This window comes from Cupriavidus gilardii (assembly GCF_008801915.1).
GTDB classification, from domain to species: Bacteria; Pseudomonadota; Gammaproteobacteria; order Burkholderiales; family Burkholderiaceae; genus Cupriavidus; species Cupriavidus gilardii.
This window is the reverse complement of record NZ_VZOV01000021.1, coordinates 1-55,578: the sequence shown is the minus strand read 5'-3', so window position 1 is coordinate 55,578 and position 55,578 is coordinate 1. Positions and strand designations below refer to the sequence as shown.

Here is a 55,578-nt window from a genome sequence, read left to right as displayed (position 1 = left end):
GAACGTCAAGGACGAGTGCGGGTGCGGGGAATCGTTCCGCGTGTAAGGCCGGCGGCCTGAGCGTGTTCCTCTCCCGCTGGCGGGAGAGGGCCGGGCACGGTGGCGGCGCCTCGCGCCTCGGCGCGCGCCGCCGCCCCCGCCACAGCCTTCCAGCAGGACTACCTTGAAAGACGATTACTTTGCCTTGTTCGGGCTGCCGGCCCGCTTCACCGTCGACGAGGCCGCGCTCGACGCCGCCTACCGCACGGTGCAATCGCAGGCCCACCCGGACCGCTTTGCCCACGCGGGCGACGCCGAACGGCGCGTCGCGATGCAATGGGCCGCGCATGCGAACGAGGCCTACCGGACCCTGCGCCAGCCGCTCAAGCGCGCGATCTATCTGCTGTCGCTGCGCGGCATCGATATCCAGGCCGAGAACAATACGGCCATGGCGCCCGACTTCCTGATGCAGCAGATGGAATGGCGCGAGGCGCTGCAGGACGCGGTACAGCAGCGCGACGCCGCGGCGCTGGACGCGCTGCTGCGTTCGCTGCGCCAGCAGAAGCGCGAACGCCAGAGCGCACTGGGCGGACTGCTCGATGCCGGCGACAACGAGGCCGCGGCCGCCGCGGCGCGCCAGCTGATGTTCGTCGAGAAGATCGAGCACGACGCGAGCGAGGCGATCGACCGCCTCGAAGGCTAGCGCGGCAGGCACCATCGCGGGGGCCATGACACAATGGCGCCCCGGCAAAAGCGGGTAATGCGGCAGCGCGCCGGGCCTTCGCCCGGCCATCGCGCCGCCCGCCCCGACAACAGAAGATTGACATGGCACTGCTTCAGATTTCCGAACCCGGCATGTCGCCGGCGCCCCACCAGCGACGGCTCGCGGTCGGTATCGACCTTGGCACCACCAATTCGCTGGTAGCGGCCGTCCGCAACAGCATTCCCGAGGTGCTGGCCGACGAGAGCGGCCGCACGCTGCTGCCGTCGGTGGTGCGCTATCTGCCGAACCAGAGCGCGCAGATCGGCTTCCGCGCGCAGGAAGAGGCGGTGCGCGACCCCAAGAACACGATCGTCTCGGTCAAGCGCTTCATGGGCCGTGGCCTGCACGACGTCGCGCATATCGAGCACACCCCGTACGACTTCGTCGACGCGCCGGGCATGCTGCAGATCAAGACCGTCGCCGGCATCAAGAGCCCGGTCGAGGTGTCGGCCGAGATCCTGGCCACGCTGCGCCAGCGCGCCGAGGATGCGCTGGGCGACGACCTGGTCGGCGCGGTGATCACCGTGCCCGCCTATTTCGACGATGCGCAGCGCCAGGCGACCAAGGACGCGGCGCGTCTGGCCGGCCTCGAGGTGCTGCGCCTGCTGAACGAGCCGACCGCGGCGGCGATCGCCTACGGACTCGACAACGCCTCGGAAGGGATCTACGCGGTCTACGACCTGGGCGGCGGCACTTTCGATATCTCGGTGCTGAAGCTGACCAAGGGCGTCTTCGAGGTGATGGCGACCGGCGGCGATTCCGCACTGGGCGGCGACGACTTCGACCAGCGGCTGGTCTGCTGGATCGTCGAGCAGGCCGGCCTGCAACCGCTGTCGGCCGAGGACACGCGCCTGCTGATGGTGCGTGCGCGCGCCGCCAAGGAAGCGCTGTCGGAAGCCGACAGCACGGTCATCGACGCGGTGCTGGGCACCGGCGAGATCGTCCACCTGCCCTTGACCGCCGAGCAGTTCCGCGAGATGACCGCGCATCTGGTGCAGAAGACACTGGCGCCGGTGCGCAAGGCGCTGCGCGATGCCGGCGTGGCGCCCGACGAGGTCAAGGGCGTGGTGCTGGTCGGCGGCGCCACGCGCATGCCGTCGATCCGCAAGGCGGTTGCCGATTTCTTCGGCCAGCCGCCGCTGACCAACCTCGATCCGGACAAGGTGGTCGCGCTGGGCGCGGCGATGCAGGCCAATCTGCTGGCCGGCAACAACGCGCCGGGCGACGACTGGCTGCTGCTCGACGTGATCCCGCTGTCGCTGGGCGTCGAGACGATGGGCGGCCTGGTCGAGAAGATCATTCCGCGCAACAGCACGATCCCGGTGGCGCGCGCGCAGGAATTCACCACCTTCAAGGATGGCCAGACCGCGATGGCGATCCACGTGCTGCAGGGCGAGCGCGAGCTGGCCAGCGACTGCCGTTCGCTGGCGCGTTTCGAGCTGCGCGGGATTCCGCCGATGGTGGCCGGCGCCGCGCGTATCCGCGTGACCTACCAGGTCGATGCCGATGGCCTGCTGTCGGTGTCGGCGCGCGAGACGCAGTCGGGCGTCGAGGCCTCGATCGCCGTCAAGCCCTCGTACGGGCTCGGCGACGACGATATCGCGCGGATGCTGCAGGACAGCTTCCGCGAGGCCGAGCACGACATGAAGACCCGTGCGCTGGCCGAGGAGCGCGTCGAGGCCGAGCGCCTGCTGGAGGCCACGCGCAGCGCGCTGCAGGCCGACGGCGATCTGCTGTCGGACGACGAGCGCGCCGAGGTCGAAGCGCTGATGGCGCGCGTACGCGAGACCGCCGCCGGCGACGACCATCTGGCGATCAAGGCCGCCATCGAAACGCTGTCGCGCGGCACCGACGAGTTCGCGGCCCGCCGCATGGACCGCTCGATCAAGCAGGCGCTGGCCGGCCGCAAGGTGCAGGAGCTCGGCTGAGCGCGCTCGCCGCGACCGCCCGCCATCCCCAAATCAGGACCCGATATGCCACAGATTGTCGTACTGCCCCACGCCGAATACTGCCCCGAGGGCGCCGTCATCGAAGCCAGGAAGGGCACCAGCATCTGCGATGTGCTGCTCGAGCATGACATCGAGATCGAGCATGCCTGCGAGAAGTCGTGTGCCTGCACCACTTGCCACGTGGTGGTGCGCGAGGGCTTCGATTCGCTGAACGAAGCCGAAGAGAAAGAGGAAGACCTGCTCGACAAGGCCTGGGGCCTCGAGCCGAATTCCCGGCTGTCCTGCCAGGCGATCGTCGCCGACGAAGACCTGACCATCGAGATTCCCAAATACACGATCAACCACGCCAAGGAAGGCCACTGAGCCTTGCAGTGCCTGCCCGGGCGGCATGGCAACCCCGACGGCGAACGAAGACCTTGGAGAACCCCTGATGAAATGGACCGACACCTATGACATCGCGGCGGCGCTGTACGACAAGTACCCCGACGTCGATCCGCTGACCGTGCGCTTCACCGACCTGCGCCGCTGGGTGCTGGAGCTGGACGGCTTCGACGACCTGCCCGAGCGTTCGGGCGAGAAGATCCTCGAGGCCATCCAGGCCGCGTGGATCGCGGAAGCCGAGTAGGCTGCGGACGCAAAAAAAAAAGCGCGCTTCCATGAAGCGCGCTTTTTTGTTGGGCCGCCGCGGCGACCTCAGTCTTCCCGCCGCAGATGCGGGAACAGGATCACGTCGCGGATGTTCGGGCTGTCGGTCAGCAGCATCACCAGGCGGTCGATGCCGATGCCGCAGCCGCCCGTCGGGGGCATGCCGTATTCCAGTGCGCGGATGTAGTCGGCGTCGAAATACATCGCCTCCTCGTCGCCGGCGTCCTTCTGCTCGACCTGCTTGCGGAAGCGCTCGGCCTGGTCCTCGGCATCGTTGAGCTCCGAGAAGCCGTTGGCGATCTCGCGGCCGGTGATGAACAGCTCGAAGCGCTCGGTGATGCCGGGCACCGTATCGGAGGCGCGCGCCAGCGGCGACACCTCGACCGGATAGTCGACGATGAAGGTCGGCTCCCACAGCTGGCTCTCGGCGGTCTCCTCGAACAGCACCAGTTGCAGCGTGCCCAGTCCGGCGTTCAGGAATTGCGGCGCGCTGGTGTTGACGCCGAACTTCTTCAGCTCGGCACGCAGGAATTCGGCATCGGCCAGCTGCGCATCGGTGTATTGCGGCGCGTACTTCTGGATCGCCTGCGTGATCGTCAGACGATGGAAGGGCTTGCCCAGGTCCAGCTCGCGTCCCTGGTAGGTCAGCGTCGCACTGCCGCGCGCGTCGATCGCCGCCTTGCGGATCAGGTCCTCGGTGAAGTCCATCAGCCACCGGTAGTCGGTATAGGCCGCGTAGAACTCCATCATCGTGAACTCGGGGTTGTGGCGCGGGCTGACCCCCTCGTTGCGGAAATTGCGGTTGATCTCGAACACGCGCTCGAAGCCGCCGACGATCAGGCGCTTCAGATAGAGCTCGGGCGCGATGCGCAGGAACATCTGCATGTCCAGCGCATTGTGGTGCGTGATGAAGGGCTTGGCCGCGGCGCCGCCGGGAATCGGATGCAGCATCGGCGTTTCGACTTCCATGAAGCCGGCCTCGGCCATATGGCGGCGCAGCGACGAGATCGCCTCGGTCCGGGCGCGGAAGGTCGCGCGCGTCTCCGGCGAAACGATCAGGTCGACATAGCGCTGGCGGTACTTCATTTCCTGGTCGGCCAGGCCGTGGAACTTGTCCGGCAGCGGCCGCAGCGACTTCGACAGCAGGCGCAGCTCCTGCACCTGCACCGACAGTTCGCCCTTGTTGGTGCGGAACAGCAGCCCGCGCGCGCTGACGATGTCGCCCAGGTCCCAGTGCTTGAACTGCGCGTAGACCTCTTCGCCGACCTTGTCGCGCGTGATGTAGAACTGGATCTGGCCGCTGCCGTCCTGCACCGTGGCGAAGCTGGCCTTGCCCATCACGCGCTTGAGCATCATGCGGCCGGCCACCGCGACCTCGACCGGACTGGCCTCGAGCGCGGCCTGGTCGGCCTCGCCGTACTGCGCGTGCAGGCTGGCGGCCTGGTGGGTCGGGCGGAAGTCGTTGGGAAAGGCGACGCCTTGCTGACGCAGCGCTTGCAGCTTCTCGCGCCGTTCGGCAATGATCTTGTTTTCGTCGACGGCGGGGGCCTGCTCGGCAGGCGCGCGGGTGGGTTCGGTCATGATGTCGTCAAAGGGCGGGGCACGAGGGCCGCGCGGGAAAGTCAGGTATTGCGGATATCGTCCAGTTCGGTGCTGCCGAAGTCGGCGCGCTGCAGATAGGCGGCGATGCGGGCCGCGGCCTCGTCGGGGCTGGTCAGCTGCGCGTTGGCCTTCAGCGAGCGGAAGCGTTCGACCTGGGCGAAGTCGGCCTCGCGGATCGCGGCCTGCATGCCGGTATCGACCACGCCCGGGGCCAGCGCCACCGCGCGCACGCGGCGCTCGGCCGGCAGCGACGCGTATTCGGCATTGACCGAGCGCACGAACATGTCGAGCGCCGCCTTGCCGGCGCAGTAGGCACTCCAGCCCTCGACCGGCCGGCGCGCGGCGCCCGACGAGATCGCCAGCACCTTGCGCGGGCAGCCAAAGCGCTCGCTGCGCGCCAGAAAGGCCGCGGTCATCGTCATCGGCGACACCAGGTTGGTCATCAGGTGCGGCACCAGCGTGGCCTCCTGCAGCTCGGCGATCGGCGCGATCGGCTCGATCACGCCGGCGTTCAGCACCAGCGTCGCGCTGGCGGGGGCGTCGATGCTGTCGAGCACGCTCGCCAGCCAGCTTGCCGCCTGCGCGGGCTTCGACAGGTCCTGCAGATGCCAGGCGATCGGCACGCCGCTGGCCTGCGCGGCCTGCTCCAGTTCGGCATTGCGGCTGCGCGCCACGCATACCAGCCGGTTGCCCGGCACCATCAGCGCGCGCACCAGCGCGGCGCCCAGCCCGCGCGAGGCGCCGGTGACGATGATCAGATGCGATGCGTCGGTCGTAGCGTCGGTCGATGCGGCTGTGGTCATGGATGTCGCCCTGGCGGAGAGAGAGGTCGGACCCCGCGGCACGGCCGCGCCGCGGGATGGGTGGCGCGGCCGGCGCCGGTGCTGCGCTTACAGGCCCTGTTTCAGGCTCGCTTCGATGAAGTTGTCCAGGTCGCCGTCCAGCACCTTCTGCGTGTTGGACATTTCGACGTTGGTGCGCAGGTCCTTGATGCGGCTCTGGTCCAGCACGTACGAGCGGATCTGGTGGCCCCAGCCCACATCGGTCTTGGTCGATTCGAGCTTGTCGGCCTCGGCCTGGCGCTTGCGCATCTCGTGCTCGTACAGGCGCGACTTCAGCATCGACATCGCCTCGGCGCGGTTGCGGTGCTGCGAGCGGTCGTTCTGGCACTGCACCACGATGCCGGTCGGAATATGCGTGATCCGCACCGCCGAATCGGTCTTGTTGATGTGCTGGCCGCCCGCGCCGGAGGCGCGATAGGTATCGACGCGCAGGTCCGCCGGATTGATCTCGACCTCGAACGAGTCGTCGACCTCCGGATAGACGAACACCGACGAGAACGAGGTGTGCCGGCCGCCCGAGGAATCGAACGGCGACTTGCGCACCAGCCGGTGCACGCCGGTCTCGGTACGCAGATAGCCGAACGCGTATTCGCCCTCGACCTTGATCGTGGCGCTCTTGATGCCGGCGACGTCGCCCTCGGATTCTTCCAGCACCTCGGCCTTGAAGCCCTTGCGCTCGCAGTACTTCAGGTACTGGCGCAGCAGCATCGAGGCCCAGTCGCACGCCTCGGTACCGCCGGCGCCGGCCTGGATGTCGATGAAGGCATTGGCCTGATCGAGTTCGCCGGAGAACATGCGGCGGAACTCCATGTCGGCGACGGTCGCCTCGAAGCCCTTGACGTCCTCTTCGATCGACACCAGCGTGTCGTCATCGCCCTCTTCACGCGCGAGCTCGAACAGCTCCTGCGCGCTTTCCAGATCCTCGGTCAGCTTGCCCAGGACCTGGACCACGCCTTCGAGCATCTTCTTTTCCTTGCCGAGATCCTGGGCCCGCTTCGGGTTGTTCCAGACCTCGGGGTCCTCCAGTTCGCCGTTGACTTCGGCCAGACGTCCTACCTTGACGTCGTAGTCAAAGATACCCCCGTAGATCTTCCGTCCGGGAACGGAGATCGGAGATGGCGCCGGAGATGGCGTTGAGGCGTTCTGCTTCCATGGTGTTCTTGCGCTTTGAAAACCGTGAATTATAGCGGAACGGGGAGGCATTCCCCGGGCAATGACGGATAATGCGCCGCGCGGACGGCCACGCTTTGGCGATGCCGGGGCCGCGGCGGCTCGGGTCCTGCCCGGGTCACCGCTGGGCGATTCCGGACGCCGCGCCGAACTGTGGCCGTGACCGATGGTCTACAGTTGCGGGTGCGTCAACCGTTACATCGGTGGCGCCGCTTCCGTTTTTATCCGCCGTTCCAGTCCGCCGCCGCGACAGCCGGGCCCGTAGATCCGGGCCATCGATATTGCGGCGGGCGCCAGATTTCCGATGCCGCCATGACGATGCCAGCCACCACGACCTTCCCGACCGCGACCGCCACCGACGCCCCCGCCATCGGCCGGCGTCGCGCCATCGCCGCGCTGGCCGCCACGATGCTGGCCACGCTGGCCGGCTGCGGCACGGTGGGCGAGGGCGGCCCCGCGCCGGATGGCTTCTACCGTGTCCGCTCCGGTGACACGTTGTATTCGATCGCGCGCCGCCATCGCCGCTCGGTGCGCGATCTGGTGCGCTGGAACGCGTTGCCAAGCGCCGACCGCATCGAAGTGGGCCAGCTGATCCGCGTCCGGCCTGCCGCCGGCGCCACGGCGGCGGCGGCGAGCAACGCCAGCGGCCCGACCACGGTCGAGGACACGCCGCGCGCCGCGGCGCCGTCGAGCCGGCCGCCGTCCAGCCGCATCGCGCTGCAATGGCCGGCGGACGGCACGGTCACGCACGGCTATTCGCCGCCGTCGAGCAAGGGCCTTCGCATCGCGGTGCCGGCCAACGGCACCGTGCGCGCGGCCGCGGCCGGCTGGGCCATCCATGTCGGCGCGCTGCGCGGCTATGGCACGCTGGTGATCGTCAAGCACAACGACGACTGGCTGACCGTCTACGGCAATCTGGATCAGCCGATGGTCAAGGAAGGCGCCCACGTCGATGCGGGCCAGGTGGTGGGCCGCATGGGCGCCGCCGCCAGCGAGCTGCATTTCGAGGTGCGCGGCAACGGCAAGCCGGTCGATCCGGCCAGCATGCTGCCCGCACGGGGATAGGCGATCCGTTTCGTCGTCCCCACGCAGGCGGCGACCCAGTGACTGCAAACTGGCCGGACAAGCCGCTGCCGCCCCGCCTGCGCGGGGGCGACAGCGTGAGGCGCCGGCTTGCTATTGCGCGTGCTCGATCACCATCTGCACGCGCGTGACGCCGTTGAAGGTGTTGTTGTCGAGCCGGTAGGCGACCATCGCGCTGGCGCCCAGCGTGTCGGCGTGGTTGAACCAGATCGCGTCGAACTGGCGCTTGCCGCGTCCGAGCTGCAGCTTCAGATGCTTGCCCTTGAGCACGGTCTGGCGCAGCACGTCGAACTCCCCGCAGAAGGTCGGCGGCGGGAAGCCCTGGCCCCATACCTGCTGCTCCAGCAGCGACACGAAGGCCGGATCGAAGCAGTGGTCCTCGATCTCGCCGTCGGTCTCGATCACGCGGGCCAGGTGATCGTCGGTCAGCCATTCGCGGCCGATGCCCTCGAACGCGTCCATGAAGCGTTCGAAGTCGCCGGCCCGCAGCGTCAGGCCGGCCGCCATCGCATGGCCGCCGAACTTGACCAGCAGACCGGGATGACGCTTGGAGACCAGATCGAGCGCATCGCGCAGATGAAAGCCCGGGATCGAGCGGCCCGAGCCCTTGATCGTGGCCTCGTCGCCCGGCGCGAAGGTGATCGTCGGCCGATGGAATTTCTCCTTCAGGCGCGACGCGACGATGCCGATCACGCCCTGGTGCCAGGTGTCGTTGAACACGCTGACGGTAAAGCGCGACGACGGATCGAGCCCGTCCAGCGGACGTTCGAGGATCTGCAGCGCTTCCTGCTGCATGCCCGCCTCGATGTCGCGCCGCTCCCGGTTCATCGCATCGAGCTGCTGGGCGATCTCCCAGGCGCGCTCCGCATCGTCGCTGAGCAGGCATTCGATGCCGAGCGACATGTCCGCCAGCCGTCCCGCGGCGTTCAGCCGCGGCCCCAGGCCGAAGCCGAGATCGAAGGTGGTGGCGCGGCTGGCCTCGCGTCCGGCCGCGCGGAACAGCGCGGCCACGCCCGCATGCATGCGGCCCGCGCGCATGCGCTTCAGGCCCTGCGCGACCAGGATGCGGTTGTTGGTGTCGAGCTTGACCACGTCGGCCACGGTACCGAGCGCGACCAGATCGAGCAGCGTGTCCAGCCGCGGCTGGCTGGCCGGCGTGAACACGCCGCGCTGGCGCAGTTCGGCGCGCAGCGCCAGCAGCACGTAGAACATCACGCCGACGCCTGCCAGGTTCTTGCTGGGGAAGCCGCAGCCCGGCTGGTTCGGATTGACGATCACCGCGGCGTCGGGCAGCCGGTCGCCCGGCAGATGGTGGTCGGTGACGACCACGTCGATGCCGCGCGCATTGGCCGCGGCCACGCCATCGACGCTCGCGATGCCGTTGTCGACGGTGACGATCACGTCGGGATTGCGCTGCGCCGCCAGCGCGACGATCTCCGGCGTCAGGCCGTAGCCGTATTCGAAGCGGTTCGGCACGATGTAGTCGACCTGCGCGCCGAGCATCCGCAAACCGCGCACGCCGACCGCGCAGGCGGTGGCGCCGTCGCAGTCGTAATCGGCGACGATCAGCAGCCGGCGGCGGGCCGCGATCGCGTCGGCCAGATAGACTGCGGCGCGGTCGATGCCCTTCATCGCCTGCGGCGCCATCAGCTCGGGCAGGTCGGTGGCCAGCTCGCGCGCATGGGTGACGCCGCGCGCCGACAGGATGCGCGCCAGCGTCGGATGCAGGCCCAGCGCGGCGAGGGCGCTGGCGTGGTCGGGCTGGTGGGGGCGGATCGCGATGCGGGTCATGGAGTCGGAACGATAGCGGAGCAGGGGCCGGCGCGGCGGCAACGCATACTGAGCGGGTAAGACGGGAGAAGTGGCATCGGCATGGTCGCGCTCATGCGGCCAGCGCCAGATCGGACAGCAGCGCGCGCCAGTCGCCGCGCATGCCCAGGCCGCGCCAGAACTTGCGCAGGTCGCCCCGGCGCACGGTGAATTCGGCGTGATGGTCGTCGCCGCCGAGCACCAGCGTCAGCGCCTGCAGCCGGCCCGCCTCGAGCGCGGCCAGCGCCGGCGCGAACCAGTCGGCCTCGAGCGCATGCAGCCGCTCGATCCAGCTGCCCCAGTCCTCGGCGATATAGGCCGAGGCGCAGGCATCGAGCAGTGCCATGGCACTGCCGTCGGCGTGCTGCGACGTCTCCGAGGCCAGCGCCGCCAGCGAGGACGGCAAGGGCCGGCATGCGGCGCCGCCGGCCAGCGCCAGCCCGCGCAGCAGCGGATCGTCGGCCAGCACCGTATCGGCCAGCCGTGGCACCGGCCGCAGCGCGCCGCCGCCATGCAGCCAGACCGAGTTGACGGGCAGCGCGCCGCTGGCCTCGCGCGCCTGGTTGACCGGATGGTCGAACCAGGTCATCTGGATCTCGTTCTGCAGCCGACGCCAGTCACGCTCGCGCGGGCCGGACTGCATCCACACATCGATATTGCGGCCGGCCGCGCGCAGCGGCGGCGTCGCGTCCAGCGGGCCGAACACGGCCTCGGGCAGATACCAGCGGCCGGGATGGGGAGCGTCCAGCGCAATGCCGGAATCGTCCAGCAGCGGCCCGATGGCCTCGCGCAGCGCGGCCGATTCGGCGGCGTCCAGCGTCAGCAGCGCCGGGTCCATCAGCACCAGATGATCGCGCGCGGCATGGATATGGACCGGCTGCAGGCAGACCCACGACCGCTCGTCGCGGCCCGCCGCGGCGCCGCCATGGTCGGCCAGCCGCATGTAGGGGGCGGTGGGCACGCGCGCCGTGTCCAGGCCCGCGCGCGCCGCCAGCCAGCGTTCATGCGGCAGCGAGCGCAGCGCGGTCGGGTCGTAGCCCTGGCCGTGGCGCTCGCGCGCAGTGGCGCCAGCGCGGGTCAGCAACTTTCCCAGCGCCGGCAACTCCAACTGGCGCAGCAGCGCGCCGGCAATGCCGCCACCGGTGCCGTTCGGTTCGTCCAGGCCCTCGGTATCCGCGCCGGGCGGGACCGAAAAGGGCACAATCAGGGTCAGGTGCGTCGTCATGGTTGGCGAGATTGTAAACTCGCGGCTGGCCGGCGCGTCCCGATTCACCGAATTGGCGCCGGATTTGCGCGGGCAGTTGCGCGGGCAATTGCGCCCATCGCGCATTGGCAACGAACACAGGAACCGTCTTGAACTTTCCCTACGAGTGGCAGATCGGCTGGCGCTATACCCGCGCCAGCAAACGCGCCAGCCGCAATACCTTCATCTCGTTCATCTCGATGATCTCGATGCTCGGCATCGCGCTCGGCGTGGCCGCGCTGATCGTCGTGCTGTCGGTGATGAACGGCTTCCAGAAGGAGGTGCGGGACCGCATGCTGTCGGTGCTCGCGCATATCGAGGTGATCGGCCCTTCCACGCTGCCGGACTGGCGCCGCACCGCCGCCGAGGCGATGCGCAACAAGGAGGTCGTCGGCGCGGCGCCCTATGTCGCCGCGCAGGCGATGCTGACGCGCGACGACACGGTGCGCGGCGTGCTGCTGCGCGGCGTCGACCCGGCCGAGGAGCCCAAGGTCTCGGACATCGGCAAGCAGTTCAAGGCCGGCAGCCTGAACGAGCTGCAGCCGGGCGGCTTCGGCATCGTGCTTGGCGGCGAGCTGGCCGCGGCGATGGGCGTGCGCGTCGGCGACAAGGTCACGCTGGTGGCGCCGCAGGGCACCATCACGCCGGCCGGCGTGCTGCCGCGGCTCAAGCAGTTCACCGTGGTCGGCTTGTTCTCGTCGGGCCATTACGAGTTCGACAGCGCGCTGGCGCTGATCGACATCCAGGACGCGCAGACGCTGTTCCGGCTCGATGGCCCCAACGGCCTGCGGCTGAAGCTGTCCGACATGCAGCGCGCGCCGCAGGTCGCCGATGCGCTGGCCGGCACGCTGTCCGGCGAGCTCTATCTGCGCGACTGGTCCAAGCAGAACCGCAACTGGTTCGCGGCGGTGCAGACCGAGAAACGGATGATGTTCATCATCCTGACGCTGATCATCGCGGTGGCGGCCTTCAACCTGGTATCGACGCTGGTGATGACCGTCACCGACAAGCAGGCCGATATCGCGATCCTGCGCACGATGGGCGCGCAGCCCGGCTCGATCATGCGCATCTTCATCGTGCAGGGGGTGGCGATCGGCTTCATCGGCACCGTGCTGGGCGTGCTCGGCGGCACGCTGATCGCGACCAATATCGACGTGATCGTGCCCTTCATCGAGCGGATCCTGCAGGTCCAGTTCCTGCCCCGCGACATCTATTTCATCAGCGAATTGCCCTCGGACCCGCGCGTGAACGACATCGCCACCATCGGCACCATTTCCTTCGTGCTGGCCATCCTGGCCACGCTCTATCCCAGCTGGCGCGCCGCGCGCGTGAACCCCGCGGAGGCGCTGCGCTATGAGTGAGACCATGCTGAACCGCGCCGCTTCCCCCGACGCCTGCCCCGCGGCCGTGCCGGCGGGCGCCACCGCCGCGGCAAGGCCGATCCTGACCGCGCAGGGGCTGTGCAAGCGTTTCCGCCAGGGCGGACTCGACGTCGAGGTGCTGCGCGGCGTCGACCTGCGCATCGACGCCGGCGAGAAGGTCGCCATCGTCGGCGCCTCCGGCTCGGGCAAAAGCACGCTGCTGCATGTGCTGGGCGGGCTCGACAATCCCGATTCGGGCAGCGTCGCGCTGCTCGGCAAGCCCTTCACCGATCTGCGCGAGACCGAGCGCAACCTCGTGCGCAACCGCTCGCTCGGCTTCGTCTACCAGTTCCACCATCTGCTGCCGGAGTTCACCGCACTGGACAACGTCGCGATGCCGATGCGCATCCGCGGCCTGCGCCAGGGCGAGGCGCGCGAGGCGGCGCAGGCGATGCTGGCGCGCGTCGGCCTGGGCGAGCGCGCGAAGCACCGTCCGGGCGAGCTGTCGGGCGGCGAGCGGCAGCGCGTGGCGATCGCGCGCGCGCTGGTGGGGCAGCCCGCCTGCGTGCTGGCCGACGAGCCGACCGGCAACCTCGACGACCATACGGCCGGCGGCGTCTACGACCTGATGCTGGAGCTGTCGCGCACGCTGGGCACCAGCTTCGTGATCGTCACCCACGATCTCGATCTGGCCAATCGCTGCGACCGTGTGCTGCGGCTGCGCGACGGCCATCTGCATCGCGAACGCTGACCCGCGGCACGCCGGAGCCTGTCCCCGATGTGGATCGACACCCATTGCCACCTGGACGCGGCCGAGTTCGATGACGACCGCGACGCGGTGGTGGCCGCCGCGGCCGCGGCCGGCGTCGGCGGCATCGTGCTGCCCGCGGTGGCGGTGTCGAACTTCGCCGCGGTGCGCGCGCTGGCGCATCGCCATCCGGCCTGCGTCTACGCGCTCGGCATCCATCCGCTGTGCACGCCCGGGGCAGGGCAGTCCGATCTGGACGCGCTGCGCAGCGAGGTCGAGGTCGCCTTGTCCGACCCCCGCTTCGTCGGCATCGGCGAGATCGGCCTGGACTTCTTCGTGCCGGGCCTCGACGCGCAGCATCAGAGCTGGCTCTACGTCGAGCAGCTGAAGATCGCGCGCGAGTTCGATCTGCCGGTGCTGCTGCATGTGCGCAAGTCGCAGGATCAGGTTGCCGCGCAACTGCGGCGCGTCGGCGTGCGGCGCGGCATCGCCCATGCCTTCAACGGCAGCGCGCAGCAGGCGCAGCGCTTCGTCGAGCAGGGCTTCAAGCTCGGCTTCGGCGGCAACGTGACGTTCAGCCGCGCGCGGCAGATCCGGCGGCTGGCGGTGGAGTTGCCGCTGGACGCGCTGGTGCTGGAGACCGATGCCCCGGATATCGCGCCGGCCTGGCTGACCGACGACCAGTTCGGCGAACAGCGCAAGGTGCGCAACACGCCGGCCGAGGTGGCGGGCGTCGCGCGCGTGCTGGCCGAACTGCGCGGCATCGATGCCGACGCGTTGGCCCGGGCGACCTGGCGCAATGCGGCCGAGGCGCTGCCCCGGCTGGCCGCCTTTGCCGCGACGATGGCACCGTCCTTCGCCGTGACGGACTGACAAGGTTCGTTCCGCCGCCCGGCGGTATAAACGCGGCATCGTGATCCCTTGAGCGGGGGCGTGCATGTCTGCGGTGCGTGCGGTCGTTGCGGCCGCTATCGTCGTTTCGTTCTCTGCGGCGCCTGCTGTTCCTGCCATTGCTGCGGCCGCTATTGCCGCCGCCGCTATTGCCGGGCCGCGATGCGCCTGACGCTGTGCGCCTTCGTCGCGGGCTGCTGGCTGGTGCAGCAATTGCCGGCATTGCCGCCCGCGTCGATCGCCGTGACCGCCGGTCTGGCCGCATTGGTCGTGGTGCTCGCGCTGCCGCCGCTTGCCGGGCGTCCGGGGCCCTCCTCGATCGGCTTCCATGTGCGCTTGCTGGCCACCGTGCTGGCCGCGCTGATCGTCGGCGCGGCATGGTCCGTCTGGCGTGCCGAGCGTCGCCTGGCCGAGCGGCTTGCGGCGCAGTTCGAAGGCGTCACGCTGTCGCTGACGGGCGTGGTGTCGGGACTGCCGACCGGCAACGGCGAGGGCCTGCGTTTCGCGTTCACGGTCGACGGCGACAGGCCGGCCGGCTTGCCGCCGCTGCTGTCGCTCGGCTGGCAGCAGGCGCCGCCCGATCTGCTGCCCGGCACGCGGCTGGCGGTGACCGCACGGCTGAAGCGCCCCCATGGTCTCGCCAATCCGCATGGCTTCGACTACGAATACTGGCTGCTGCAGCGGGGCATTGGCGCAACCGGCTACGTGCTGGCGGCCCGCGCCGCGGCGCCGGTGGCCCTGCGGCCGGCCTGGCGCATTGCCCGCTGGCGTGCGCAGATCCGGTCGCGCATGCTGGCGGCGATGCCGGCCGAGGCGCCGTTGGCGGGCGTGCTGGTGGCGCTGGCGATCGGCGACCAGAGCGGCATCGCCGCCGAGCAGTGGCGCTGGTTCACGCGCACCGGCATCGGCCATCTGGTCAGCATCTCGGGCCTGCATATCACGATGATCTCGGGGCTGGCGGGCGCGCTGGCACGGGCCCTGTGGCGGCGCTCGTTTGGCGTGGGCAGATGGCTGCGGCGGCCGCTGCCGTTGCGCTGTCCGGCGCAGCGGGCGGCGGCGCTGGTCGCCGTGGCGATGGCGCTCGGCTATGGGCTGCTGTCGGGTATGGAGGTGCCGGCGCAACGCACGGTGGCGATGGTGTCCGTGGCCGCGCTGGCGCTGTGGTGGCAGCGCCGGCCGCCGGCCTCGCTGGTGCTGGCCTGGGCCGCCGCGGTCGCGCTGGCGCTCGACCCGTGGGCGGTGCGGGCGGCGGGCTTCTGGCTGTCGTTCGGCGCGGTCGCCGCGATCTTCGTGGCGGCGTCGCAGCGAACCGTGGCCGTGACCGGCGGCGAGCCGTCGCAGCGTTCGGTCTGGCAGGCGCGCTGGCAGGGCGTGCGGCGGCACCTGGCCGAGTCGGTGCGCACGCAATGGGCCGTCACGATCGGACTGCTGCCGCCGACGCTGCTGTTGTTCCAGCAGGTGTCGGTGGTGTCGCCGCTGGCCAATGCGCTGGCGATTCCGCTCGTCAGCCTGCTGGTGACGCCGCTGGCGTTGTGCGCGGCGCTGCTGGCCGCCTGGCCCGTGGACTGGCCGGCAGGCGGCGCCATCGCGATGGCCGCCGCATCGCTGCTGGCGCTGGCGCACCAGGCGATGGCATGGCTGGCGGCGGCGCTGGTGCGGCTGGCGGCGCCGGACTGGGCCGTCTGGCAGGCGGCGCGGCCGGACACGGTCGAGCTCGCCTTCGCGCTGCTCGGCACGGCGGTGCTGCTGGCCCCGCGCGCCTTCGGCTGGGGCTGGCGCGTGCACGGCCTGGTGCTGCTGATCCCGATGCTGTCGAGCGGCCGCGCGCCGCTGCCGGCCGCGGCCTTCCGCGCGACGGCGCTCGATGTCGGACAGGGCGCGGCGGTGCTGATCGAGACCCGCGGCCATCGGCTGCTGTACGACGCCGGGCCAGCCTATGGCCCGGCCGACGCGCCACGGCCCAGCGCCGGCGAACGCGTGGTGGTGCCGTTCCTGCGCGCGGTCGGCATCCATTCGCTCGATGCGCTGGTGATCAGCCACGAGGATGCCGATCATGCCGGCGGTGCGCGCGACGTGATGGCCGCGCTGCCGGTCCGGCGCCTGTGGGGCTCGCTGCCGCGTGGCCATCCGCTATGGCGGTTGCCGCCCGGGGGCGGACCCGATGTCGGTCAGGTGTGCGCGGCCGGTATCGCGTGGCAATGGGACGGCGTGCGTTTCGAACTGCTGCATCCGTTGCCGGGGCAGGGCGACGACGCGGCGATCGGCAGCAATGCGCGCAGCTGCGTGCTGCGGGTCTCGAGTCCTTACGCCGCGATGCTGCTGACCGGCGATATCGACCGCGCCGCCGAACTGGCGATGGTGGCGCGCCTGCCGCCCGATGCGCTGCGCGCCGACCTGCTGCTGGTGCCGCACCATGGCAGCCGCACCTCGTCCAGCGACGAATGGCTCGACGCGGTAAGGCCCGCCGCGGCGGTGTTCCAGCTCGGCTATCGCAACCGCTACCGGCATCCGCATGCGCAGGTATGGGCGCGCTATGGCCGCCGCGGGATCGCGCGCTATCGCAGCGATCGCACCGGCGCGGTCGAAGTCGTCGCGGATCGGGACGGCATCGCGATCGCGTCGTTCCGGCAGCAGGCGCGGCGCTACTGGCGGCCGGCGCCGGATGCGCCGGAATGAACGCTGCGTGCCCTTAGCGCTTGGCGGCGCGGCGAGCCGCCGGCTTTGCCGCGCGCTTTGCCGCCGGACCGGCGTCGCGGCGCGCCCTGGCGCGCGGCAGCGGCTCGATCGCGTGGCTCGGCTCGGCGCTGGCGATGCGGCGTTCGCGCAGATGCGCCTTCGCGCGTTGCAGGCGGCCCGCCATCGTGTCGGCCCGTGCCAGCGCGACGCCCGCGGCCAGCACATCGCCAAGCACCAGATGGCTGATGCGCGAGGTCATCGGCGTATAGACCTCGCTGTCCTCCTCGACATCGGAGAACACGCAGACGTCGGCGAGCGCGGCCAGCGGCGAGCCGCTGTGCGTCAGCGCCAGCACGCTCGCGCCCGCGCCGCGCGCCAGCGTGGCGGCGGTCAGCATGTCCCAGGTGCGGCCGCTGTTCGATACCAGCACCGCGACATCGCCCGGCGCCAGCAGCGCGGCCGACATGCTGAACACATGCGGGTCGGAGTACGCGACGGTGGGCATGCCGAGACGGAAGAACTTGTGCTGGATGTCGAGGGCGACGATGCCGGAGTTGCCGCAGCCGTAGAACTCGATGCGGCGCGCGCCGGCCAGCAGCGCGATGCCGTGCTCGATCTGATCGGCCGACAGCGCATTGCGCACCGACATCAATGTCGCGATGGTGCGGTCGAAGACCTTGCCGGCAATATCGGCCGGCCGGTCCTGCGGGTTGACGTCCTGGTGCACGAACGGCGTGCCGGCGCCGACGGTCTGCGCGAACTGCAGCTTGAACTCGCGAAAGCCGTCGTAGCCCAGCGCCGCGCAAAAGCGTGCGATGGTCGGCTGCGACACGCCGGCAAGGCGAGCGAGCTCCGGCATCGACAGCCGGATCACGCTGGCGCCGTGGCGCGCGACATAGTCGGCGAGGCGGCGTTCGGAGGGACGAAGGGAGTCGTAGACGGCGAGGATGCGGTCGCGCATGAGGGCGGCAAGAGTGGGATTGGATCGAAGTATGTAGAGATTCTACTTTGCCGGCCGAATGATCGGGCCGAACGCGGTGCGCCGCAGTCGGGAATAACCCTGATGAAAGAAGAGGAGAGGGCCATTTTCGCCGGGGTTTTTCGTCGGTATCGATGAGCCGGTGCGGAAAGGGGGCTTCTGGAATGGTGCTGTCATCCGGTAGAATGTAGAAATTCTACACAAATTGCCTCGCCGGGATCCGCCGATATCCCGCTCAACGAACCGCCCGATTCCCTGTTCGCCTCCCGATACCGAATGCCACAGACTCTCGATCCCGCCGTGCGCGACGTCACCGAGCGCATCGTCGAACGCAGCCGTGCCAGCCGCGCCGCCTATCTGGAGCGCTGCGCCCGCGCGCAACGCGAACAGGGGCCGGCGCAGGGGCTGTCCTGCGCCAACCTGGCCCATGGCTATGCCGCGCTGCCGGCCGCCGACAAGTTGAAGCTGCGCGTCGAACACGCGCTGAACCTGGGCATCGTCACCGCGTACAACGACATGCTGTCGGCGCACCAGCCCTACGAGCGCTATCCCGCGCTGATTCGCGCGGCCGCGCGCGAGGCGGGGGCGGTGGCACAGGTGGCCGGCGGCGTGCCGGCGATGTGCGACGGCATCACGCAGGGCAATCCTGGCATGGAGCTGTCGCTGTTCTCGCGCGATGCGATCGCGATGGGCACCGCGATCGCGCTGTCGCACAACACCTTCGATGCGGTGGTGATGCTCGGCGTCTGCGACAAGATCGTGCCGGGGCTGGTGATGGGCGCGTTGCAGTTCGGCCATCTGCCGGTGGTGATGGTGCCGGCCGGCCCGATGGCCAGCGGCCTGCCCAACAAGGAGAAGGCGCGCGTGCGCCAGCTGTACGCGACCGGCCAGGTCGGCCGCGATGCGCTGCTCGAGGCCGAGTGCCAAGCCTATCACGGCGCGGGCACCTGCACCTTCTACGGCACCGCCAACAGCAACCAGCTGCTGATGGAAATCATGGGTCTGCATCTGCCGGGCGCGGCCTTCGTGCCGCCGGAGGGCGGCCTGCGCGATGCGCTGACGGCGGCCGCGGCGCAGCGCGCGCTGGCGCTGTCGGCGCGCGGCGATGGCTATCTGCCGATCTGCCGCGTCGTCGACGAACGCGCGGTCGTCAACGGCATCGTCGGGCTGCTGGCCACCGGCGGCTCGACCAACCACACGATCCACCTGGTGGCGATGGCGCGCGCGGCCGGCATCGTGATCGACTGGGACGACTTCGACCGGCTGTCGCGCGTGACGCCGCTGCTTGCTCGCGTTTATCCGAACGGCGCCGCCGACGTCAACCATTTCCATGCGGCCGGCGGCGTTGGCTTCGTGATTCGGCAGCTGCTCGATGCCGGGCTGCTGCACGAGGACGTCGATACCGTGGCCGGCCCGGGACTATCGCGCTATGCGCGGGAGCCGGTGCTGCACGACGGTGCGCTGCAGTGGCGCGATGCCCCGGCGCAAAGCGGGGACCCGCAGGTGCTCGCGCCGATCGCGCGGCCCTTCGATCCCGAGGGCGGGCTGCGGCTGATGTCCGGCAATCTGGGGCGGGGCGTGATCAAGGTGTCGGCGGTGGCGCCCGAGCACCGGATTGTCGAGGCGCCGGCGCGCGTGTTCGATTCCCAGCAGGCGCTGCAGGACGCGTTCGCGCGCGGCGAGCTCGACCGCGACGTCATCGTCGTGGTGCGCTTCCAGGGGCCGAACGCCAATGGCATGCCCGAGCTGCATCGGCTGACGCCGCCGCTGGGCGCGCTGCAGGACGCCGGCCACCGCGTCGCGCTGGTCACCGACGGCCGTATGTCGGGCGCTTCCGGCAAGGTGCCGGCGGTGATCCACGTCGGACCGGAAGCGAGTGCAGGGGGGCCGCTGGCGCGTGTGCGCGACGGCGACCTGCTGCGGGTCGATGCGGTCGCCGGCACGCTGGCCTGGCTCGGCGATCCGGCAGAGTTCGCGGCGCGCGTGCCCGCTGCACCGCCGCAGGACCGGTTCGCCGACTACAGCCTTGGCCGCGGCCTGTTCGGGCTGTTCCGTCGCCACGCGCGCGGCGCCGAGCTGGGCGGCAGCGCGCTGGACCTCAGCGAGGCCGATGCGATGGCGGCGCCGCGCGCACTATAGTCGTGCTGTAGTCGTGCTGTCGGGCGTACTTGCGGCAGCCGCTATCCGGAACGCGCTATCCGCTACCCGCTGGGCGATTTCCGATACCGAATCAATCCCGAAGTTGGCCGGACCTGGCGTCCGGCCTCGACCGCCCGCACGCGAACTCGCCGGCGCGCGGTCAGACCAACAAGGACGGCACCGACCGTCCGATCCTGATCGATGGAGCAGACATGATCTATATCCTGATGGGCGTCTCCGGCAGCGGCAAGACCACGGTCGGCTCGCTGCTGGCGCAGGCGCTGCATTGCGGCTTCCATGATGCCGACGAATTCCACAGCGCCGCCAACAAGGCGAAGATGGCCGCGGGCATTCCGCTGACCGACGAAGACCGCTGGCCGTGGCTGGACGCGATGCGCGCGGCCATCGATCAGGCCCGCGCGGAGGGCCGCCCGCACGTGTTTACCTGCTCCGCGCTGCGCCAGATCTATCGCGACCGGCTGACGCCGCCCGACGGCGGGGTCAGCTTCATCTACCTGAAGGGCGACATCGACGTGCTGCGTACCCGCCTGGCCGGCCGCAGCGGACACTTCTTCGATCCCAAGCTGCTGCAGAGCCAGCTCGATACGCTGGAGGAGCCGCGCGACGCGCTGGTGCTCGATATTCGCAAGCCGCCCGAGGAACTGGTGCGCCAGATCCTGCAGGAGCGTCCGCCCGTCCGCGGCAGCCAGCCCGTGCACTGAATTGGTGTCGCGGAGCGGCGTGTTCCCGCGCCGCTCCCGGCCATTCCATGCCGTTTCCTGTCCCGGCGCGGCTTTCCGCCCCGTTTTGTGCAACGGTGCCACTGGCAGACATCTTGCTTGAATGTCTGCCAAGGCACCTGGCTTCCTTCTCGGGGGCGGCGGCCGGACGTATGCTGTAGGAGTCAACGATGCGCGGCGGCCGGTCGGGCGCCCGGTACAGGGGAGAGCATCATGGCGGCGCGGTTTTTCGATGAAATGCTGGACTGGCGCGGCGACGCGCCGCCGAACATCGCCGCCGGGCAGGCCTTGCCGTCCGACGCGATCCGGCCGCACTACCGCCATTTCGCCGACTGGCTGGCGCGCCAGTCGGACGCGACGATGGCCAACAAGCGCGCGGAGGCCGATCTGGTGTTCCGGCGCGTGGGCATCACCTTCGCCGTCTATGGCGACAAGGACGAGGACAACAGCGGCACCGAGCGCACCATTCCGTTCGACGTGATTCCGCGCATCTTTCCCGCCGGCGAATGGGCGCTGCTGGAACGGGGGCTGCGCCAGCGCGTCGCCGCGCTGAACCGCTTCATCCACGATATCTATCACGGGCAGGACATCATCCGTGCTGGCGTGATTCCGCCCGAGCAGGTCTACGACAACGCGCAGTACCGGCCCGAGATGCTGGGCATCGACGTGCCGCGCGACATCTACGCGCATGTCGCCGGCATCGATGTGGTGCGCGCCGGCGAGGGCGAGTTCTATGTGCTCGAGGACAATCTGCGCGTGCCGTCCGGCGTCTCGTACATGCTCGAGAACCGCAAGATGATGATGCGCCTGTTCCCCGAGCTGTTCGCCCGCAATCGCGTCGCGCCGGTGGCCCACTATCCGGATCTGCTGCTCGACATGCTGCGCAGCGTGTCGCCGCAGGGCATGGCCGATCCCACCGTGGTGGTGCTGACGCCGGGCATGTACAACTCCGCGTACTTCGAACACGCGTTCCTCGCGCAGCAGATGGGCATCGAACTGGTCGAGGGCAGCGACCTGTTCGTGCAGGACGACTATCTGTACATGCGCACCACGCAGGGGCCGCAGCGCGTCGACGTGATCTACCGCCGCGTCGACGACGACTTCCTCGATCCGCTGGTGTTCCGGCCCGACTCGACGCTGGGCGCGGCCGGCATGCTGGCGGTCTATCGCGCCGGCAATGTCACGGTCTGCAATGCGATCGGCACCGGCGTCGCCGACGACAAGTCGATCTATCCCTATGTCCCCGAGATGATCCGCTTCTATCTGGGCGAGGAACCGCTGCTGGCCAACGTGCCGACCTATATGTGCCGGCGCCCGGACGATCTGCAGTACGTGCTCGACCATATGGACGAACTGGTGGTCAAGGAAACGCATGGCGCCGGCGGCTACGGCATGCTGGTCGGGCCGGCGGCGACGCGCGCGGAGATCGACGCGTTCCGCGAGGTGGTCAAGGCGCGGCCGCATCAGTACATCGCGCAGCCGACGCTGGCGCTGTCGACCTGTCCGACCTATGTCGAGGCCGGCATCGCGCCGCGGCATATCGATCTGCGGCCGTTCGTGCTGTCGGGCAAGGAGGTGCGCATGGTGCCGGGCGGCTTGACGCGCGTGGCGCTGCGCGAGGGATCGCTGGTGGTCAATTCCTCGCAGGGCGGCGGCACCAAGGACACCTGGGTGCTGGAGCGCTGAGCCGCCGAGCCTTCGACAACGACGGCAGCCCTGCCGACCCCGCGATCTTCGACCGGACCACGGAGAGCCATCATGCTGAGCCGCACCGCCGACCACCTGTTCTGGATGGCGCGCTACACCGAGCGCGCCGAGAATACCGCGCGCATGCTCGACGTCAATTACCAGACCTCGCTGCTGCCGCAATCGATCGAGGTGGCCGAGCAGGGCTGGTGGGCGATGCTCGATATCTCGGAGCTGACGCACGCGTTCGACCACAAGTACGGGCTGCTGTCGCGCGAGGACGTGATCGACTTCATGGTGCGCGACATGACCAACCCCTCGTCGATCATGAGCTGCCTGCGCGCGGCGCGCGAGAACGCACGCGCGGTGCGCGGCTCGCTGACCACCGAGGTGTGGGAGACGCTGAACACCACGTGGCTGGACGTGCAGCGGATGATCTCGGACGGCGTGCTGCGCGACGATCCGTCGCAGTTCTTCGAGTGGGTCAAGTTCCGCTCGCACCTGGCGCGCGGCGTGCAGTTCGGCACCATGCTGAAGGACGATGCCTTCCACTTCATGCGGCTGGGCACCTTCCTGGAGCGCGCCGACAACACCGCGCGGATCCTCGACGTCAAGTTCCAGGCGACCGGCAGCGAGAACGGCGGCGGCGAGCGGACCGAGCAGGACTTCTACCACTGGGCCGCGGTGCTGCGTTCGGTGTCGGGCTTCGAGGTCTACCGCAAGATCTACCGCACCGTGATCACGCCGGTGCGCGTCGCCGAACTGCTGATCCTGCGGCCCGACATGCCGCGCTCGCTGGTGTCGAGCATGGACGAGGTGGTGGCGATCCTGGCGCTGGTGCGCAACCAGCAGTCGGCCGAGACCGAGCGGCAGGCTGGTAAACTGCATGCCGACCTCAAATACGCGCGCATCGACGACATCTTCGCGGTCGGGCTGCACGCGTTCCTGACCAGCTTCCTCGAACGCATCGGCGATCTGGGCAGCGGCATCAGCCGGGACTTCCTGGTGCCGCCGCTGGCAGCCTGAAAGCCTGAACCCGGCGTCGCGCGACAGGACCGTGAAATACCAGATCCACCATCGCACCGTTTATCGCTATACCGAGCCGGTGATCCGCAGCGTTCACGAGCTGCGGCTGGCGCCGCGCTCCGGCCCGCTGCAGCAGGTGCACCAATGGCAGCTGTCGGTGCCGGGCAATCTGTCCGAGGCGCTCGACGGCTTCGGCAATATCGTCCATCAGTTCACGCTGGCGCGGCCGGCCGACACCATCACGATCGCCGCCAGCGGCGAGGTCGAGATCACGCCCGCGGCCGATGCCGACGGCTGCTTCAGCGACGCGCCGCCGCCGGGCGAGGCGCGCGTGTCGCCGCTGTACTTTCGCAGCGGCACGCCGCTGACCAGCGCGCCGGCCGAGCTCAGCGCATTCGCCGCGCCGTATCTGGCTGCCGGCCATGAGCCGGCCGCGCTGCTGGCGCTGGCCCAGGCCATCGGCGAACGCGTGCGCTACCAGCCCAATGCCACCGATGTCGGCACCAGCGCCGCCGAGGCCTTCGCGCTCGGCGCCGGCGTCTGCCAGGACCAGGCGCAGGTGATGGTGGCCGCCTGCCGCGCCTTCGGCGTGCCGGCGCGCTACGTCAGCGGCTATTTCCACGACCCGGCCGCGACCGAGCTGGCCAGCCACGCGTGGGCCGACCTGTGCGTCGACACCGAGCGCGAGCGCTGGTGCAGCATCGACGTGACGCACGGCTGCTTCACCGATACCCGCCATATCCGCCTGGCGGTGGGGCGCGACTACCGCTCGGCGGCGCCGATCCGCGGCGTGCGCGAAGGCGGCGGCACCGAATCGCTGTCGGTGCAGATCCTGATCGAGCCGGTCTAGTCTGGCCGCGGTGCAGGGCGCGCGCGAGGAGGGCGCTAGAATGCCGGGATGCTCCCGCGCGTTCCGCCGCGCGCCATGTCACCACAATAAGACAAAGCCATGACGTACTGTGTAGCCATGCGGCTCGATGCCGGCCTGGTATTCCTGTCCGATTCGCGCACCAATGCGGGTGTCGACGCGATCTCGACCGCCCGCAAGATGACGGTGTTCGAGGAGGCCGGCGACCGCGTCATGGTGCTGATGACCGCCGGCAACCTGGCCATCAGCCAGTCGATCCGCCAGATCCTGATGGAGAGCCGCGATGGCAAGCGCTCGCTGTGGACCGCGCGCGATATGTTCGAGGCCGCCTCGATCGTCGGCGACGCGGTCCGGCAGGTGCATCGCCGCGACGCCGACGCGCTGCGCGATGCCGGCATCGAGTTCAACGTCAGCCTGATCTTCGGCGGCCAGATCGGCCGCGAGCGGGTGCGGCTGTTCAATATCTATGCGGCCGGCAATTTCGTCGAGGCGACGCCGGAGAACTGCTACTTCCAGATCGGCGAGGCCAAGTACGGCAAGCCGATCATCGACCGCGTGGTGCATCCGTCGCTGCCGCTGGCCGAAGGGGCCAAGTGCGCGCTGATCTCGATGGACTCGACGCTCAAGTCCAATATCTCGGTGGGGCTGCCGCTGGACCTGCTGGTCTACGAGGCCGATTCGCTGCACGTCACGCGCTTTGCCACCATCGACGAGCGCAATCCCTATTTCTGCATGATCCGCGAGACCTGGGGCCAGCGCCTGCGTCAGGTGTTCGGAGAGATCGACAATCCGGAGTGGGACGCCGCGGCCCCGGCCGAACATCCGCTGACGCGGCAGGGCGAGGGCGACCGCTGGGGACAGCCGGTGCGGGCCCGGCGCGATCGTCCGCGCGAACCGCAGTGAACGGGATGGCGGCGCCTCGTGCAAGGCCCGGTCCGCCGCCGAAACGACACGCGAGCGCACAGTCCGGCACGCCGATTCCGCCGGTCCATCCGGCCCCGCTCATGTATAATCCCGATTTCCCCGGCAAGCTCGGTTTATGACCAAATTCGTCTTCGTCACCGGTGGCGTCGTCTCTTCCCTCGGCAAGGGCATCGCTGCCGCCTCGCTCGCGGCTATTCTCGAGTCGCGCGGCCTCAAAGTCACCCTCCTCAAGCTCGATCCCTACATCAACGTCGACCCCGGCACGATGAGCCCCTTCCAGCATGGCGAAGTATTCGTCACGGAAGACGGCGCGGAGACCGACCTCGATCTTGGCCACTACGAGCGCTTCGTCTCGGCCAAGATGCGCAAGTCGAACAACTTCACCACGGGGCAGATCTACGAATCGGTGATCCGCAAGGAGCGGCGCGGCGAATACCTGGGCAAGACCGTGCAGGTGATTCCGCATATCACCAACGAGATCCAGGCCTTCATCGAGAAGGGCGCGGCCGCGTCGCACGAAGGCAAGGCCGACGTGGCGCTGGTCGAGATCGGCGGTACCGTCGGTGACATCGAATCGCTGCCGTTCCTCGAGGCCGCCCGCCAGATGAGCCTGCGCATGGGGCGCAACCACGCGGCCTTCGTCCATCTGACGCTGGTGCCGTTCATCGCCAGCGCCGGCGAGCTCAAGACCAAGCCCACCCAGCACTCGGTGCAGAAGTTGCGCGAAATCGGCATCTCGCCGACCGCGCTGCTGTGCCGTGCCGACCGGCCGATCCCGGACGACGAACGCGCCAAGATCTCGCTGTTCGCCAATATCCCGCAGGAAGCGGTGATCTCGGTGTGGGATGTCGACAGCATCTACAAGATTCCGCAGATGCTCAACGAGCAGGGCCTGGACCGCCTGATCTGCGAGGAACTGCGCCTCGATCCGAAGCCGGCCGACCTGTCGATGTGGCAGAAGCTGGTCAACGCGCAGGAAAACCCCGAGCACGAAGTGACGATCGGCATGGTCGGCAAGTATGTCGACCTGACCGAGTCGTACAAGTCGCTGATCGAGGCGCTGCGCCACGCGGGCATGCATACCGCGACGCGCGTCAATATCGAATACATCGATTCCGAAGAACTGGAATCGGGCCACCTGGAAGTGCTCAAGCCCCTGGACGCGATCCTGGTGCCCGGCGGCTTCGGCAAGCGCGGCACCGAGGGCAAGATCCGCGCGATCCAGTACGCCCGCGAGAACAAGGTGCCATACCTGGGCATCTGCCTGGGCATGCAGCTGGCGGTGATCGAGTTCGCCCGCCATGTGGCCGGCATGCGCGACGCCAATTCGACCGAATTCAGCCTGGAAACCGAACACCCGGTGGTGGCGCTGATCACCGAATGGGTCGACCGCGACGGCAAGGTCGAGCAGCGCTCGGCCGATTCCGACCTGGGCGGCACGATGCGCCTGGGCGCGCAACGCGTGCCCGTCAAGCCGGACACCAAGGCCGCGCAGATCTACGGCGCCGAGGTCAACGAGCGACATCGCCATCGCTACGAGGTCAACAATCACTATGTGCCGCAGCTGGAGCAGGCCGGCATGGTGATCTCGGCCCGCACACCGACCGAGAACCTGCCCGAGATGATGGAGCTGCCGGCGCAGATGCACCCGTGGTTCGTCGGCGTGCAGTTCCACCCGGAATTCACTTCGACGCCGCGCGCGGGCCATCCGCTGTTCAAGGCCTACGTCGAAGCCGCGCTGGCTGGCCAGCAGCGGCGCAAGGGCGCCTGAAGCGGCCGCATAGCAGGAGAGCAAGATGAAATTGTGTGGATTCGACGTCGGCCTGGACCGGCCGTTCTTTCTGATCGCCGGTCCCTGCGTGATCGAGTCGGAGCAGATGGCCCTCGATACGGCGGGGCAGCTGAAGGCGATCACCGGCGAGCTCGGCATTCCCTTCATCTACAAGTCCTCGTTCGACAAGGCAAACCGCTCGTCGGGCAAGTCCTTCCGCGGACTGGGCATGGAGAAGGGGCTGGAGATCCTGGCCACCGTCAAGCGCGAGATCGGCGTGCCGGTGCTGACCGACATCCACGAGATCGACGAGATCGCGCCGGTGGCGGCGGTGGTCGACGTGCTGCAGACGCCGGCCTTCCTGTGCCGGCAGACCGATTTTATCCGCGCCTGCGCGCAGAGCGGCAAGCCGGTCAATATCAAGAAGGGGCAGTTCCTGGCCCCGGGCGACATGAAGAACGTCATCGACAAGGCCCGCGACGCCGCGCGCGAAGCCGGCCTGCCCGAGGACAGCTTCATGGCCTGCGAGCGCGGCGTGTCGTTCGGCTATAACAACCTGGTGTCCGACATGCGTTCGCTGGCGATCATGCGCGAGACCGGCGCGCCGGTGGTGTTCGACGCGACCCACTCGGTGCAACTGCCGGGCGGGCAGGGCACCAGCTCGGGCGGCCAGCGCGAGTTCGTGCCCGTGCTGGCGCGCGCCGCGGTGGCGGTCGGCATCGCAGGCCTGTTCATGGAGACCCACCCGGATCCGAGCAAGGCGATGTCCGACGGCCCCAATGCCGTGCCGCTGTCGCGCATGCGCGAACTGCTGGCGGTGCTGAAGGATCTGGACGCGCTGACCAAGCGCGCCGGCTTCCTCGAAGACAATTTCGGCTGGCCGGCCTGCGCCTGAGCGCCTGCGCAACCGCCAGCCGCCCATCGTCAGCTGCAACGGCTTTCTCGCCGATCACCGATTCCGCACGTTGCCGCCGTCATCCGGCGGCAACGTTGACAACCATAAGATTCATCCTGGAGATACGCATGGCCGCCGGCTACATCATCGCCTACGTCGACGTCACCGATCCGCAGCAGTACGAGCAGTACAAGGTCCTGTCCAGCAAGGCCATGCAGGAGCACGGCGCCGAGGTGCTGGTGCGCGGCGGCCGCACGGTCCCGCTCGAAGGCGATTGGGCGCCGACGCGCGTGGTGCTGCTGAAATTCCCCAGCGTCGAGGCGGCCCAGGCCTTCCACGACGGCGAGACCTACCGCGCGGCCCGCAAGGCGCGCGAGCATGCGGCCCGGATGAACATGATCGTGGTCGAGGGCGTTTGAGCTTCGACCGGCGCGTTGCCGGACGCGGGTTTCCATCCGGAGCACGCGGCAGGGCAGCGCGATACCAGACGCGGTGCACAGTCGCAGTGCACGGACCCAAGCTTCATCAGATCTAGATCAAGAGGAATCCATGAGTGCAATCGTAGATATCATCGGTCGCGAGGTTCTCGACTCGCGCGGCAACCCGACCGTCGAATGCGACGTTCTGCTCGAATCGGGCGTGATGGGCCGCGCCGCGGTGCCGTCGGGCGCGTCGACCGGCTCGCGCGAGGCGATCGAACTGCGCGATGGCGACAAGTCGCGTTACCTGGGCAAGGGCGTGCTGAAGGCCGTCGAGCACATCAACACCGAGATCTCCGAAGCGATCATGGGCCTGGACGCCTCCGAGCAGGCCTTCCTGGACCGCACGCTGATCGATCTGGACGGCACCGAGAACAAGAGCCGCCTGGGCGCCAACGCGATGCTGGCCGTGTCGATGGCGGTCGCCAAGGCCGCCGCCGAGGAGGCCGGCCTGCCGCTGTACCGCTACTTCGGCGGTTCGGGCGCGATGCAGATGCCGGTGCCGATGATGAACATCGTCAACGGCGGCGCACACGCCAACAACAGCCTGGACATCCAGGAATTCATGATCATGCCGGTGTCGCAGAAGAGCTTCCGTGAAGCGCTGCGCTGCGGTGCCGAGGTGTTCCACGCGCTGAAGAAGATCCTGGCCGACAAGGGCATGTCGACCGCGGTCGGCGACGAAGGCGGCTTCGCGCCGAACTTCGCCTCGAACGAGGAATGCCTGAACACGATCCTGCAGGCGATCGAGAAGGCCGGCTACCGCGCCGGCGAGGACGTGCTGCTGGCTCTGGACTGCGCTTCGAGCGAGTTCTTCCGCGAAGGCGAGGACCTGTATCACCTCGAAGGCGAAGGCCTGACGCTCAATTCGACCCAGTGGGCCGACTACCTGGCCAATCTGTGCGACAAGTTCCCGATCGTGTCGATCGAGGACGGCATGGCCGAAGGCGACTGGGACGGCTGGAAGGTGCTGACCGACAAGCTCGGCAAGCGCGTGCAGCTGGTCGGCGATGACCTGTTCGTCACCAACACCAAGATCCTGAAGGAAGGCATCGAGAAGGGCATCGGCAACTCGATCCTGATCAAGATCAACCAGATCGGCACGCTGACCGAGACCTTCGCCGCGATCGAGATGGCCAAGCGCGCCGGCTACACCGCCGTGATCTCGCACCGTTCGGGCGAGACCGAGGACAGCACCATCGCCGATATCGCGGTGGGCACCAACGCCGGCCAGATCAAGACCGGCTCGCTGTCGCGTTCGGACCGTATCGCCAAGTACAACCAGCTGCTGCGCATCGAGGAAGACCTGGGCGATATCGCCAGCTACCCCGGCAAGAGCGCGTTCTACAATCTGCGCTAAGCCCGGGAGTCGGCGGGTGTGCGGCGGCCCCGGCCGCCGCGCCTCTTGCGCCCCCGCCGCCACCGCCAAGTCGTCCGATTTCTAATTGCCCATGCGCCTGATTACGCTGCTGTTGTTCGTGGTGCTGCTCGCGATCCAGTATCCCCTGTGGCTGGGCAAGGGCGGCTGGTTGCGCGTGTGGGAATTGAACAAGCAGGTCGGCGAACAGACCGCCCGCAACGAACAGCTCAAGCGCCGCAACGCCAAGCTCGAGGGCGAGGTGCTGGACCTGCAGGACGGCACCGGCGCGGTCGAGGAACGGGCGCGCTACGAGCTCGGCATGGTCAAGGACGGCGAAGTGTTCATCCAGTTCGTCGCGCCGGCCCCCAAGGTCAGCGCCACGCCGCCGCTGCCGCCGCCTCCGGCGACCAAGCCGGGTTCCGGCGGGCACTGAGCGGCCCCAGAGCGGCCATCGAGCGGCCCCGGAGCGGGCCACCGAGCAGCAGGCTCTCGCGGGCTCGGCCTTCGCATCCAGCCGTTTCACCGGCGCCCGCGTCACCAGGGCCGCTTCACCACGGCCCGATTCCCGACCAGCGCTTCACCACCACCAGTACGGATAGCCGCCCCAGCCCCAATAGCCGGGCGCCCCGATGCTGACGCCGCCGCCCCAGCGGCCGCGGCCCCATCCTCCGTAGTACAGGCTCCAGCTCGACAGTGGATACGCCGGATAGGCGTAGGTCGACGCGCGCGCCCATGCCTGCGCCTGCTGGTCGCGCGCGATCGCGGCTTCCTGCTCGCGCAGCACCTGCTTGTTCAGCGCGTCCAGCCGCTTGCGTTCCTCCGGGCTCAGCGGTGCGGCCGGTGCGCGCGAGCCGCTATCGGGCGCCAGCCGGGCGGTCGGCGGCGAACCGTTGACGTCGCGCGGCAGATTGGCGGCGCACCCCGCGGCCAGCATCAGCGGCGCGGCCAGCAATGCAACACGGATCGACGAAGGGATGGCCGGCATGATGACCTCCAGGCGGTGCGGGGAGAGCGGGTAAGACTTTGTTGACTTTGATTTTAGTGAGCGCGCAAAGTTTGCGATGGCAGCGCGCTGGCGGGGGTTTTCCCCTGTCCGCTTGCGGGAGAGGGTCGGGGGGAGGGCAACGGCGGTCAATATGGCACCGGGGCCTGAAACGGCCCCCTCTCCCTGAGGGGAGAGGGAGAACACCGTCCTCGCACTCAGTGCCGATGCCCCGCGCCCTCGCCGACACCCGCCGGCATCGCGGCGCCGCTGAACAGCTGCGCGCAGTCGACCGGGTCGAAGCGGTACTGCTGGCCGCAGAAGTCGCAATGGATCTCGACCGAGCCGCGCTCGGCGATGATGTCGTCGACCTCGGCCTGGCCCAGCGACTGCAGCATGTTGGCGACCTTGGTGCGCGAGCACGAGCAGCGGAAATGCGGCGTACCGGGTTCGAACACGCGCAGCCCGGCGTCCTGCAGATCCTCCCAGAACAGCCGCCGCAGCAGCGTATCGGGCTGCTCGGCCAGCAGTTCCTCGGTCTTCAGCGTGGCGCCGAGCTGGCAGGCCCGGTCCCAGGTATCGAGATCCTGGGCGCGGCCGTGAGCCGACAGCGGCGCGCCGGTTTCGCCGACCTGGGCGGGCGGGCGGCCGGGCCTGCCTTCCATCGTGCCGCCGTAGGACGGCAGCTTCTGCAGCAGCATGCCGGCCGCGACGCGGTCGTCGGCGGCCAGCCACAGCCGCGTGTCGAGCTGCTCCGAAGCCTGCATATAGTGCTCGAGCACGGCGCTGATCGAGCCCAGCGGTCCATGGGCGTCGGCCAGCGGCACGATGCCCTGGTAGGGTTGCTGGCCAGGCAGCTTGTCGTGCGGGTCCAGCGTGATGGCAAAGCGTCCCTGGCCATGCACGTTGACCAGCTCGGCCAGCGTGGCATCGTCGGCGATCTCGACGCCTTCGGCCAGCTTGGCGGTACCGCGCAGCGACAGGTCGGACAGGCATTCGACCACCAGCATCCGCACCGGTCCGTCGCCATGCAGCTGCATCACCAGCGCGCCGTTGAACTTCAGGTTGGCCGACAGCAGCGCCGCGGCGGCCATCATCTCGCCGAGCAGGCGGCGCACCGGCGCCGGATAGTGATGGCGCTCCAGCGCTTCCTGCCAGGTCGATTGCAGCCGCACCAGCTCGCCGCGCACCGGGGCGGCGTCGAACAGGAATTTCTGCAGGGTGTCCGGGGTTTGGGTTTCAGTCACGATCATCCATCGGTGGGATCGGCTGGCGCTTGGGCTCAGCCGATGCGTTTCAATTCCTTCCTGTAGACGGCCTGGCGTGCCGCATACGTGTCGGTGTTGCGGTACAGGCCCGCCACTTCCTCGTCGCTCAGTTCGCGTACCGCCTTGGCCGGGGCGCCCAGGATCAGCGTGCGATCGGGGAACACCTTGCCTTCGGTGACGATGGCGCCGGCGCCGACCAGGCATTCCTTGCCGATCACCGCGCGGTTCAGCACCACCGCCTGAATGCCGATCAGCGCGCCTTCGCCGATCGTGCAGCCGTGCAGCATGGCCTGGTGGCCGATGGTGACGCGGTCGCCGATCGTCAGCGGGCAGCCCCGGTCGGTATGCAGCACGGCGCCTTCCTGGACGTTGGTCGCTTCGCCGACGACGATCGGTTCGTTGTCGCCCCGGATCACCGCGCCCGGCCAGACGCTGGCTCGCGCCTTGAGCGTCACGTTGCCGATCACGGTGGCTTCGGCGGCCACGTAGGCGTCGGCATCGATGGAAGGGGCGGTATCGCCGAGCTGGTAAAGCGACATGAGGTCTCCTGTACGGGGTTCGTTTCTAGATGGGGATGGCGGCCGTGCCTTAAAGGGCGTGACAGCGTGCCGTTGCAGCGCTTGCCGGGCCGCACGACCGGCAAGGCAGGGCGCAGGCGCCGCGGCGGTGCCCGTGGACGGCCGTGGGCCGTGCGGCCGGCCGCTGCCGGCGGGGCTCTACAATGGCGGCAGACCGGATTTTACGCCCATGCCCGCCTACGCTGCCGAACCCGCCCCGAACCGCGATATCGCGGCGCCGAACGACCCAGGTGCGACCTCTTCACCGCTTTCTCTGCGCCAGCGCGCGCTCGCCGTGCTGGCCGAGCCGGATCCCGCCGCCAAGGCGGCCGCGGCCCGCGCGTTGCGCGCGGCCGCACTGGAGGCGGGCGATGACGCCATCGGGGCCGGCCTGATGCTCGAAGCCGCTGTCCCGGTGCCCGGGCGCCCGGCGCGCCCGGAGCTGGTGCCGCCGCAGAAGGTCGAGCGGCGCGGCTCGCTGCAGAGCCCGGCGGGACGCGCGGTGCTGATCCACGCGCTCGCGCATATCGAATTCAACGCGATCAATCTGGCGCTCGATGCGGTCTGGCGCTTCGCCGGCATGCCGGCGGCGTATTACCGGGACTGGCTGCAGGTCGCCGACGAGGAGGCGCTGCATTTCACGCTGCTGGCCGCGCACCTGCGCCAGCTGGGCTTCGCCTACGGCGATTTCCCGGCGCACAACAGCCTGTGGGAAATGGCGGACCGCACCGCCGGCGACGTGCTGGCGCGCATGGCGCTGGTGCCGCGCACGCTGGAGGCGCGCGGGCTCGATGCCTCTCCGGTGGTCCGCACCCGGCTGGCCGACGCCGGCGATGCCGAGGCGGCGGCCATCATCGACATCATCCTGCGCGACGAGGTCGGCCACGTCGCGATCGGCAACCGGTGGTATCGCTGGCTGTGCGCCGAGCGGGGCCTGGACCCGGTGGCGACCTACGCCGAGCTGGCCGAGCGCCACCAGGCGCCGCGGCTGCGGCCGCCGTTCAATCTGCCGGCGCGCCGCGCGGCCGGCTTCGACGAGGACGAGCTGGCCTGGCTGACCGGCAGCGCCGGCTAGCCGTTGCCGACGGCAGCGGTCTCGGCGCGTTGGCCGCCGTTCGCACGCTGCCGCGCCGCCTCTTCCTCCTGCAGCCGCAGCACGCGGCGCTGGATCTTGCCGGTGGTGGTCATCGGCAATTGATCGATGAAGGCGATCGCCTTCGGGTACTCGTACGGCGCCAGCTGCCCGCGCACATGCTGCTGCAATTCGGCGACCAGCGCGGCCTCGGCCTCGGCCGAGCGCGGCATGCCCGGGGTCAGCACGATGAAGGCCTTGACGATGGCGCCGCGCTCGGGGTCCGGCGACGGCACCACGGCGCAGTTCGACACCGCCGGATGCTTGAGCAGGCAGTTCTCGATCTCGCTGGGTCCGATCCGGTAGCCCGAGGACTTGAAGACGTCGTCGGCACGCCCCTGGTACCACAGATAGCCGTCCTCATCGACGCGCGCGAGGTCGCCGGTGCGGCACCAGCGCAGGCCATCGTGCTCGAGGAACTTGCCCTCGGTGGCCGTCTCGTTCTTCCAGTAGCCAAGGAAGAACACCGGATCGGGATGGCCGTGGAGATCGGTGGTGCAGACCGCCACCTCGCCGTCCTCGCCGGGCCGGCAGGGGCGGCCTTCGTCGTCGACCACGGCGACACGGTGGCCCGGATAGGGCCGGCCCATCGACCCCGGCCGCGCCGGCCAGCCGAGCTGGTCGTCGTCGTATTGCGCGGTGCAGTTGCCGACGATGTAGTTGATCTCGGTCTGGCCGAACATCTCGTTGACGATCACGCCGAAGGCTTCGCGGCACCAGTCGAACACCGTCTGGCCGACCGCCTCGCCGGCGCTCATCAGCGCGCGCAGCCGCAGGTCGTAGCGCTCGCGCGGGGCCGGGCAGGCCTTCATCATCTGCTTGAGCGCGGTCGGGAACAGGAAGGTGTTGGTGACGCGGTAGCGCTCCATCAGGCCGAAGGCGACCTCGGGCGAGAAGCGGCCCTGGTAGCCGACGATCGGCTTGCCGAAATACAGCGCCGGCATCAGCGCGTCCCACAGCCCGCCGGTCCAGGCCCAGTCGGCGGGGCTCCAGAACACATCGTCCTCGCGCGGGTACCAGTTCTGCGAGCAGACGAAGCCGGTCAGGTTGCCGATCAGCGCGCGGTGGGGCAGCAGCGCGCCCTTGGGCGGGCCGGTGGTGCCGCTGGTGTAGATCAGCACCGCCGCCTCGTCGGCCTTGGTGCGCTCGGCGGAGAATTCGTCGGCCTGGTCCGCCAGCGCCGCATCCCAATCGCGGTCGCCCCGGCCCGCCGCGTCGCCGACGGCGATCACGGCCTGCAGCGCCGGGCAGTCGCCGCGCGCGGCCAGCAGGTTGTCGATCGAGGTCTCGTCGGCGATCGCCACGCAGGCCTCGCTGTGCTGCAGCCGATAGCCCAGCGCCTCGGGGCCGAACAGCATCGACAGCGGCATCGCGATCGCGCCGAGCTGGTAGACCGCCATGTGGGCGACCACGGTCTCGATCCGCTGCGGCATCACGATCGCGACGCGGTCGCCGCGCCGGACCCCGAGCTGGCGCAGCGCGTGCGACAGCCGGTTGGCATCGCGCTGGATCTCGCCGTAGCGATGCGCGGCGCGCCGCCCGTCCTCGTGCTCGGTATGGACGGCGATGCGGTCGCGCGTGGCGGGGTCGCGCGCCCAGCGGCCGCAGCAGGCTTCGGCCAGATTGAAGTACTCGGGAACGTGCCAGCGGAAGTCGCGGTAGAGCGCGGGATAGTCGTCGCGCCGGCTGTCCGGCAGCGAGGATGCGGCCATGGTGGTCTCCGTTCTTTTCTTTGTGCCCGTGGCGTCGTGCGCCACGGATCCGGTTGGCATGCTGGCTGGCGTCGCGGACACGCTTGTGGCTACAATCGCGATAAATCGAACGAGCGTTCGATTTTCTCGACTTCCGGAATGGCAACCATCGCCATCGACGATGGCATCGGCGATCGCGACAACCATCGCGACAGACCGAGCCATCGCCGCAACCACACAGCCGACAGGCAGACAGGGCAGACCATGACGATCCGCGACACATCGCGCTCCGAATGTATCACGGTGCGTGGCCTCGATTACCACGTGCGCCACTGGGGCGAACCGGGCGCGCCGAAGCTGTTCCTGCTGCATGGCTGGATGGACGTGGCCGCCTCGTTCCAGTTCCTGGTCGACGCGCTGCGCGGCCGCTGGCATGCGATCGCGCCGGACTGGCGCGGCTTCGGCCGCAGCGGCTGGCCGACCGGCCATCCGGGCACGGACTCGTACTGGTTTCCCGACTATCTGGCCGATCTGGAAGTCCTGCTCGACCACTATCAGCCCGACGGCGCGGTCGACCTGGTCGGCCACAGCATGGGCGCGAATATCGCGTGCTTCTACGCCGGCGTGCGTCCGGAGCGGGTGCGCCGCGTGGTGGACCTGGAAGGTTTCGGCATGACCGCCACGCGGCCGGAGCAGGCGCCGCGGCGGTATGCCCGCTGGCTCGACGAATTGCGCGATCCGCCGACGCTGAAGACCTACGACAGCGTCGAGGCGGTCGCGGCGCGGCTGAAGAAGACCAATCCGCGGCTGCGCGACGATCGCGCGGCGTTTCTGGCCGAACACTGGTCGCGTCGCAACGAAGCGGGCCGCTGGGAAATCCTCGGCGACCCCGCGCACAAGATGATCAACCCGGTGCTGTATCGCGTGGACGAGGCGATGGCGATCTGGGCAGCCGCGACGGCGCCGGTGCTGCACGTCGAGGCGCGCGACTCGGAGACGCTGCGCCATATCGCCCACAAGCAGAGCATCGCGGAATTCAAGCAGCGCTTCGCCGCGTTCCGCGATTTCCGCGAGGTGATCGTCGACGACGCCGGCCACATGCTGCACCACGACCAGCCCGAGGCGGTCGCGGCGCTGATCGAGTCGTTCTGCGGCTGACCTGCGCGCCAGGCCCCAGGGTCCGAGGGTCCCGGGGCCTGCTTGCCTCAATCGGTGCCGTGCGTCAGCGCCTCCTTCAGCGCGGCGTTGTTGCTGGTGTGCACGTGGACCAGTGCCTTGTCGGGGAAGGCATAGTGATAGGCGCGGCGCAACGCCAGCGCGGCCTCGTGGAAGCCCGACAGGATCAGCTTCTGCTTGTTCGGATAGAACGCGATGTCGCCGGCGGCGAAGATGCCGCGGCGCGAGCTTTCGTAGGTGGTCGTATCGACCAGGATGCGGCCGGCGCGCATGTCGAGGTCCCAATGCGCGATCGGACCCGGTTCGGACACCAGGCCGTACAGCGCGACCAGTTCGTCGGCCGGCAGCGTCAGCGTGTCCTCGCGCGTGCGTACCTGCGCCGCGACCAGCGTGTCGCCCTCGGTCTGCAGCGCGCCCAGCATGCCGACAACGAACTCCATCTCGCCGGCCGCCACCGCGGCGCGCATCTCGGCCACGGTATGGTCGGCCGCGCGGAAGCCTTCGCGCCGATGCAGCAGCGTGACCCGCGCGGCGACCTTGCGCAGCGCCAGCGCCCAGTCCAGCGCCGAATCGCCGCCGCCGGCGACAATCACGCGCTTGCCGGCAAAGCGCGACACGTCGCGCACCGCATAGTGCAGGTGGCGGCCTTCCAGCGCCGCGGCTTCGGGCAGCGACACCCGCTGCGGGGCGAAGGCGCCGGCGCCGGCGCAGATCAGCACCGCGGCCACGTCGAAACGCTTGCCGGCATCGGTCGCGACCCGCAGCCGCTGCGGCTCGCCCGGCAGCTCCTGCACGCTCTCGGCACGCTGGCCGAAGTGCATCGGCACGGCGAACGGCGCGCACTGTTCCAGCAGCCGGTCGACCAGTTCCTGGGCCAGGCAGCCCGGCACGGCCGGGATGTCGTAGATCGGCTTCTCGGGATAGAGCTCGGTGCACTGGCCGCCGGCGCGGTCCAGCACATCGACGATCTCGCATTGCAGGCCCAGCACCCTGGCCTGGAAGGCGGCGAACAGGCCGACCGGGCCGGCGCCGACGATCAGCACGTCGGTGCGGACCGGCTCGGCGTTCGTTGCAGCGAGGGAGGAAGCGTCGTGGGCGGGGGAGGCCGGATGGGAGTTCTGCATGATCGGATCGTTGCGGTCGGCGTGCGCCAGGGCGGCACGCCCGCGAAGAGACTGGGGAGGCGTCCACTATACCCCGGCCCCGCCGCGCTTCCGGCTACGCCAGCGTTGCCGGCATGGCTTTGCGCGGCGCGGCACCGCCCTGCGCGGGCCACCGCGCCCCGGCCCTGCTGACCGCGAAGGCGCGGGAGTAGAATGACGGAATGCACGCTTCCCACGCCGCCTCCCACGCCATCAACGCCGACCTGCATTGCCACTCGACCATCTCGGACGGCACGCTGCCGCCCGCGGTCGTCGCCGAGCGGGCGCATGCCAACGGCGTCGAAATCTGGTCGTTGACCGACCATGACGAACTGGGCGGCCAGCTGATCGCGCGCGAGACCGCCGAGGCGCTGGGCATGCGCTATGTGCCCGGCGTCGAGATCTCGGTGACCTGGGCCGGCCAGACGGTGCACATCGTCGGCCTGCAGATCGATCCGCTGTGCCCCGAACTGATCGACGGCCTGACCGCGACGCGCTCGGGCCGGGCCCGCCGCGCGCAGGACATCGGCGAGGCACTGCGCGCGGTCGGCATCGAGGGCGCCTACGAAGGGGCGCTGCGCTATGTCGGCAACCCGGACCTGATCTCGCGCACGCACTTTGCCCGCTGGATGGTCGACGAGGGCATCTGCGGCAGTATCTCCGAGGTGTTCGACCGCTATCTGACCGAAGGGCGGCCCGGCTATGTCGGCCATCGCTGGGCCACGCTCGGCGAGGCGGTCAAATGGATCCGCGCCGCCGGCGGCATTGCCGTGATGGCGCATCCCGGCCGCTACGACTACACCGATACGCAGCACGACGCGCTGTTCGACGAGTTCACCGCGCTTGGCGGCGGGGCCGTCGAGGTCGTGACCGGCAGCCACACGCCGGACCAGTACCGCCGCTATGCCGACGTCGCGCGGCACTACGGGCTGCTCGCCTCGCGCGGCTCCGACTTCCACGGGCCGGGCGAGGGACGCGTCGAGATCGGCACGCTGCCGCCGCTGCCGTCGTCGCTGACGCCGGTCTGGCACGACTGGTAAGCCGCCGGAGCGCGCCATGTCGCAGTACTTCGATATCCATCCGCTCGATCCGCAATCGCGGCTGATCAAGCAGGCCGCGCAGATCGTCGGCAAGGGCGGGCTGATCGCGCTGCCGACCGATTCGAGCTATGCGCTGGCCTGCCGGCTCGACGACAAGGCGGCGGTCGAGCGCCTGCGCCGGCTGCGCGGCATCGACGACAAGCACCATCTGACGCTGATGTGCCGCGACCTGTCCGAGCTCGGCAACTTTGCCCGGGTCGACAATCGCCAGTACCGCTGGATCAAGGGCGCCACGCCGGGGCCCTATGTGTTCATCCTCGAGGCCACCAAGGAGGTGCCGCGGCGGCTTTCGCATCCGGCCCGCAAGACCATCGGCGTGCGCGTGCCCGACCATGCCATTCCGCAGGCGCTGCTCAACGAACTGGGCCAGCCGATGATCAGCTCGACCTTGCAGCTGCCCGGCGATGCCGCGCCGCTGGACGAACCGCTGGAGATCCGCGAGCGCCTGCAGAAGCAGCTGGACCTGGTGATCTGCGGCGGCACCGCGCCCGCGCATGCCTGTACGGTGATCGACCTGACCAGCGGCGAACCGGTGCTGGTGCGCGCCGGGCGCGGCGATGTCGCGCGCTTCGGTCTGTGAGCGCGGCGTCCTGCCGCTGGCCGGCCCGAGCCACCCCACGCGCCCCACGCGTCTCGCGCGTCTCACGAAACGGCGTGGCATCCGGTGCCCGCCGTTACAATAGCGCCCCATGGACGCCTCTCTGATTCAGACCTTCGCGGTCTACGCGCTGCCCGTGCTGTTTGCCATCACGCTGCACGAGGCCGCGCATGGCTATGTGGCCAAGCATTTCGGCGACAACACCGCCTATATCCTCGGCCGGGTCAGCCTGAACCCGGTCCGCCATATCGATCCGATCGGCACGATCGCCGTGCCGCTGCTGCTGTATCTGGTCACCAGCGGCCAGTTCGTGTTCGGCTACGCCAAGCCGGTGCCGGTCGCCTTCGGCCGGCTGCGCAATCCGCGCTGGCACAGCATGTGGGTGGCGCTGGCCGGCCCGGGCGCGAACCTGGTGCAGGCCTTCGCCTGGGCGCTGATCGCGCTGGGCCTGGTGCTGGCGCAGGTCGACGAGCCGTTCTTCGCGCAGATGGCGCGCGCCGGCGTGCTGGTCAACCTGGTGGTGGCGGCGTTCAACCTGTTTCCGATACCCCCGCTCGATGGCGGGCGCGTGCTCAGCGCCTTGCTGCCGCAACGGATGGCGTACGCGCTGTCGAAGATCGAGCCGTACGGCATCTTCGTCGTGCTGGCGCTGGTCGCCGCCGGCGTGATCACGCGGGTCTGGATGCAGCCGGTGATGAGCCTGCTCGGCTCGCTGGTTCAGCTGCTGCTCGCGCCGATCCTGGCACTGGTGCAATGATTTCCTGAAAGACTGATTACAACGACATGTTCCCCGATCGCGTTCTCTCCGGCATGCGGCCTACCGGCGCGCTGCATCTTGGCCACTACCATGGCGTGCTGAAAAACTGGGTCAAGCTGCAGTCGGAGCACCCGTGCTTCTTCTTCGTGGCCGACTGGCACGCGCTGACGACGCACTACGAGTCGCCCGAGGTGATCGGCCAATCGGTCTGGGAGATGCTGACCGACTGGCTGGCCGCCGGCGTCGATCCGGAGCAGGCGACGCTGTTCATCCAGAGCCGCGTGCCCGAGCACGCCGAGCTGTTCACGCTGCTGTCGATGGGCACGCCGCTGGGCTGGCTCGAACGCGTGCCGACCTACAAGGACCAGATCGAGAAGCTCAAGGACAAGGACCTGGCGACCTACGGCTTCCTCGGCTATCCGCTGCTGCAGGCGGCCGACATCCTGATCTATCGCGCCGACAAGGTGCCGGTGGGCGAGGACCAGGTGCCGCACGTCGAGATCACGCGCGAGATCGCGCGCCGCTTCAACTTCCTGTATGGCCGCCAGCCGGGCTTCGAGGAGAAGGCGCAGGAGGCCGCGAAGAAGCTCGGCGGCAAGCGTACCCGCGTGTTCCTCGACCTGCGCAAGACCTTCCAGGAGCAGGGCACCGACAGCGCGCTGGAAGAGGGCCGCGCGCTGGTCGCGCAATCGCAGAGCCTGTCCAATGACGATCGCGAACTGCTGCTGGGCTATCTGGCCGGATCGCGCAAGACCATCCTGGTCGAGCCGCAGGCGCTGCTGACGGCGGCCTCGCGGATGCCCGGGCTCGACGGCCAGAAGATGTCGAAGTCCTACGGCAACACGATCCGCATGCGCGAGGACAAGGACTCGGTCGAGAAGAAGGTCCGCACGATGCCGACCGACCCGGCGCGCGTGCGCCGCACCGATCCGGGCGAGCCGGCGCGCTGCCCGGTATGGCAGCTGCACCAGGTGTATTCCGACGAACCGACCAAGGAGTGGGTGCTCAAGGGCTGCCGCAGCGCCGGCATCGGCTGCATCGAATGCAAGCAGCCGGTGATCGAGGGCATCCTGCGCGAGCAGCAGCCGATGCTCGAGCGCGCGCAGCCGTACATGGACAATCCGGCCCTGCTGCGTGACATCGTCGACCATGGCTGCGCCAGGGCCAGCGAGGTCGCGCAGGAAACCATGCGCGAGGTGCGCGAGGCCATGGGGCTGGGATACCGCTGATGGGCTCGTTGCCGCCGTCCCCCGCTGCCGGTGCGCCGCATGCCGCGATCGGCGAGCCGTCGCCGTGGGTGGTGCGCTGGACGCCGTTGCTGCGTGCCGGCGGCCGCGTGCTGGATCTGGCCTGCGGCAGCGGGCGCCATGCGCGCTGGCTGGCCGAGCGCGGCTTCGCGGTGCTCGGCGTCGATCGCGATGGCGCCGCGCTGGCCGGCCTGCCGCCGGCCGTCCGCACCCGCCAGGCCGACCTGGAGCAGGGCGCCTGGCCGCTCGGCGACGAGGCCCCGTTCGACGCGGTGATCGTCACCAACTATCTGCATCGCCCGCTGTGGCCGCATCTGCTCGATGCGCTGGCGCCCGGCGGCGTGCTGGTCTACGAGACGTTCGCAGCGGGGAACGAGACGGTCGGCAAGCCGTCCAACCCCGATTTCCTGTTGCGGCCCGGCGAGCTGCTCGATGCAGTGCGCGGCCGCCTGCGGGTGATCGCCTACGAAGACGGCGTGATCGAAGTGCCCCGGACGGCGTTCGTACAGCGGATGTGCGCCGTGCGCGAGGCACTGGACGGCGCCGAAGCGGCGGCCCCGCCACGCTATCGCCTGGACGGCTGACCGCGCGGCGCGATGTCGGCGCAACAGCGGGACGATGCGTTGATCCACTTGGTGTTGGCCCGGGTAGGCCGGGCTTGCCGGTGTGCTTCGGCGGCCAATTCGTATCCGGTACAATCCCGCTATTCGAAATCTCGAAAACCATACGAGCTATGACACAGATTACCGGCAGCATCGTCGCCATCGTGACGCCGATGCAGGAGGATGGCAGCCTGGATTACGCCGCGCTGCGCAGCCTGATCGACTGGCACGTCGCCGAAGGCACCGACGGCATCGTGATCGTCGGTACCACGGGGGAATCGCCCACCGTGTCGGTCGAGGAGCATTGCGAGCTGATCCGGGTCGCGGTCGAGCAGGCCGCCAGGCGCATCCCCATCATCGCCGGGACCGGCGGCAACTCGACGCGCGAGGCGATCGAACTGACCGCCTTCGCCAAGCGGGTGGGCGCCGATGCGTCGCTGCAGGTCGTGCCGTACTACAACAAGCCGACGCAAGAAGGGATGGTCCGGCATTTCCGCACGATCGCGGAAGCAGTCGACCTGCCGGTGCTGCTGTACAACGTGCCGGGACGTACCGTCGCGGACATGAGCAACGACACCATCCTGCGCCTGGCCCAGGTGCCCGGCATCGTCGGCGTCAAGGAGGCCACCGGCAATATCGACCGCGCGGCCCAGCTGATCAAGGACGCGCCGGAAGGCTTCGCGATCTACAGCGGCGACGATCCCACCGCGGTGGCGCTGATGCTGCTGGGCGGCCACGGCAATATCTCGGTGACCGCCAACGTGGCGCCGCGCAAGATGCACGAGCTGTGCGTCGCCGCGCTCCAGGGCGATGCGATCACCGCGCGCCGCCTCCATATGGAATTGATCGCCCTGAACAAGGCGCTGTTCATCGAGGCCAACCCGATCCCCGTCAAGTGGGCGCTGCAGCAGATGGGCAAGATGGCCGGCGGCATCCGCCTGCCGCTGACGCCGCTGTCGCCCGAACACCACGAGACCGTGCGCCGCGCGCTGGCCGGCGCCGGGCTGCTCGCCTGATCGATCCGATTTTTCTTTCGCGCCAAGCGGTCATTCCCTTCACTAGGATTGCGTGTCAATGAAACTCAAGCTTAACCGCCAGGGCGTGCCGCAAGGCCGCCGTGCCGCCCTGGTCTTGCCGCTGCTCGCCGCCGGCATGATCGCTGGCTGCAGCACCGTCAACGACATGATGCAGGCCGACAAGATCGACTACAAATCGGCCGCCGCGGCCAAGCGGACCTCGACGCTCGAGGTGCCGCCGGACCTGACCAAGCTCGACGGCGATCGCCGCTATTCGGTCCCCGAGCAGGCCGGTGCGACGTTGTCCGGCTACCAGCAGGCCACCAGCGCCCAGCCCAAGGTCGCCGGCACCAACGTGCTGCCGTCGGCGGAAGGCATCCGCGTCGAACGCGACGGCAACCAGCGCTGGCTCGTCATCAGCAACGGCATGGCGCCGGACCAGCTGTGGCAGACCATGCGCGAGTTCTGGCAGGAGAACGGCTTCCTGCTGGTGCAGGACTCGCCCGAGACCGGCATCATGGAGACCGACTGGGCCGAGAACCGCGCCAAGATTCCGCAGGACTTCATCCGCAACACCATCGGCAAGGTCTTCGACAGCCTGTATTCGACGTCGGAGCGCGACAAGTTCCGCACCCGCCTCGAGAAGGGCCAGAACGGCAACCTGGAAGTCTTCATCAGCCATCGCGGCGCCAAGGAAGAGCTGACCGGCCTGGACAAGTCGCAGACGGTGTGGACCCCGCGCGCCGCCGATCCGGAACTGGAAGCCGAATTCCTGTCGCGCCTGGCGCAGCGCCTGGGCGTGCAGAAGGAACAGGCCGACCGCATGGCCAAGAACGGCACGCTGCCCGCGCCGGCGGGCGCCGCCAGGCCGGCCGCACCGGCCGATGCCGGCGCCGGCAAGACCGCGGCGGCCGCCGCTTCCGCAACCTATCTGACGCAGATCAACGGCGCCCAGGCGCTGCAGCTGCCCGAGCCGTTCGACCGCGCCTGGCGCTCGGTCGGCCTCGCGCTGGACCGCGTCAACTTCACGGTCGAAGACCGCGACCGCGGCCAGGGCCTGTACTACGTCCGCTATGTCGATACCCGCGACACGGTCAACGACAACCGCGGCTTCTTCTCCAAGCTGTTCACGCGCAGCGGCGGTGATGCCGCGCGCCAGGCCAAGAAGTATCGCGTGGCACTGAAGGGCAGCGGTTCGGGCACCACCGTCACCGTGCTGAACGACGCCGGGCAGCCGGAGTCGACCGAGATCGCCAAGCGCATCCTGACGCTGCTCGACGAGCAGCTGCATTGAGCGCTGCGTTGAGCGGACCTGCGATGCCGGATCGTCGCGCCGCCGCGGTCCGCCCCGGCATGGGGCGGGCGCGGCGATGATGCGGTTCGGCTTTCTCGGCAGCGGCAGCGAAGGCAATTCGCTGCTGATCGAATCCCGCGATGGCGCCAGCGTGACCCGCGTGCTGCTCGACTGCGGCTTCGGCCTGCGCGAGACCGCGCGGCGGCTCGAGCGGCTTGGCGTCACCCCGGACGGGCTCGATGCGGTGCTGGTCACGCACGAGCACGGCGACCATATCGGCTCGGCCTACGCCTTCGCCGCGCGGCATCGGCTGCCGGTCTTCACCACGCACGGCACCTGGCTGGCGACCTCGCATCTGCGCGGCGCCGACAAGGCCGATGTGCGCGTGATCGGCGCCGACTACGCGTTCGAGATCGGCAATCTGCAGGTATTGCCCTACACAGTGCCCCACGATGCGCGCGAGCCGGTGCAGTTCGTGCTGTCCGATGGCGATGCACGGCTTGGCGTGCTGACCGACGCGGGCGTGGAGACCCCTTACCTGGTGGCCCGTCTGGCCGGCGTCGATGCGCTGGTGCTCGAGTGCAATCACGACCGCGAGATGCTGCGCAACTCGGTGTATCCGCCTTCGCTGAAACGGCGCATTGGTGGCGACTTCGGCCATCTGGCCAACGAGGTGGCCGCGGCGATCCTCGCGCGCGTCGCGCACAGCGGCCTCGGCCGCGTGGTTGCGGCCCATCTGAGCCAGCAGAACAATACGCCGGCCCTGGCGACTGGCGCGCTTGCCGCGGCGCTCGGCACGGTGGCCGACGATATCCTGGTTGCGGATCAGTACGAAGGGCTGGGCTGGCAGACGGTGAAGGGATGAATCGGAAGCGATAAAGCGCAAGGCGCTGGATGTGGAATCCCGGCGTGGCGAGCGCCCATAAAAAAACCGGCCCGAAGGCCGGTTTTTTCGTTCGGGCGAACGCTTACTTGGCTTCTGCAGCCGAAGCGTCAGCGGCCGGAGCCGAAGCGTCAGCAGCCGGGGCCGAAGCGTCGGCAGCCGGAGCAGCAGCGGTGTCAGCAGCCGGAGCCGAAGCTTCGGTAGCCGGAGCGGTAGCAGCCGGAGCAGCGGTGTCAGCTGCGGGAGCGGCTTCTTCCTTCTTGCCGCAAGCGGCCACGGCAACAGCAGCCAGCAGGGAAGCGATCAGGAGAGACTTCTTCATTGTTCGTCCTTTAACTTGTAATAGAAAGAAAAACAGGCGATGAATAATTACCGGTAATTATCGCTCGTGAACTTCAATTTAATGGCTCTCCCCGGTGCCGTAATTGCATTGGTCCACAGTACGAGCCAGCTGGCGATTATATCCACGTTTTCCCGGCTTGTGTAGCGGCGTCATTTGCTGACCACACTGTTACGCATTATTACATTGCAGCCGGCGCCAGCTGCAGCCAGCCCTCCAGCGTCCAATGGTGAAAGGTCTCCATCAGCTCCGGCAGGTCGGCGCATTGGTTGACCTCGGCCGCGGTCAAATGGCGCCGATCGGCCAGCCGGCGCAGCCAGCCGGCCAGCTCGCCCGGCACCTCGTATGCCTCGCCATTGAGGAAGAAATGGCTGCGGTCGTATAGCGCGATCGAAGCCGGCGCCAACACAATGCCGTGCGTTCTGGCCAGTTTCGCGTATTTTCCCGCGGCGATTTGCGGAACCTCGGCGAACTCCACGCCGGGCTTCGGTTCCGACAGATGGGTGCCGATAAACTCGGACACCATGTCATTGGACCAGCGCAACGCCTGCAGCCGTTGCGCGACGGCGCGCGCGAGATCCGCCGGCAGTTGAGCGGGGCGCGACGTGGCTGCCTGACCGGGATCGGCATAACGCCCGGACAACGCCTCGTTGTCCTCCACGGTTTCCGACAGCCACGCCAGAAAATGCCCGGCCAGCTCGCGATAGGCCGGCGCGCGGAAACCGATCGAGCAGGTCATGCACTCGCCCTCGGCGATGCCGTCGTGGGCGTATTGCGGCGGCAGGTACAGCATGTCGCCGGGCTCGAGCACGAACTCCTGTTCCGCTTCGAATTCGGCCAGTATCTTTAAAGGAAGGTCCGGCACCAGGTCGAGCCGGTCCTGCGACGAGATCCGCCAGCGGCGCCGGCCCGAAACTTGCAGCAGGAACACATCATAGGAGTCGAAGTGCGGGCCGACACCGCCGCCGTCGGTCGCATAGCTGACCATCACGTCGTCCAGGCGCGCATCGGGAATGAAGCGGAATTGCCCCATCAGCGCGGCCGCCGCGCTATTGTGGAGGTTCACGCCCTGGACCAGCAGCGTCCATTGGCGCGCCTTGGTCGATGGCAGATTGTCGGCGGCAAAGGGGCCGTGCGCCAGTTTCCAGCGGTTGCGGAAGTGGGTGACCAGCCGCGACTCGACGTCGTCGCGGTCGGCCAGCTCGAAAAGCGCTTCCCGCGAGACTGGGGGCACGATATCAGGGATGGCTTGTCGAACCAGCAGGGGTTTGCGGTGCCAGATATCACGCATGAATGCGGCGGGCGTCATGCCCCCGAGCAGCTGAAGTGGCGCATCCGGATCCACCGGGCCGCGGGGCAGGGCCTGCGCGTATAATGCGGAATCGTTCATGGAGTGAAGAATTGAAAATCGCGAAGAACACGGTTGTGTCCGTGGTGTACAAGCTGTCGGATGCGCAGGGCAATCTGATCGAAGAATCGGATGAGCCGATGGTCTACTTGCACGGCGGCTATGATGGCACGTTCCCCAAGATCGAGGAAGCACTCGACGGTCATGCCGCAGGCTTCGAGACGCAGTTGCAGCTCGAGCCCGAGGATGCCTTCGGCGACTACGACGCCGAACTGGTCAAGGTCGAGCCGCGCGATCGTTTTCCCGAGCCCCTCGAAGTCGGCATGCAGTTCGAAGGCGTGCCCGAAGACGGCGATGAAGAGGATTCGGTGATCTATACCGTCACCGATGTCGCCGAGGACAAGGTGGTGCTCGACGGCAATCATCCGCTGGCCGGCATGGCGCTGCGTTTCTGGCTGAAGGTCTCCGAGGTCCGCGAGGCGACCGCCGAGGAAGTCGAGCATGGTCACGCGCATGGCGCGTCGGGCATCGAAGTGGTCGACGAGGACGAGGACGACGACAGCCCGCGCACGCTGCACTGATCGACGCATGGATCCATCGAACGGAAAAGCCGGCATTGCCGGCTTTTTCGCTTTCTGGGGCCGGGCGCGTCAGTTCTTGCCCGCGCCGTCCTGCAGCGCGACCGAGAACAGCGAACGCGAATCGGGCGAGATCGTCAGTTCGGTCCATTGCTTCGGCGAGCCCACCGGCAACGCGACGCGCGTGAAGCTGCGGATCGTCCTGCCCTTGGCATCGCGCAGCGGCGTATCGATGCCGAAGCCGCCGATGCTGCTGTGGATCAGCAGCACCTGCCCACGATAGTCGCTGACCAGCTCGCGCAGCTGCCGTTTGAACTCGAGATAGCCGTCGCGCTGGCGATGGCGCAGGAATCCGTCGAGCAGCGTCGGCTTGCCGCGCTTCTCCCAGCCGTTGCCGAACAGCGGGTCGCCGTGGATCACCAGCACGATGCCGTCGAGCGACTCCTGCTCGGCCACCGAGAACGCGCGCGCCAGCCATTGCCGGTTGGCTTCGCGGCGATCCTCGAATTCGCCGTTGCGGCCGGCCTCGGTGCGATAGTGGTTGTTGTCGTCGGGCACGTTCATGCCGACCAGCAGTACCTTGCCCGCGTTCCACCGAACGTTCTCGCGATAGCTGCGGAACTTGGCCTGATCCGATTGCCGGATCAACCGAAGCTTGCGGTGGCCCAGCGAATCGTCGTCCGGGAAGGCCAGCTCGCGCAGCCGCGCCAGCCGCTCGTCGGGATCGAAGCTGCCATTGACCGCCTGCTCGCATTCGGCCCAGTCGGTCTCGCCGGGAATGTAGACCAGCGGCAGCGGCGACTGATCGAGCAATGCCAGCCGGCCAGCCAGCATCGCATCGGCGCACGACTCGGTATCGCCCTTGATGCCGCCGGCATGGATCACGAAGGCGAGCTTGCGTTGCGCGAGGTTGTCCAGCAACTGCTGCGTCGGCGCCTCGGCATCCGGCCATTGGGGCAGGTCGGCGATCAGCGCGATGCGGACCGGGCGCGAGTCGGCGGCCTTGCCGCCGGCTGCCTGCGACTTGGCGGCGACCGGCTGCACGGCGGCGGCACTGTGCGCGCACCACGCGCCCAGCAGCGCCGCCGCCATCGCGAAGGCCGGCAGCGGTCGGCACGACAGGGCCCGGCGGCGCGCGCTTGCCATCGTCATGCCGGCTGACCGGATTCCTCGGCCAGCGCCTTCAGTCGGTACAAGGCGTCGAGCGCCTGCCGCGGCGTCATGCTGTCGGGATCGATGTCGCGCATCGCCTCGTTCAGCGCATCGTTGGCGGGCGCAACGGCGAAGCCATCGTCGCCGTCATCGTCCGCCGCGGGCACCGCCGGCGCCGCGAACAGATCCAGCTGCGGTGTCGGCGTGGCGTCGGTCGATTGCTGCTCGAGCCAGGCCAGATGCTTGCGCGCCGCGCGGATGACCGGCTGCGGCACGCCCGCGAGCTGCGCGACCTGCAGGCCGTAGCTCTGGCTGGCGGGGCCGTCCTGCACCGCGTGCAGGAAGACGATGCCGTCGCCATGCTCGACCGCGGACAGATGCACGTTGGCCGCCTGCGGAAACTCCTGCGGCAGTTGCGTCAGCTCGAAATAGTGCGTGGCGAACAGCGTGTGGCTGCGGTTGTGCGCCAGCAGATGGCGGGCGATCGCCCAGGCCAGCGCAAGTCCATCGAAGGTCGACGTGCCGCGGCCGATCTCGTCCATCAGCACCAGGCTGTGCGGCGTCGCGTTGTGCAGGATCGCGGCCGCTTCGGTCATCTCGACCATGAAGGTCGAGCGGCCGCCGGCCAGGTCGTCGGCGGCGCCGATGCGCGTGAAGATCCGGTCGATCGGCCCGACCGTCGCGCGCCGGGCCGGCACGTAGGCACCGACACAGGCCAGCAGCACGATCAGCGCGGTCTGCCGCATGAAGGTCGATTTACCGCCCATGTTCGGGCCGGTGATCAGCAGCAGCTTGCGCGCCTCGGTCAGCTGGCAATCGTTGGCGATGAACGGCGTCGACTCCGCGGCCAGCTGGCCCTCTACCACCGGATGCCGGCCCTGCACGATGTCGATCACATTCTCGTCGACACGCTCCGGGCACGACCAGTCGAGCGTGCGCGCCCGTTCGCCCAGCGCGGCCAGAACGTCCAGCCGCGACAGCGCCGCCGCGACCCGGCGCAGCTCGCCGATATGCGGCAGCAGCAGTTGCAGCAGCGCTTCGTACAGCTGCTTCTCGCGCGCCAGCGCACGGTCCTGCGCCGACAGCGCCTTGTCCTCGAAGGCCTTCAGTTCCGGCGTGATATAGCGCTCGGCGTTCTTCAGTGTCTGGCGCCGGCGATAGTCGTCGGGCACCTTGTCGGCCTGGCCGTTGGTGACCTCGATATAGAAGCCGTGCACGCGGTTGTATTCGACGCGCAGATTGGCGATGCCGGTGCGCGTGCGCTCGCGCGCTTCCAGATCGATCAGGAACTGCCCGCAGTTCTCGGAGATATCGCGCAGCTCGTCGAGCTCGGCGTCGTAGCCGCGGGCGATCACGCCGCCATCGCGCACGGCCGTCGACGGCTCCGGTGCGATCGCGCGCGACAGCAGGTCCAGGCAGTCCCGCGGCACCGCCAGTTCGGTCAGTGTCTGCGCCAGCAGCGGGGCGGTGTCGTCCGGGGTCACGCAGGCCTGCACGTCGGGCAGCGCCGCCAGCGTATCGCGCAGCGACGACAGGTCGCGCGGACGCGCGCTCAGCAGCGCCAGCCGGGCGGTGATGCGCTCGACGTCGGCGAGCCGGCGCAGCCGCGCGCGCAGCGTGTCGAGGTCCTGCGCCAGCAGCGCGCCGATGGCCTGCTGCCTTGCCTGCGGAATCGCGCGCTCGCGCAACGGATGGTGCAGCCAATGGCGCAGCAGCCGGCTTCCCATCGCGGTGGCGCAGGTATCGAGCAGCGAGAACAGCGTCGGCGATTCGCCGCCGCGCAGCGTCTCGGTCAGCTCGAGATTGCGGCGCGTGGCGGTGTCAAGGCCGACGAATTCGGTTTCGTGTTCGACCGTGACGCCCTGCACATGACGCAGCGACTGGCCCTGCGTGCTCGCCGCATAGTTCAGCAGCGCGCCGGCCGCGCCCAGCGCCGCGCCCAGCGGACGGCAGCCGAACGGATCCAGGCTGGCGACGCCCAGCTGCTCGCGCAGCCGGCGCGCGCCGGCATCCTGGTCGAAATGCCATTCGGGCAAGCGCGTGCGCGCGCACGGATGCGCCGGCAGCTCGATGCCATCGGTGTGCAGCAGCTCGGCGGGGCGGATCCGTTCCAGTTCGCGCGCCAGTTGTGCCGCCTCGCATTCCATCAGCCGCAGCTCGCCGCTGGCCAGATTGAGCCAGGCCAGCCCGGTCTTGCTGACGCCGCGCCGCAGGGTCTGCTGGTGCACCGCCATCAGGAAGGTATCGGCCTTGTCCGGCAGCAGCGCCGCATCGGTCAGCGTGCCGGGCGTGACGATCCGGACCACCTTGCGCTCGACCGGTCCCTTGCTGGTGGCCGGATCGCCGATCTGCTCGCAGATCGCCACCGACTCGCCCAGCTTGACGAGCTTGGCCAGATATTGGTCGACCGAATGGAAGGGGATGCCGGCCATGCGGATCGGCACGCCGTTGGAGCTGCCGCGCGCGGTCAGCGTGATGTCGAGCAGCCGCGCGGCCTTCTCGGCGTCGTCGTGGAACAGCTCGTAGAAATCGCCCATCCGGTAGAAGAGCAGGGTGTCCGGATGGTCGGCCTTGATGCGTAAATACTGCTGCATCATTGGCGTGTGTTTTTCCGCGGTGCCAGCCGATGCGCTGGCGGCCGCGGTAGTTGGCAGGTCTTCGGACATGCAATCCTCTCGGCGGGCCGCTGCAGACGGGCAGCGGCCGGGTTCGGAGCGTGCGCGAGGCCGTGGGCGTCGCACGCAAACGCGCATTTTACTGCGCGTTGCGGCCCGGTACGGAGAGGAGTTCGGTGAAAAACTGTGACTCGGCGAGATGGTGGCTGCGACGGGATGCGACCGACGGTGTTCGGCTCTTCAGGTAATTCGCAGTTCCATCCGCCTGCGGAGCGCCCGAAAGTCAGCCTCGATCGTGTCGATCTTGGTCGTGTGATCGAGATTGACGATGCGCTGAACTCAAGCGCGGCGCCGGCCGGGACGCGCTACCGGCTCACATCGACAAGACTGCAACGATGTACGCCGATTGCGCGACGAGGGAACGATGATCCAGGCCACTGCCATTCGAGCCGCGGCCACTGTGCCGGGGCGCGAGGTCGCTGTAGTGGCGCTGCACGTCGCGGCATTCGGTGCCGGCTGGACGGTGAACGGCTGGCGCAAGGACGGGAGCTAGACCGACTGCGCCGCGGCTACGCAGAGGAACGGCTCTTCCAAAAGGCGGCCAAGGTGGGCGCGCTGGGTGATGCCCGTCGAGAGGAACAGCGCCGCCTATTCGAACAAGCGGAGTTAGCCAATACTGGAAACAGGAAGCCGACCAGGCGCGCGCTGATGCTCGCGCCGCTGATTCTGTTGCTGGCCAGCTGCGCCAGCGAGTTGCCGACCTGGTCGCCGCCACTCGAGCCGGCGGCGATCTCTCCCCTACCAGCGGAGGCCAAGCAGCCGGCTATCCCCTCGATGTGCTTACCGTCATGTTCAGCGGCTTGATCAGCGAGCGGGAGAACTTGCTGAATATGCCGCCCGATCCCGCTTCGCTGGGCGAGCGTGCGAGCGGGCGTACGATTCCATGATTGACCCAAGTACCTACCAGCGGCGCTTAAGACGATAGGGGGTCGCCCCATCAAGGATTGACGGGTCCTTCGCCACAGCCTTTCTGACCCAGTCACGAAGGCTGTGTGCGTGCCCGTCCAGGACATTGCCTATCCTGGTTGGCACGTACAGCATCTTCTTTTGACGAAGTCCACCGGCGATGCCGTCTTCGTAGTGGAAATTCACCGCGGTCTTGCCATCCTTGATAAACAGAGCAAGGTACCCCTTTTCCTCAGATGTCAGAGTTGCGAGGTATCCATTGCGCTTCCGCACGTACTCGGCAATCTCCCACCATTTCGACACGCGTCCTGCCAGCCACCAGAGGAAGTGTGCTGCCAGATATGCCATAGAAATGAGGAATACTGCGCCCACCCAGTGGCGGTATTGCGCCATAAAGCTGTCAATGCCGAGTTGGGTCACCACGCCGCTTGGCAGGAAGACTGCGAGCCCTGTCCCAACCGCTATGGCAAAGATTGGCTTTGCCGCTAGGGTCGCAAAAGAATTCAACGCATCCTTTGCGTCTGCCAGAATACCCATTCCTTCCTCATGTCCTTGTGATCGCTTATTGACGAGCCGCAGCAGCGGGTTTGGCGTGCTGCGCTGCGTGGAGGTCAGCATGGTGAAAGAGACGATGCTATCCCCGCGTTGGATGTTACTCATCGTCTAGCCAATATGCCGCCGCTGCACGAAGAGCCGCGGCCTTGACTTCGCCTGAGCACATGCTGGCATTGAAGGCAGCGGCCAACTTCTTGGCAGCCTCCAAATTGGCGTCGAAGCCATGGGCGGTGGAGTATAGGTGCGAAAAGCCGCTCCAAGGCATGTTGTCCTTCCCGGGGGCTCGGTCCCCGAAAATTTCCTCAAACGTGTACTGAGCGCTCGTTAGCCGACTGGCCAGCTCTTCGACCGAAATCGCGTCGACATCACGAAGGATCTCGTTCCACTCATCATGTGCTCGCGCAAACTGTTGAATTACCGTCGAATCGCCGCGCTTGAGCTGCTCCAATAGGTAGTGCATTAGGGCCTCATTGATTAGCTGAAGGAATCTGATCTAGAGCGCTTAATCATGGCAGCTTTCAGGTGCAACACACCCCCCCTCGAATGGCGGCGGCATTGCGTGCCATCAATCATCGGAAGCCCAGGCGCTGTGCACAGGCTCGGCTCGGTAGGCTGCCCATAACACGTGGTAAGGCTTGGGGTGGGGCGCCGTCCTGCGCTCGAAGAAGATCCGGGCCCGGCCGTGGTATTAGGGTTGACCTCGGCTTCGGTATGTTCTGGCCCCGTGCGCGTCGGCTCGGGGAGAGTCCGCATTGCCTCGACCACCTTGCGGCCACCGACGTAAGCGAGGATGCCGGCCCCCGGCGAGACGCGCGGGGAGGGCCGGCGGACGGGAGTGACCAGTCGTTGGCTAGTTTGCTGTTGCCTATGATGCACTCGGTGGATACTGTATGGATATACACTACATGTGCGCTCATGTGAAATGCCGCGCTCTGAGGCGCGGCATCTCTGCACGATTACGGTCGGGCGCCTAGACCAAGAAGCCCGGCGAGGCCGGCAACATCGGTTCTGGGCCACTCCGCCCAAGGTTGCCAAGGTGGAAGAGTAAAGACCGAACGCACGTACTGCCCGACGAAGACGCCGTACCGATTCGGACCGACGACGCCGAATGCGGCGTTCACCGCAGCGGCGTGGCCGGCTTCGGCATCATTTGAGGTATGGTGCACATAGGTCGCATCCGGCAGGTCGTAACGAAGGCCGTTGTCTGCCTTAACTGTGCGCTCATATCCATATGCTGCCATTGCATCATGAAGCGCTTCGTATTGCTCCCGGGTCGCATCCCGGAGTTCGATTCTCGCGATCAACATGTTGAGGTCCTTTCCCTTATAGGGATCAGCATTCATTCAGAACCGCCCCGGAGACCGGGGCGGTTTCTTTCCACATCACTTCGGCTGCTTGTCTCGCAGGACGATGCGGAAAGGCCGACCGTCAGGGCGGCGAATAACACGCCCCTTGACGGTGATGGTCATCCGATAGATGACGCGTTCGCCTTGGCCTTTCTCCATGAAAGTCTCCAAAAGGCGACCTCAACATGAAACTTGACATTTCTCGTTGACACCGTTCTACGGTGTCAACTAACATTCGGTTGCTTACACCAATGTATTGCCAAGATGCGAGGCTCATGAGGTCCCTTGAGCCGAGCATTTTCCCGAGAGGTCACGAACGCGCCAACGTTCGTGACCTTTTCCTTTTACGCGTGGCGCTGAAATCGAAGCACAGCTGCCATGGGACAAGTCCCATATGGTTGCAGACGTAGGTTGCGAATTCGTCTGCTTGCCACTCCGCGTCCTCCTCCCTCACCGGATTTCCGCTGCTCTTGTGAAGCACGGGACGATGTCCCAAGACCAAGTGGCCGATCTCATGAAAAATCGTGGAGATGGCCGCGTGATCGCCTTTGCATGCTTTCTCGTACGTGCTATTGGGCAGCATGATCCTGAACGTCGTAGGGTCGCATGCAGCCTCGGTGAAGCACAGCCACTCTTCATCATCAACCGGGTCAAGGCAGATGTTGAAGACGCTAAGACGCTCCAGGAAGGCCGCAAAATTGCCAACCGTCGACCGGTCAACTTTAAGCAGCCGGCAGAAATTCCGCGCGACCTCCTTGATGTCAGCTCCGCTCATGAACTGAACCCTATTCCCCTTCAACATGTGCCCCATGTTTCCCCTTTTTGTTTTTCCGGGCAGTGATGTGGTGAAGGAACTCTGCGATTTCCTTCAGTTCGGCCGCAGTGAAGGGCGACTTCGCAAAGCCAGCCACTAATAGCTGCTGCTGCAACGGAAGTCCGTCAACCGGGACCACCTCGTTGGAGGCTGCTGCCAAGGTGTCCAACTCCTCGAGCTTCGCTCCCTTTGCTGCGAAGAACTCGCCAATCTTCACTACCCATTGCTCACTGATCTTCTTCCGGCCGGTCTCCATCGCGCTAAGGAACGAAGCGGTGACGCCAAGTTCTTCAGCCATCGACATTAACGTTTGGCCCGTGTCGATTCGAGCCTTCCTTACTACCTTGCCGAATTCGGTAAGTGCCATCTGTGCCCCGCTGCGTGATTGCTGCATGTAATTTTTTTCTTGTGATGTGGACTTTACACTGCCGAAACCGCATGCGCAACAAAATTCAACCGAATCGGTGAAAAACCTAAACCCTGTTCCGTGCCGCCGACACCCACCCTCCGATTGCGGTCAAAAGAAAAGCCCGTGGAGACGGGCTTTGGCGTGGGTATTGGCGTAGCTGCCAAACGTCTAGCGCTACAAATCAATGGCCAGGTACTGCTGCATCATTGGCGTGTGTTTTTCCGTGGCACCAGCCGATGCGCTGGCGACCGCGGTAGTTGGCAGGTCTTCGGACATGCAATCCTCTCGGCGGGCCGCTGCAGACGGGCAGCGGCCGGGTTCGGAGCGTGCGCGAGGCCGTGGGCGTCGCACGCAAACGCGCATTTTACTGCGCGTTGCGGCC

The 55,578-nt window shown here is 68.1% G+C and carries 54 protein-coding genes and 1 pseudogene (1 of these 55 only partly in view); 34 read left to right on the top strand and 21 right to left on the bottom strand.

The annotated features are described in order from the left end of the window. From iscA to iscX, 5 genes are all read left to right on the top strand, one after another. Positions 1-46: the end of an iron-sulfur cluster assembly protein IscA gene (gene iscA / locus F7Q96_RS20925; protein WP_023263777.1), read on the top strand. Its footprint begins 275 nt before the window's first position; 46 of the gene's 321 nt are visible here — the last part of the coding sequence; its start codon lies off the left edge, out of view; it ends in the stop codon at positions 44-46. 117 nt (positions 47-163) lie between these two features. Next, entirely contained in the window at positions 164-682 is a 519-nt protein-coding gene (gene hscB, locus F7Q96_RS20920) for a Fe-S protein assembly co-chaperone HscB (protein ID WP_053821504.1), read from the top strand. Between the two features lie 122 nt (positions 683-804). Continuing rightward, on the top strand, positions 805-2,670 hold the full coding sequence (hscA, locus tag F7Q96_RS20915; RefSeq protein ID WP_053821505.1) for a Fe-S protein assembly chaperone HscA: 1,866 nt from the start codon (positions 805-807) through the stop codon (positions 2,668-2,670). A gap of 45 nt (positions 2,671-2,715) precedes the next feature. Then, on the top strand, positions 2,716-3,054 hold the full coding sequence (gene fdx / locus F7Q96_RS20910) for an ISC system 2Fe-2S type ferredoxin (protein WP_053821506.1): 339 nt from the start codon (positions 2,716-2,718) through the stop codon (positions 3,052-3,054). 67 nt (positions 3,055-3,121) lie between these two features. Continuing rightward, positions 3,122-3,316 (top strand): Fe-S cluster assembly protein IscX, encoded by a 195-nt coding sequence (iscX, locus tag F7Q96_RS20905; protein WP_006577719.1) that lies wholly within the window; start codon positions 3,122-3,124, stop codon positions 3,314-3,316. Positions 3,317-3,384: 68 nt separating this feature from the next. Here the strand turns inward: iscX and lysS are convergent, their stop codons facing one another. From lysS to prfB, 3 genes are all read right to left on the bottom strand, one after another. Continuing rightward, positions 3,385-4,917 (bottom strand): lysine--tRNA ligase, encoded by a 1,533-nt coding sequence (gene lysS / locus F7Q96_RS20900; protein ID WP_053821507.1) that lies wholly within the window; start codon positions 4,915-4,917, stop codon positions 3,385-3,387. Positions 4,918-4,958: 41 nt separating this feature from the next. Then, on the bottom strand, positions 4,959-5,741 hold the full coding sequence (locus F7Q96_RS20895; RefSeq protein WP_151023239.1) for an SDR family oxidoreductase: 783 nt from the start codon (positions 5,739-5,741) through the stop codon (positions 4,959-4,961). Between the two features lie 87 nt (positions 5,742-5,828). After that, positions 5,829-6,933, bottom strand: a protein-coding gene (gene prfB / locus F7Q96_RS20890) for a peptide chain release factor 2 (RefSeq protein ID WP_144425760.1) whose coding sequence is annotated in 2 segments (ribosomal slippage) — positions 5,829-6,851 and positions 6,853-6,933 — 1,104 coding nt in all. Because the reading frame shifts where the segments join, the coding sequence is not laid out codon by codon here. A 335-nt stretch (positions 6,934-7,268) separates the two neighbouring features. Here prfB and F7Q96_RS20885 point away from each other — a divergent pair. Next, complete coding sequence (locus tag F7Q96_RS20885; protein WP_151023243.1) at positions 7,269-8,015, top strand: M23 family metallopeptidase; 747 nt, start codon at positions 7,269-7,271, stop codon at positions 8,013-8,015. 111 nt (positions 8,016-8,126) lie between these two features. Here the strand turns inward: F7Q96_RS20885 and recJ are convergent, their stop codons facing one another. Then, complete coding sequence (recJ, locus tag F7Q96_RS20880; protein WP_053821508.1) at positions 8,127-9,824, bottom strand: single-stranded-DNA-specific exonuclease RecJ; 1,698 nt, start codon at positions 9,822-9,824, stop codon at positions 8,127-8,129. Positions 9,825-9,915: 91 nt separating this feature from the next. Then, positions 9,916-11,067: a hypothetical protein gene (locus tag F7Q96_RS20875; protein ID WP_053823045.1), complete on the bottom strand. Its 1,152-nt coding sequence runs from the start codon at positions 11,065-11,067 to the stop codon at positions 9,916-9,918. A 128-nt stretch (positions 11,068-11,195) separates the two neighbouring features. Between F7Q96_RS20875 and F7Q96_RS20870 the strand changes: the two genes are divergently transcribed. From F7Q96_RS20870 to F7Q96_RS20855, 4 genes are all read left to right on the top strand, one after another. Further along, positions 11,196-12,446 (top strand): lipoprotein-releasing ABC transporter permease subunit, encoded by a 1,251-nt coding sequence (locus F7Q96_RS20870; protein ID WP_053821509.1) that lies wholly within the window; start codon positions 11,196-11,198, stop codon positions 12,444-12,446. After that, positions 12,439-13,197, top strand: coding sequence for a lipoprotein-releasing ABC transporter ATP-binding protein LolD (lolD, locus tag F7Q96_RS20865; RefSeq protein WP_053821510.1), 759 nt, complete (start codon positions 12,439-12,441; stop codon positions 13,195-13,197). The genes F7Q96_RS20870 and lolD overlap by 8 nt, the downstream gene beginning before the upstream one ends. Before the next feature lie 27 nt (positions 13,198-13,224). Next, positions 13,225-14,067: a TatD family hydrolase gene (locus tag F7Q96_RS20860; RefSeq protein ID WP_053821511.1), complete on the top strand. Its 843-nt coding sequence runs from the start codon at positions 13,225-13,227 to the stop codon at positions 14,065-14,067. 180 nt (positions 14,068-14,247) lie between these two features. Then, positions 14,248-16,761, top strand: a complete 2,514-nt coding sequence (locus F7Q96_RS20855) for a DNA internalization-related competence protein ComEC/Rec2 (RefSeq protein ID WP_053821512.1) — start codon at positions 14,248-14,250, stop codon at positions 16,759-16,761. 13 nt (positions 16,762-16,774) lie between these two features. Here the strand turns inward: F7Q96_RS20855 and F7Q96_RS20850 are convergent, their stop codons facing one another. After that, positions 16,775-17,722 carry a MurR/RpiR family transcriptional regulator gene (locus F7Q96_RS20850; RefSeq protein WP_053821513.1) on the bottom strand — a complete coding sequence of 316 codons (948 nt, stop codon included), beginning with the start codon at positions 17,720-17,722 and terminating at the stop codon, positions 16,775-16,777. 294 nt (positions 17,723-18,016) lie between these two features. On the opposite strand from F7Q96_RS20850, the gene edd reads away from it, so the two are divergent. The 11 genes from edd (at position 18,017) to ftsB (ending at position 30,061) form a co-directional block, all read left to right on the top strand. After that, positions 18,017-19,879, top strand: coding sequence for a phosphogluconate dehydratase (gene edd, locus F7Q96_RS20845; protein ID WP_151023238.1), 1,863 nt, complete (start codon positions 18,017-18,019; stop codon positions 19,877-19,879). A gap of 212 nt (positions 19,880-20,091) precedes the next feature. After that, positions 20,092-20,601: a gluconokinase gene (locus F7Q96_RS20840; protein ID WP_053821514.1), complete on the top strand. Its 510-nt coding sequence runs from the start codon at positions 20,092-20,094 to the stop codon at positions 20,599-20,601. 231 nt (positions 20,602-20,832) lie between these two features. After that, positions 20,833-22,305 carry a circularly permuted type 2 ATP-grasp protein gene (locus tag F7Q96_RS20835; protein ID WP_151023237.1) on the top strand — a complete coding sequence of 491 codons (1,473 nt, stop codon included), beginning with the start codon at positions 20,833-20,835 and terminating at the stop codon, positions 22,303-22,305. A gap of 72 nt (positions 22,306-22,377) precedes the next feature. After that, positions 22,378-23,331, top strand: a complete 954-nt coding sequence (locus tag F7Q96_RS20830; RefSeq protein WP_053821515.1) for an alpha-E domain-containing protein — start codon at positions 22,378-22,380, stop codon at positions 23,329-23,331. A 31-nt stretch (positions 23,332-23,362) separates the two neighbouring features. Then, on the top strand, positions 23,363-24,181 hold the full coding sequence (locus tag F7Q96_RS20825) for a transglutaminase family protein (RefSeq protein WP_053821516.1): 819 nt from the start codon (positions 23,363-23,365) through the stop codon (positions 24,179-24,181). Positions 24,182-24,280: 99 nt separating this feature from the next. After that, positions 24,281-25,102 (top strand): peptidase, encoded by an 822-nt coding sequence (locus tag F7Q96_RS20820; RefSeq protein ID WP_226994847.1) that lies wholly within the window; start codon positions 24,281-24,283, stop codon positions 25,100-25,102. Between the two features lie 136 nt (positions 25,103-25,238). After that, the gene (locus F7Q96_RS20815; RefSeq protein WP_053821518.1) at positions 25,239-26,894 is read left to right on the top strand and encodes a CTP synthase; all 1,656 of its coding nucleotides are present in this window, start codon (positions 25,239-25,241) and stop codon (positions 26,892-26,894) included. Positions 26,895-26,919: 25 nt separating this feature from the next. Further along, on the top strand, positions 26,920-27,789 hold the full coding sequence (kdsA, locus tag F7Q96_RS20810; RefSeq protein ID WP_053821519.1) for a 3-deoxy-8-phosphooctulonate synthase: 870 nt from the start codon (positions 26,920-26,922) through the stop codon (positions 27,787-27,789). A 128-nt stretch (positions 27,790-27,917) separates the two neighbouring features. Continuing rightward, positions 27,918-28,208: a DUF1330 domain-containing protein gene (locus tag F7Q96_RS20805; protein WP_053821520.1), complete on the top strand. Its 291-nt coding sequence runs from the start codon at positions 27,918-27,920 to the stop codon at positions 28,206-28,208. Positions 28,209-28,338: 130 nt separating this feature from the next. Further along, positions 28,339-29,628 (top strand): phosphopyruvate hydratase, encoded by a 1,290-nt coding sequence (gene eno / locus F7Q96_RS20800; RefSeq protein WP_006576077.1) that lies wholly within the window; start codon positions 28,339-28,341, stop codon positions 29,626-29,628. Between the two features lie 91 nt (positions 29,629-29,719). Further along, positions 29,720-30,061, top strand: coding sequence for a cell division protein FtsB (gene ftsB / locus F7Q96_RS20795; RefSeq protein WP_053821521.1), 342 nt, complete (start codon positions 29,720-29,722; stop codon positions 30,059-30,061). Positions 30,062-30,205: 144 nt separating this feature from the next. Here ftsB and F7Q96_RS20790 read toward each other — a convergent pair whose 3' ends face one another. From F7Q96_RS20790 to F7Q96_RS20780, 3 genes are all read right to left on the bottom strand, one after another. Continuing rightward, positions 30,206-30,613, bottom strand: a complete 408-nt coding sequence (locus tag F7Q96_RS20790) for a hypothetical protein (RefSeq protein WP_053821522.1) — start codon at positions 30,611-30,613, stop codon at positions 30,206-30,208. Positions 30,614-30,828: 215 nt separating this feature from the next. After that, a complete protein-coding gene (gene hslO / locus F7Q96_RS20785) occupies positions 30,829-31,857 on the bottom strand; it encodes an Hsp33 family molecular chaperone HslO (protein ID WP_053823046.1) in 1,029 nt (342 codons plus the stop codon). A 35-nt stretch (positions 31,858-31,892) separates the two neighbouring features. Further along, positions 31,893-32,417, bottom strand: coding sequence for a gamma carbonic anhydrase family protein (locus F7Q96_RS20780; RefSeq protein ID WP_053821523.1), 525 nt, complete (start codon positions 32,415-32,417; stop codon positions 31,893-31,895). A gap of 208 nt (positions 32,418-32,625) precedes the next feature. Here F7Q96_RS20780 and F7Q96_RS20775 point away from each other — a divergent pair, with 208 nt between their 5' ends. After that, the gene (locus tag F7Q96_RS20775) at positions 32,626-33,510 is read left to right on the top strand and encodes a ferritin-like domain-containing protein (protein WP_082371420.1); all 885 of its coding nucleotides are present in this window, start codon (positions 32,626-32,628) and stop codon (positions 33,508-33,510) included. Here the strand turns inward: F7Q96_RS20775 and F7Q96_RS20770 are convergent. Beyond that, the gene (locus tag F7Q96_RS20770) at positions 33,507-35,279 is read right to left on the bottom strand and encodes an acyl-CoA synthetase (protein WP_151023236.1); all 1,773 of its coding nucleotides are present in this window, start codon (positions 35,277-35,279) and stop codon (positions 33,507-33,509) included. The two genes, F7Q96_RS20775 and F7Q96_RS20770, sit on opposite strands and share 4 nt — an antisense overlap. Positions 35,280-35,522: 243 nt before the next feature. Between F7Q96_RS20770 and F7Q96_RS20765 the strand changes: the two genes are divergently transcribed. Beyond that, positions 35,523-36,416, top strand: coding sequence for an alpha/beta fold hydrolase (locus F7Q96_RS20765; RefSeq protein ID WP_053823048.1), 894 nt, complete (start codon positions 35,523-35,525; stop codon positions 36,414-36,416). Positions 36,417-36,463: 47 nt separating this feature from the next. Here F7Q96_RS20765 and F7Q96_RS20760 read toward each other — a convergent pair whose 3' ends face one another. Beyond that, positions 36,464-37,558 (bottom strand): NAD(P)/FAD-dependent oxidoreductase, encoded by a 1,095-nt coding sequence (locus F7Q96_RS20760; RefSeq protein ID WP_082371421.1) that lies wholly within the window; start codon positions 37,556-37,558, stop codon positions 36,464-36,466. A gap of 200 nt (positions 37,559-37,758) precedes the next feature. Between F7Q96_RS20760 and F7Q96_RS20755 the strand changes: the two genes are divergently transcribed. The 8 genes from F7Q96_RS20755 (at position 37,759) to F7Q96_RS20720 (ending at position 45,055) form a co-directional block, all read left to right on the top strand. Continuing rightward, on the top strand, positions 37,759-38,616 hold the full coding sequence (locus F7Q96_RS20755; RefSeq protein ID WP_053821525.1) for a 3',5'-nucleoside bisphosphate phosphatase: 858 nt from the start codon (positions 37,759-37,761) through the stop codon (positions 38,614-38,616). Positions 38,617-38,632: 16 nt separating this feature from the next. Then, entirely contained in the window at positions 38,633-39,256 is a 624-nt protein-coding gene (locus tag F7Q96_RS20750) for an L-threonylcarbamoyladenylate synthase (protein WP_053821526.1), read from the top strand. A gap of 109 nt (positions 39,257-39,365) precedes the next feature. Next, complete coding sequence (locus F7Q96_RS20745) at positions 39,366-40,031, top strand: site-2 protease family protein (protein WP_006579093.1); 666 nt, start codon at positions 39,366-39,368, stop codon at positions 40,029-40,031. 26 nt (positions 40,032-40,057) lie between these two features. After that, on the top strand, positions 40,058-41,260 hold the full coding sequence (locus F7Q96_RS20740; protein WP_053821527.1) for a tryptophan--tRNA ligase: 1,203 nt from the start codon (positions 40,058-40,060) through the stop codon (positions 41,258-41,260). Further along, the gene (locus F7Q96_RS20735; protein ID WP_053821528.1) at positions 41,260-41,862 is read left to right on the top strand and encodes a class I SAM-dependent methyltransferase; all 603 of its coding nucleotides are present in this window, start codon (positions 41,260-41,262) and stop codon (positions 41,860-41,862) included. The genes F7Q96_RS20740 and F7Q96_RS20735 overlap by 1 nt, the downstream gene beginning before the upstream one ends. Before the next feature lie 149 nt (positions 41,863-42,011). Next, a complete protein-coding gene (gene dapA / locus F7Q96_RS20730) occupies positions 42,012-42,896 on the top strand; it encodes a 4-hydroxy-tetrahydrodipicolinate synthase (protein ID WP_053821529.1) in 885 nt (294 codons plus the stop codon). A gap of 58 nt (positions 42,897-42,954) precedes the next feature. After that, a complete protein-coding gene (gene bamC, locus F7Q96_RS20725; RefSeq protein ID WP_053821530.1) occupies positions 42,955-44,190 on the top strand; it encodes an outer membrane protein assembly factor BamC in 1,236 nt (411 codons plus the stop codon). A gap of 76 nt (positions 44,191-44,266) precedes the next feature. Next, complete coding sequence (locus tag F7Q96_RS20720) at positions 44,267-45,055, top strand: MBL fold metallo-hydrolase (RefSeq protein WP_151023234.1); 789 nt, start codon at positions 44,267-44,269, stop codon at positions 45,053-45,055. 103 nt (positions 45,056-45,158) lie between these two features. On the opposite strand, the gene F7Q96_RS27260 is transcribed toward F7Q96_RS20720, so the two are convergent. Both F7Q96_RS27260 and F7Q96_RS20710 read right to left on the bottom strand, forming a co-directional pair. Continuing rightward, entirely contained in the window at positions 45,159-45,395 is a 237-nt protein-coding gene (locus tag F7Q96_RS27260) for a hypothetical protein (RefSeq protein ID WP_043437644.1), read from the bottom strand. Positions 45,396-45,594: 199 nt separating this feature from the next. Then, entirely contained in the window at positions 45,595-46,803 is a 1,209-nt protein-coding gene (locus F7Q96_RS20710; protein ID WP_315904139.1) for a cupin domain-containing protein, read from the bottom strand. Between the two features lie 11 nt (positions 46,804-46,814). On the opposite strand from F7Q96_RS20710, the gene F7Q96_RS20705 reads away from it, so the two are divergent. Next, positions 46,815-47,342 (top strand): FKBP-type peptidyl-prolyl cis-trans isomerase, encoded by a 528-nt coding sequence (locus tag F7Q96_RS20705; protein ID WP_006576455.1) that lies wholly within the window; start codon positions 46,815-46,817, stop codon positions 47,340-47,342. Positions 47,343-47,411: 69 nt separating this feature from the next. Here F7Q96_RS20705 and F7Q96_RS20700 read toward each other — a convergent pair whose 3' ends face one another. Together F7Q96_RS20700 and mutS are read right to left on the bottom strand one after the other, a co-directional pair. Next, positions 47,412-48,491, bottom strand: a complete 1,080-nt coding sequence (locus tag F7Q96_RS20700; protein WP_053821532.1) for a hypothetical protein — start codon at positions 48,489-48,491, stop codon at positions 47,412-47,414. Beyond that, positions 48,488-51,157, bottom strand: coding sequence for a DNA mismatch repair protein MutS (gene mutS, locus F7Q96_RS20695; RefSeq protein WP_082371422.1), 2,670 nt, complete (start codon positions 51,155-51,157; stop codon positions 48,488-48,490). The genes F7Q96_RS20700 and mutS overlap by 4 nt, the downstream gene beginning before the upstream one ends. Positions 51,158-51,530: 373 nt before the next feature. Between mutS and F7Q96_RS27415 the strand changes: the two genes are divergently transcribed. Both F7Q96_RS27415 and F7Q96_RS27510 read left to right on the top strand, forming a co-directional pair. Next, a complete protein-coding gene (locus F7Q96_RS27415; RefSeq protein ID WP_257720534.1) occupies positions 51,531-51,659 on the top strand; it encodes a hypothetical protein in 129 nt (42 codons plus the stop codon). A gap of 97 nt (positions 51,660-51,756) precedes the next feature. Next, a pseudogene (locus tag F7Q96_RS27510) lies at positions 51,757-52,091 on the top strand (DUF2514 family protein). On the opposite strand, the gene F7Q96_RS20675 reads toward F7Q96_RS27510, so the two are convergent. The 6 genes from F7Q96_RS20675 to F7Q96_RS20655 form a co-directional block, all read right to left on the bottom strand. Then, complete coding sequence (locus F7Q96_RS20675; RefSeq protein WP_082371424.1) at positions 52,067-52,732, bottom strand: super-infection exclusion protein B; 666 nt, start codon at positions 52,730-52,732, stop codon at positions 52,067-52,069. The pseudogene F7Q96_RS27510 and the gene F7Q96_RS20675 sit on opposite strands and share 25 nt — an antisense overlap. Then, on the bottom strand, positions 52,725-53,087 hold the full coding sequence (locus tag F7Q96_RS20670; protein WP_151023232.1) for a hypothetical protein: 363 nt from the start codon (positions 53,085-53,087) through the stop codon (positions 52,725-52,727). Before F7Q96_RS20670 ends, F7Q96_RS20675 begins: the two co-directional genes overlap by 8 nt. 496 nt (positions 53,088-53,583) lie before the next feature. Further along, positions 53,584-53,970: a hypothetical protein gene (locus F7Q96_RS20665; RefSeq protein ID WP_144425761.1), complete on the bottom strand. Its 387-nt coding sequence runs from the start codon at positions 53,968-53,970 to the stop codon at positions 53,584-53,586. 39 nt (positions 53,971-54,009) lie between these two features. Next, entirely contained in the window at positions 54,010-54,132 is a 123-nt protein-coding gene (locus F7Q96_RS27410) for a hypothetical protein (protein WP_257720535.1), read from the bottom strand. A gap of 151 nt (positions 54,133-54,283) precedes the next feature. Beyond that, entirely contained in the window at positions 54,284-54,748 is a 465-nt protein-coding gene (locus F7Q96_RS20660) for an ImmA/IrrE family metallo-endopeptidase (protein ID WP_158507253.1), read from the bottom strand. A gap of 10 nt (positions 54,749-54,758) precedes the next feature. Beyond that, entirely contained in the window at positions 54,759-55,181 is a 423-nt protein-coding gene (locus tag F7Q96_RS20655) for a helix-turn-helix domain-containing protein (protein ID WP_226994848.1), read from the bottom strand. Between the last annotated feature and the right edge of the window lie 397 nt (positions 55,182-55,578).

Excerpts from the sequence above, each read along its gene's own strand:
- hscA (WP_053821505.1), top strand. The coding sequence starts at position 805 with ATGGCACTGCTTCAGATTTCCGAACCCGGCATGTCGCCGGCGCCCCAC.
- fdx (WP_053821506.1), top strand. The coding sequence starts at position 2,716 with ATGCCACAGATTGTCGTACTGCCCCACGCCGAATACTGCCCCGAGGGC.
- iscX (WP_006577719.1), top strand. The coding sequence starts at position 3,122 with ATGAAATGGACCGACACCTATGACATCGCGGCGGCGCTGTACGACAAG.
- lysS (WP_053821507.1), bottom strand. The coding sequence starts at position 4,917 with ATGACCGAACCCACCCGCGCGCCTGCCGAGCAGGCCCCCGCCGTCGAC.
- F7Q96_RS20895 (WP_151023239.1), bottom strand. The coding sequence starts at position 5,741 with ATGACCACAGCCGCATCGACCGACGCTACGACCGACGCATCGCATCTG.
- F7Q96_RS20885 (WP_151023243.1), top strand. The coding sequence starts at position 7,269 with ATGCCAGCCACCACGACCTTCCCGACCGCGACCGCCACCGACGCCCCC.
- recJ (WP_053821508.1), bottom strand. The coding sequence starts at position 9,824 with ATGACCCGCATCGCGATCCGCCCCCACCAGCCCGACCACGCCAGCGCC.
- F7Q96_RS20875 (WP_053823045.1), bottom strand. The coding sequence starts at position 11,067 with ATGACGACGCACCTGACCCTGATTGTGCCCTTTTCGGTCCCGCCCGGC.
- lolD (WP_053821510.1), top strand. The coding sequence starts at position 12,439 with ATGAGTGAGACCATGCTGAACCGCGCCGCTTCCCCCGACGCCTGCCCC.
- F7Q96_RS20860 (WP_053821511.1), top strand. The coding sequence starts at position 13,225 with ATGTGGATCGACACCCATTGCCACCTGGACGCGGCCGAGTTCGATGAC.
- F7Q96_RS20855 (WP_053821512.1), top strand. The coding sequence starts at position 14,248 with ATGCGCCTGACGCTGTGCGCCTTCGTCGCGGGCTGCTGGCTGGTGCAG.
- F7Q96_RS20850 (WP_053821513.1), bottom strand. The coding sequence starts at position 17,722 with ATGCGCGACCGCATCCTCGCCGTCTACGACTCCCTTCGTCCCTCCGAA.
- edd (WP_151023238.1), top strand. The coding sequence starts at position 18,017 with ATGCCACAGACTCTCGATCCCGCCGTGCGCGACGTCACCGAGCGCATC.
- F7Q96_RS20840 (WP_053821514.1), top strand. The coding sequence starts at position 20,092 with ATGATCTATATCCTGATGGGCGTCTCCGGCAGCGGCAAGACCACGGTC.
- F7Q96_RS20835 (WP_151023237.1), top strand. The coding sequence starts at position 20,833 with ATGGCGGCGCGGTTTTTCGATGAAATGCTGGACTGGCGCGGCGACGCG.
- F7Q96_RS20830 (WP_053821515.1), top strand. The coding sequence starts at position 22,378 with ATGCTGAGCCGCACCGCCGACCACCTGTTCTGGATGGCGCGCTACACC.
- F7Q96_RS20820 (WP_226994847.1), top strand. The coding sequence starts at position 24,281 with ATGACGTACTGTGTAGCCATGCGGCTCGATGCCGGCCTGGTATTCCTG.
- F7Q96_RS20815 (WP_053821518.1), top strand. The coding sequence starts at position 25,239 with ATGACCAAATTCGTCTTCGTCACCGGTGGCGTCGTCTCTTCCCTCGGC.
- kdsA (WP_053821519.1), top strand. The coding sequence starts at position 26,920 with ATGAAATTGTGTGGATTCGACGTCGGCCTGGACCGGCCGTTCTTTCTG.
- F7Q96_RS20805 (WP_053821520.1), top strand. The coding sequence starts at position 27,918 with ATGGCCGCCGGCTACATCATCGCCTACGTCGACGTCACCGATCCGCAG.
- eno (WP_006576077.1), top strand. The coding sequence starts at position 28,339 with ATGAGTGCAATCGTAGATATCATCGGTCGCGAGGTTCTCGACTCGCGC.
- ftsB (WP_053821521.1), top strand. The coding sequence starts at position 29,720 with ATGCGCCTGATTACGCTGCTGTTGTTCGTGGTGCTGCTCGCGATCCAG.
- F7Q96_RS20790 (WP_053821522.1), bottom strand. The coding sequence starts at position 30,613 with ATGCCGGCCATCCCTTCGTCGATCCGTGTTGCATTGCTGGCCGCGCCG.
- F7Q96_RS20780 (WP_053821523.1), bottom strand. The coding sequence starts at position 32,417 with ATGTCGCTTTACCAGCTCGGCGATACCGCCCCTTCCATCGATGCCGAC.
- F7Q96_RS20775 (WP_082371420.1), top strand. The coding sequence starts at position 32,626 with ATGCCCGCCTACGCTGCCGAACCCGCCCCGAACCGCGATATCGCGGCG.
- F7Q96_RS20770 (WP_151023236.1), bottom strand. The coding sequence starts at position 35,279 with ATGGCCGCATCCTCGCTGCCGGACAGCCGGCGCGACGACTATCCCGCG.
- F7Q96_RS20765 (WP_053823048.1), top strand. The coding sequence starts at position 35,523 with ATGACGATCCGCGACACATCGCGCTCCGAATGTATCACGGTGCGTGGC.
- F7Q96_RS20760 (WP_082371421.1), bottom strand. The coding sequence starts at position 37,558 with ATGCAGAACTCCCATCCGGCCTCCCCCGCCCACGACGCTTCCTCCCTC.
- F7Q96_RS20755 (WP_053821525.1), top strand. The coding sequence starts at position 37,759 with ATGCACGCTTCCCACGCCGCCTCCCACGCCATCAACGCCGACCTGCAT.
- F7Q96_RS20750 (WP_053821526.1), top strand. The coding sequence starts at position 38,633 with ATGTCGCAGTACTTCGATATCCATCCGCTCGATCCGCAATCGCGGCTG.
- F7Q96_RS20745 (WP_006579093.1), top strand. The coding sequence starts at position 39,366 with ATGGACGCCTCTCTGATTCAGACCTTCGCGGTCTACGCGCTGCCCGTG.
- F7Q96_RS20740 (WP_053821527.1), top strand. The coding sequence starts at position 40,058 with ATGTTCCCCGATCGCGTTCTCTCCGGCATGCGGCCTACCGGCGCGCTG.
- F7Q96_RS20735 (WP_053821528.1), top strand. The coding sequence starts at position 41,260 with ATGGGCTCGTTGCCGCCGTCCCCCGCTGCCGGTGCGCCGCATGCCGCG.
- dapA (WP_053821529.1), top strand. The coding sequence starts at position 42,012 with ATGACACAGATTACCGGCAGCATCGTCGCCATCGTGACGCCGATGCAG.
- bamC (WP_053821530.1), top strand. The coding sequence starts at position 42,955 with ATGAAACTCAAGCTTAACCGCCAGGGCGTGCCGCAAGGCCGCCGTGCC.
- F7Q96_RS20720 (WP_151023234.1), top strand. The coding sequence starts at position 44,267 with ATGATGCGGTTCGGCTTTCTCGGCAGCGGCAGCGAAGGCAATTCGCTG.
- F7Q96_RS27260 (WP_043437644.1), bottom strand. The coding sequence starts at position 45,395 with ATGAAGAAGTCTCTCCTGATCGCTTCCCTGCTGGCTGCTGTTGCCGTG.
- F7Q96_RS20710 (WP_315904139.1), bottom strand. The coding sequence starts at position 46,803 with ATGAACGATTCCGCATTATACGCGCAGGCCCTGCCCCGCGGCCCGGTG.
- F7Q96_RS20700 (WP_053821532.1), bottom strand. The coding sequence starts at position 48,491 with ATGACGATGGCAAGCGCGCGCCGCCGGGCCCTGTCGTGCCGACCGCTG.
- mutS (WP_082371422.1), bottom strand. The coding sequence starts at position 51,157 with ATGTCCGAAGACCTGCCAACTACCGCGGCCGCCAGCGCATCGGCTGGC.
- F7Q96_RS27415 (WP_257720534.1), top strand. The coding sequence starts at position 51,531 with ATGATCCAGGCCACTGCCATTCGAGCCGCGGCCACTGTGCCGGGGCGC.
- F7Q96_RS20675 (WP_082371424.1), bottom strand. The coding sequence starts at position 52,732 with ATGAGTAACATCCAACGCGGGGATAGCATCGTCTCTTTCACCATGCTG.
- F7Q96_RS20670 (WP_151023232.1), bottom strand. The coding sequence starts at position 53,087 with ATGCACTACCTATTGGAGCAGCTCAAGCGCGGCGATTCGACGGTAATT.
- F7Q96_RS20665 (WP_144425761.1), bottom strand. The coding sequence starts at position 53,970 with ATGAATGCTGATCCCTATAAGGGAAAGGACCTCAACATGTTGATCGCG.
- F7Q96_RS27410 (WP_257720535.1), bottom strand. The coding sequence starts at position 54,132 with ATGGAGAAAGGCCAAGGCGAACGCGTCATCTATCGGATGACCATCACC.
- F7Q96_RS20660 (WP_158507253.1), bottom strand. The coding sequence starts at position 54,748 with ATGAGCGGAGCTGACATCAAGGAGGTCGCGCGGAATTTCTGCCGGCTG.
- F7Q96_RS20655 (WP_226994848.1), bottom strand. The coding sequence starts at position 55,181 with ATGCAGCAATCACGCAGCGGGGCACAGATGGCACTTACCGAATTCGGC.